This is a genomic window from Candidatus Endomicrobiellum agilis, from assembly GCF_020328115.1.
Classification (GTDB): domain Bacteria; phylum Elusimicrobiota; class Endomicrobiia; order Endomicrobiales; family Endomicrobiaceae; genus Endomicrobiellum; species Endomicrobiellum agilis.
Window position 1 is genome coordinate 57,672 of sequence record NZ_JAIXMW010000006.1, and the last position, 57,671, is coordinate 115,342.

53 protein-coding genes (2 of these 53 cut by a window edge) are annotated in these 57,671 nt (G+C 35.2%); 48 read left to right on the forward strand and 5 right to left on the reverse strand.

The features are described from left to right. From lysA to ftsZ, 13 genes are all read left to right on the forward strand, one after another. On the forward strand, positions 1 to 919 hold the 3' portion of the coding sequence (gene lysA, locus LE179_RS04545) for a diaminopimelate decarboxylase (protein ID WP_374129186.1). Its footprint begins 389 nt before the window's first position; the window shows 919 of its 1,308 coding nt (coding positions 390–1,308); the start codon falls outside the window, past its left edge; its stop codon occupies positions 917 to 919. Positions 920 to 1,113: 194 nt separating this feature from the next. Further along, entirely contained in the window at positions 1,114 to 1,929 is an 816-nt protein-coding gene (gene dapF, locus LE179_RS04550; RefSeq protein ID WP_374129187.1) for a diaminopimelate epimerase, read from the forward strand. A 130-nt stretch (positions 1,930 to 2,059) separates the two neighbouring features. Next, a complete protein-coding gene (dapA, locus tag LE179_RS04555; protein WP_374129188.1) occupies positions 2,060 to 2,935 on the forward strand; it encodes a 4-hydroxy-tetrahydrodipicolinate synthase in 876 nt (291 codons plus the stop codon). A 277-nt stretch (positions 2,936 to 3,212) separates the two neighbouring features. Beyond that, positions 3,213 to 3,986: a 4-hydroxy-tetrahydrodipicolinate reductase gene (dapB, locus tag LE179_RS04560; protein ID WP_374129189.1), complete on the forward strand. Its 774-nt coding sequence runs from the start codon at positions 3,213 to 3,215 to the stop codon at positions 3,984 to 3,986. Between the two features lie 72 nt (positions 3,987 to 4,058). Then, positions 4,059 to 5,225, forward strand: coding sequence for an LL-diaminopimelate aminotransferase (locus LE179_RS04565; RefSeq protein ID WP_374129190.1), 1,167 nt, complete (start codon positions 4,059 to 4,061; stop codon positions 5,223 to 5,225). Continuing rightward, positions 5,219 to 5,377, forward strand: a complete 159-nt coding sequence (locus LE179_RS04570) for a hypothetical protein (RefSeq protein ID WP_374129191.1) — start codon at positions 5,219 to 5,221, stop codon at positions 5,375 to 5,377. Before LE179_RS04565 ends, LE179_RS04570 begins: the two co-directional genes overlap by 7 nt. A 667-nt stretch (positions 5,378 to 6,044) precedes the next feature. Next, positions 6,045 to 6,437: a preQ(1) synthase gene (gene queF, locus LE179_RS04575; protein ID WP_374129192.1), complete on the forward strand. Its 393-nt coding sequence runs from the start codon at positions 6,045 to 6,047 to the stop codon at positions 6,435 to 6,437. 75 nt (positions 6,438 to 6,512) lie between these two features. Next, positions 6,513 to 7,865, forward strand: coding sequence for a UDP-N-acetylmuramate--L-alanine ligase (gene murC, locus LE179_RS04580; protein WP_374129193.1), 1,353 nt, complete (start codon positions 6,513 to 6,515; stop codon positions 7,863 to 7,865). Continuing rightward, on the forward strand, positions 7,862 to 8,734 hold the full coding sequence (gene murB, locus LE179_RS04585) for a UDP-N-acetylmuramate dehydrogenase (RefSeq protein ID WP_374129194.1): 873 nt from the start codon (positions 7,862 to 7,864) through the stop codon (positions 8,732 to 8,734). Before murC ends, murB begins: the two co-directional genes overlap by 4 nt. Then, positions 8,731 to 9,651 carry a D-alanine--D-alanine ligase gene (locus tag LE179_RS04590; protein ID WP_374129195.1) on the forward strand — a complete coding sequence of 307 codons (921 nt, stop codon included), beginning with the start codon at positions 8,731 to 8,733 and terminating at the stop codon, positions 9,649 to 9,651. The genes murB and LE179_RS04590 overlap by 4 nt, the downstream gene beginning before the upstream one ends. A 1-nt stretch (position 9,652) precedes the next feature. Beyond that, positions 9,653 to 10,456, forward strand: coding sequence for a cell division protein FtsQ/DivIB (locus LE179_RS04595; protein ID WP_374129196.1), 804 nt, complete (start codon positions 9,653 to 9,655; stop codon positions 10,454 to 10,456). Between the two features lie 183 nt (positions 10,457 to 10,639). Next, complete coding sequence (ftsA, locus tag LE179_RS04600) at positions 10,640 to 11,881, forward strand: cell division protein FtsA (protein WP_374129197.1); 1,242 nt, start codon at positions 10,640 to 10,642, stop codon at positions 11,879 to 11,881. A gap of 14 nt (positions 11,882 to 11,895) precedes the next feature. After that, positions 11,896 to 12,993, forward strand: coding sequence for a cell division protein FtsZ (gene ftsZ, locus LE179_RS04605; protein ID WP_374129198.1), 1,098 nt, complete (start codon positions 11,896 to 11,898; stop codon positions 12,991 to 12,993). Positions 12,994 to 13,548: 555 nt separating this feature from the next. On the opposite strand, the gene LE179_RS04610 is transcribed toward ftsZ, so the two are convergent. Continuing rightward, positions 13,549 to 13,710 carry a hypothetical protein gene (locus LE179_RS04610; protein WP_374129199.1) on the reverse strand — a complete coding sequence of 54 codons (162 nt, stop codon included), beginning with the start codon at positions 13,708 to 13,710 and terminating at the stop codon, positions 13,549 to 13,551. Between the two features lie 880 nt (positions 13,711 to 14,590). Between LE179_RS04610 and LE179_RS04615 the strand changes: the two genes are divergently transcribed. The 5 genes from LE179_RS04615 to LE179_RS04635 all read left to right on the forward strand — a co-directional run bounded on the left by LE179_RS04615 (position 14,591) and on the right by LE179_RS04635 (position 18,390). Next, a complete protein-coding gene (locus tag LE179_RS04615) occupies positions 14,591 to 15,040 on the forward strand; it encodes a hypothetical protein (RefSeq protein WP_374129200.1) in 450 nt (149 codons plus the stop codon). Positions 15,041 to 15,434: 394 nt separating this feature from the next. Beyond that, positions 15,435 to 16,289 carry a carboxylating nicotinate-nucleotide diphosphorylase gene (nadC, locus tag LE179_RS04620; RefSeq protein WP_374129201.1) on the forward strand — a complete coding sequence of 285 codons (855 nt, stop codon included), beginning with the start codon at positions 15,435 to 15,437 and terminating at the stop codon, positions 16,287 to 16,289. A 1-nt stretch (position 16,290) separates the two neighbouring features. After that, positions 16,291 to 17,241 (forward strand): biotin--[acetyl-CoA-carboxylase] ligase, encoded by a 951-nt coding sequence (locus LE179_RS04625; protein ID WP_374129202.1) that lies wholly within the window; start codon positions 16,291 to 16,293, stop codon positions 17,239 to 17,241. A 498-nt stretch (positions 17,242 to 17,739) separates the two neighbouring features. Further along, positions 17,740 to 17,925 carry a hypothetical protein gene (locus tag LE179_RS04630; protein WP_374129203.1) on the forward strand — a complete coding sequence of 62 codons (186 nt, stop codon included), beginning with the start codon at positions 17,740 to 17,742 and terminating at the stop codon, positions 17,923 to 17,925. A gap of 168 nt (positions 17,926 to 18,093) precedes the next feature. Then, a complete protein-coding gene (locus tag LE179_RS04635; RefSeq protein ID WP_374129204.1) occupies positions 18,094 to 18,390 on the forward strand; it encodes a YbaB/EbfC family nucleoid-associated protein in 297 nt (98 codons plus the stop codon). Between the two features lie 616 nt (positions 18,391 to 19,006). Here the strand turns inward: LE179_RS04635 and LE179_RS04640 are convergent. Then, positions 19,007 to 19,702 (reverse strand): N-glycosylase/DNA lyase, encoded by a 696-nt coding sequence (locus tag LE179_RS04640; RefSeq protein WP_374129205.1) that lies wholly within the window; start codon positions 19,700 to 19,702, stop codon positions 19,007 to 19,009. Positions 19,703 to 20,164: 462 nt separating this feature from the next. On the opposite strand from LE179_RS04640, the gene LE179_RS04645 reads away from it, so the two are divergent. The 22 genes from LE179_RS04645 to LE179_RS04750 all read left to right on the forward strand — a co-directional run bounded on the left by LE179_RS04645 (position 20,165) and on the right by LE179_RS04750 (position 43,242). After that, positions 20,165 to 20,575, forward strand: coding sequence for a hypothetical protein (locus tag LE179_RS04645; protein WP_374129206.1), 411 nt, complete (start codon positions 20,165 to 20,167; stop codon positions 20,573 to 20,575). A 43-nt stretch (positions 20,576 to 20,618) separates the two neighbouring features. Further along, positions 20,619 to 21,923 carry a phosphopyruvate hydratase gene (eno, locus tag LE179_RS04650; protein WP_374129207.1) on the forward strand — a complete coding sequence of 435 codons (1,305 nt, stop codon included), beginning with the start codon at positions 20,619 to 20,621 and terminating at the stop codon, positions 21,921 to 21,923. Between the two features lie 220 nt (positions 21,924 to 22,143). Beyond that, positions 22,144 to 22,359 carry a hypothetical protein gene (locus LE179_RS04655; RefSeq protein ID WP_374129208.1) on the forward strand — a complete coding sequence of 72 codons (216 nt, stop codon included), beginning with the start codon at positions 22,144 to 22,146 and terminating at the stop codon, positions 22,357 to 22,359. 272 nt (positions 22,360 to 22,631) lie between these two features. Further along, entirely contained in the window at positions 22,632 to 22,916 is a 285-nt protein-coding gene (locus tag LE179_RS04660; protein ID WP_374129209.1) for a septum formation initiator family protein, read from the forward strand. 336 nt (positions 22,917 to 23,252) lie between these two features. Further along, positions 23,253 to 23,393 (forward strand): hypothetical protein, encoded by a 141-nt coding sequence (locus tag LE179_RS04665; protein ID WP_374129210.1) that lies wholly within the window; start codon positions 23,253 to 23,255, stop codon positions 23,391 to 23,393. A 77-nt stretch (positions 23,394 to 23,470) separates the two neighbouring features. Then, positions 23,471 to 24,343: a PHP domain-containing protein gene (locus tag LE179_RS04670; RefSeq protein WP_374129211.1), complete on the forward strand. Its 873-nt coding sequence runs from the start codon at positions 23,471 to 23,473 to the stop codon at positions 24,341 to 24,343. A gap of 353 nt (positions 24,344 to 24,696) precedes the next feature. Beyond that, positions 24,697 to 26,073, forward strand: a complete 1,377-nt coding sequence (locus tag LE179_RS04675) for a DUF2779 domain-containing protein (RefSeq protein ID WP_374129212.1) — start codon at positions 24,697 to 24,699, stop codon at positions 26,071 to 26,073. A gap of 483 nt (positions 26,074 to 26,556) precedes the next feature. Next, entirely contained in the window at positions 26,557 to 27,636 is a 1,080-nt protein-coding gene (recA, locus tag LE179_RS04680; RefSeq protein ID WP_374129213.1) for a recombinase RecA, read from the forward strand. Continuing rightward, positions 27,633 to 28,826 (forward strand): glycosyltransferase family 9 protein, encoded by a 1,194-nt coding sequence (locus LE179_RS04685; protein ID WP_374129214.1) that lies wholly within the window; start codon positions 27,633 to 27,635, stop codon positions 28,824 to 28,826. The genes recA and LE179_RS04685 overlap by 4 nt, the downstream gene beginning before the upstream one ends. A gap of 29 nt (positions 28,827 to 28,855) precedes the next feature. After that, the gene (gene metK / locus LE179_RS04690; RefSeq protein WP_374129215.1) at positions 28,856 to 30,025 is read left to right on the forward strand and encodes a methionine adenosyltransferase; all 1,170 of its coding nucleotides are present in this window, start codon (positions 28,856 to 28,858) and stop codon (positions 30,023 to 30,025) included. Between the two features lie 47 nt (positions 30,026 to 30,072). Then, positions 30,073 to 31,329: an adenosylhomocysteinase gene (gene ahcY, locus LE179_RS04695; protein WP_374129280.1), complete on the forward strand. Its 1,257-nt coding sequence runs from the start codon at positions 30,073 to 30,075 to the stop codon at positions 31,327 to 31,329. A gap of 74 nt (positions 31,330 to 31,403) precedes the next feature. Further along, positions 31,404 to 32,480 carry a glycosyltransferase family 9 protein gene (locus tag LE179_RS04700; protein WP_374129216.1) on the forward strand — a complete coding sequence of 359 codons (1,077 nt, stop codon included), beginning with the start codon at positions 31,404 to 31,406 and terminating at the stop codon, positions 32,478 to 32,480. Beyond that, the gene (locus tag LE179_RS04705) at positions 32,443 to 33,369 is read left to right on the forward strand and encodes a glycosyltransferase family A protein (RefSeq protein ID WP_374129217.1); all 927 of its coding nucleotides are present in this window, start codon (positions 32,443 to 32,445) and stop codon (positions 33,367 to 33,369) included. The genes LE179_RS04700 and LE179_RS04705 overlap by 38 nt, the downstream gene beginning before the upstream one ends. Before the next feature lie 63 nt (positions 33,370 to 33,432). Further along, positions 33,433 to 34,587, forward strand: coding sequence for a hypothetical protein (locus LE179_RS04710; protein ID WP_374129218.1), 1,155 nt, complete (start codon positions 33,433 to 33,435; stop codon positions 34,585 to 34,587). Beyond that, positions 34,563 to 36,371, forward strand: a complete 1,809-nt coding sequence (locus LE179_RS04715; protein ID WP_374129219.1) for a hypothetical protein — start codon at positions 34,563 to 34,565, stop codon at positions 36,369 to 36,371. The genes LE179_RS04710 and LE179_RS04715 overlap by 25 nt, the downstream gene beginning before the upstream one ends. Before the next feature lie 117 nt (positions 36,372 to 36,488). Further along, entirely contained in the window at positions 36,489 to 37,187 is a 699-nt protein-coding gene (locus tag LE179_RS04720; RefSeq protein ID WP_374129220.1) for a YggS family pyridoxal phosphate-dependent enzyme, read from the forward strand. Next, a complete protein-coding gene (gene proC, locus LE179_RS04725) occupies positions 37,174 to 37,986 on the forward strand; it encodes a pyrroline-5-carboxylate reductase (RefSeq protein ID WP_374129221.1) in 813 nt (270 codons plus the stop codon). The genes LE179_RS04720 and proC overlap by 14 nt, the downstream gene beginning before the upstream one ends. A gap of 33 nt (positions 37,987 to 38,019) precedes the next feature. After that, entirely contained in the window at positions 38,020 to 38,283 is a 264-nt protein-coding gene (locus LE179_RS04730) for a DUF167 domain-containing protein (protein WP_374129222.1), read from the forward strand. A gap of 59 nt (positions 38,284 to 38,342) precedes the next feature. Further along, positions 38,343 to 41,129, forward strand: a complete 2,787-nt coding sequence (ileS, locus tag LE179_RS04735) for an isoleucine--tRNA ligase (RefSeq protein ID WP_374129223.1) — start codon at positions 38,343 to 38,345, stop codon at positions 41,127 to 41,129. Then, the gene (gene lspA / locus LE179_RS04740) at positions 41,130 to 41,609 is read left to right on the forward strand and encodes a signal peptidase II (RefSeq protein WP_374129224.1); all 480 of its coding nucleotides are present in this window, start codon (positions 41,130 to 41,132) and stop codon (positions 41,607 to 41,609) included. Positions 41,610 to 41,611: 2 nt separating this feature from the next. Next, a complete protein-coding gene (gene lgt / locus LE179_RS04745) occupies positions 41,612 to 42,367 on the forward strand; it encodes a prolipoprotein diacylglyceryl transferase (protein WP_374129225.1) in 756 nt (251 codons plus the stop codon). Then, positions 42,352 to 43,242, forward strand: a complete 891-nt coding sequence (locus tag LE179_RS04750; RefSeq protein WP_374129226.1) for an RluA family pseudouridine synthase — start codon at positions 42,352 to 42,354, stop codon at positions 43,240 to 43,242. Before lgt ends, LE179_RS04750 begins: the two co-directional genes overlap by 16 nt. A 939-nt stretch (positions 43,243 to 44,181) precedes the next feature. On the opposite strand, the gene LE179_RS04755 is transcribed toward LE179_RS04750, so the two are convergent. The 3 genes from LE179_RS04755 to mnmG all read right to left on the reverse strand — a co-directional run bounded on the left by LE179_RS04755 (position 44,182) and on the right by mnmG (position 48,496). After that, positions 44,182 to 44,382: a hypothetical protein gene (locus LE179_RS04755; RefSeq protein WP_374129227.1), complete on the reverse strand. Its 201-nt coding sequence runs from the start codon at positions 44,380 to 44,382 to the stop codon at positions 44,182 to 44,184. Between the two features lie 1,656 nt (positions 44,383 to 46,038). Continuing rightward, positions 46,039 to 46,341, reverse strand: coding sequence for a SemiSWEET family sugar transporter (locus LE179_RS04760; protein ID WP_374129228.1), 303 nt, complete (start codon positions 46,339 to 46,341; stop codon positions 46,039 to 46,041). A gap of 385 nt (positions 46,342 to 46,726) precedes the next feature. After that, positions 46,727 to 48,496: a tRNA uridine-5-carboxymethylaminomethyl(34) synthesis enzyme MnmG gene (gene mnmG, locus LE179_RS04765; RefSeq protein WP_374129229.1), complete on the reverse strand. Its 1,770-nt coding sequence runs from the start codon at positions 48,494 to 48,496 to the stop codon at positions 46,727 to 46,729. A 520-nt stretch (positions 48,497 to 49,016) separates the two neighbouring features. Here mnmG and bamA point away from each other — a divergent pair. From bamA to LE179_RS04805, 8 genes are all read left to right on the forward strand, one after another. Then, positions 49,017 to 51,272: an outer membrane protein assembly factor BamA gene (gene bamA / locus LE179_RS04770; protein ID WP_374129230.1), complete on the forward strand. Its 2,256-nt coding sequence runs from the start codon at positions 49,017 to 49,019 to the stop codon at positions 51,270 to 51,272. A 216-nt stretch (positions 51,273 to 51,488) separates the two neighbouring features. Further along, positions 51,489 to 52,523: a UDP-3-O-(3-hydroxymyristoyl)glucosamine N-acyltransferase gene (gene lpxD / locus LE179_RS04775; RefSeq protein ID WP_374129231.1), complete on the forward strand. Its 1,035-nt coding sequence runs from the start codon at positions 51,489 to 51,491 to the stop codon at positions 52,521 to 52,523. Between the two features lies 1 nt (position 52,524). After that, positions 52,525 to 53,409, forward strand: a complete 885-nt coding sequence (gene lpxC / locus LE179_RS04780; protein WP_374129232.1) for a UDP-3-O-acyl-N-acetylglucosamine deacetylase — start codon at positions 52,525 to 52,527, stop codon at positions 53,407 to 53,409. Continuing rightward, on the forward strand, positions 53,399 to 53,878 hold the full coding sequence (gene fabZ, locus LE179_RS04785) for a 3-hydroxyacyl-ACP dehydratase FabZ (protein ID WP_374129233.1): 480 nt from the start codon (positions 53,399 to 53,401) through the stop codon (positions 53,876 to 53,878). The genes lpxC and fabZ overlap by 11 nt, the downstream gene beginning before the upstream one ends. Before the next feature lie 595 nt (positions 53,879 to 54,473). Continuing rightward, a complete protein-coding gene (locus LE179_RS04790) occupies positions 54,474 to 54,599 on the forward strand; it encodes a hypothetical protein (RefSeq protein ID WP_374129234.1) in 126 nt (41 codons plus the stop codon). 525 nt (positions 54,600 to 55,124) lie between these two features. Further along, positions 55,125 to 55,889 carry an acyl-ACP--UDP-N-acetylglucosamine O-acyltransferase gene (lpxA, locus tag LE179_RS04795; protein WP_374129235.1) on the forward strand — a complete coding sequence of 255 codons (765 nt, stop codon included), beginning with the start codon at positions 55,125 to 55,127 and terminating at the stop codon, positions 55,887 to 55,889. Between the two features lie 73 nt (positions 55,890 to 55,962). Further along, positions 55,963 to 56,763: an LpxI family protein gene (locus LE179_RS04800; RefSeq protein WP_374129236.1), complete on the forward strand. Its 801-nt coding sequence runs from the start codon at positions 55,963 to 55,965 to the stop codon at positions 56,761 to 56,763. 125 nt (positions 56,764 to 56,888) lie between these two features. Then, positions 56,889 to 57,671: the 5' portion of a DegT/DnrJ/EryC1/StrS family aminotransferase gene (locus LE179_RS04805; protein ID WP_374129237.1), read on the forward strand. It continues 312 nt past the right edge of the window; the window shows 783 of its 1,095 coding nt (coding positions 1–783); its start codon is at positions 56,889 to 56,891; the stop codon falls past the right edge of the window.

Genomic DNA, 57,671 nt, shown 5'->3' on the forward strand with positions numbered 1-57,671 from the left:
TGCAGAAGAAATAGAATATGCTTTGAAAAGCAAAATTTTTATGTTTAATGTCGAATCTTTTGAAGAGCTTGACGCAATAGATAAAATAGCCGGCAAAATTAAAGTCAAGGCAAAAATTGCATTCAGAGTGAATCCTCATGTTGATCCGGACACTCATTCTTATATAGTTACAGGTAAAAAAGGAACAAAGTTTGGCATTCCTTATGAAGATGCGGTGAACGCGTATTTAACTGCAAGACAAAAGAAAAATATTGTAATTCTCGGTATACATTCACATATTGGTTCACAAATCTTAGATGTTGGTTCTTTCAAACTTGCGGCGCAGAAAATAAAGAAGGTTGTTGACGCTGTAGAAAAGAACGGCATAAAACTTGAGTATATAAACTGTGGCGGTGGTCTTGGCGTCGAATATACAAAAAAACAAAAAGCTCCATCTCCTAAACAGCTGATGTCGGAATTATTTCCAGTGTTTGATGCGGATAAAAAATTTATTTTTGAACCGGGTCGTTCAATAATCGCAAACGCCGGGCATCTTCTTGCAAAAGTTATATATAAAAAAGTTTCAGGCGGGAAAAGTTTTCTTATTACCGACGCAGGAATGAACGATTTAATAAGACCTACTTTGTATGAAGCTTATCATGAAATTATACCTGTAAAAAAGACGGATGATAAAAAAATTAAAACTGACGTTGTGGGACCTATATGCGAAAGCGGCGATTTTATGGGCAAAGATAGAATGCTTTCTGTTGTAGAGCAGGGTGGGTATCTTCTTATAACTTGCGCAGGGGCTTACGGATTTGCAATGTCGTCGGAATATAATTCAAGACCTTTGCTTGCTGAGGTTTTAATTGATGGCGACAAAACTGTATTAATAAGAAAAAGAGCAACATACGAGGATTTATTGTTAAACGAAGTCTAGGTTTTAGGTATTCCGATAGGTAAAAAAGCTTGATTATTGTGAAAAATTGAGGGGTTTAGAGAGATAAAAAGAGAAAGGGTAAATATTTCAGGACTTTACAAAAAAAGCTGTTTTTTAGGATAACGCGGTAGAAACAAGAGCGCGAATACTCCGAAAACAGAGTTTCTTGACTGGGACAAAGTGGAGAGATAAGAATGAACGTAAATTTTTCAAAACTCACTGCTGCCGGAAATGATTTTATTTTGATAGATAACAGGAAAAATATAATTGCGGAGAAAGATTATCAGACTCTGGCAAAAAAGCTCTGCGATAGAAAATATTCAATCGGAGCTGATGGTTTAATATTGCTTGAAAAAAGCGCTAGTAAAGATTTTAGAATGAAATACTTTAACTCCGACGGCTCTTATGCTTCAATGTGCGGCAACGGCGGGAGATCCGTTGCGAAATTTGCTTATGATTTGGGCATTGCAAATTCAAAAATGGTTTTTGAAACTGATGCAGGGATTATAAATGCCGAAATTTTGCCGCAAGACAGAATCAAACTTGATTTATATGATCCGAAAGACTTAAAGAAAGGTATAAAAATTGAAGCTGGTGGAGAGGAGTTTGACGTTGATTTTGTAAATACAGGCGTTCCGCATGCAATTATATTTGTTGCCGATGTTGAAAAAATCGATGTTTTTAAGTATGGGAAAGCCGTAAGGTATCATAAAGCTTTTGCTCCCGCGGGAACGAATGTTAATTTCGTCAAAGTCATAAAAGAAGACAATACTCTTCTTGTGCGTACTTATGAAAGAGGTGTTGAGGGCGAGACTTTAGCCTGTGGTACCGGCATAACCGCTTCGGGAATTATTTCTGTCCTCAGAGGTTTTGCAAGGTCTCCAGTCAATATAATTGCAAGAGGTGGAGATAGATTGTCGGTTTCTTTAAAAAATTCGAACGATAGAATAAGCGATGTTGTACTTGAAGGACCTGCCCTTATAGTATTTAAGGGAGTAATTGAAATATAGAGTGGGCGCGAAGAAAGTAGTTTTAATACAGTTTGGAGTTTGGATAGTGATGTTTTAGCGTCGTTGTGATAATTTACGCTTTTTTTAACACTTCAAACTCGCAACTGACGAAGCGTATCATGGGGGATTTATGTTTTCGGGAGTATATACCGCGTTAATTACGCCATTTAAAGATGGGAAAGTTGATTTTGATGCATTGGAAAGATTGATTGAAAATCAGTATGAAAACGGAGTTGATGGAGTTGTTCCGTGCGGAACTACAGGCGAGTCGCCTACTTTGACCTATGAAGAACATGAAGCGGTTATAGAATTTTGCGTTAAAAATGCAAAGGGAAGGATGAAAGTTCTTGCTGGAACCGGCTCTAATTCTACAGATGAAGCGATATATTTTACGCGATCTGCAAAAAATGCAGGTTGTGATGGGGCGTTAGTGGTTTCGCCGTATTACAATAAGCCTACCCAGAAAGGTTTGTATCTGCATTTTAAGACTATAGCGGATACGGTAAATATTCCTATTGTGCTTTATAATATTGCCGGAAGAACTTCCGTAAATATTGAACCTGCGACAATAGCAAAACTTTTTGAAGATTGCAAAAATATTATAGGTGTAAAGGAAGCGTCAGGACTTGTGGATCAGATGAGTATTATAAAATCCTTAGTGCCTGACATAGAACTTTTTTCAGGAGACGATGCGCTTACTCTTCCATCGTTATCAATAGGCGGGGTTGGAGTTATTTCGGTTTTATCTAACATTGTTCCTGCCAAAGTGGTGTCTCTTGTGAGAACTTTTGAAAAGGGTGATATTAAAGAGGCGATGAAAATCCACTATAGATTGTTTCCTCTAATAAAATCAATGTTTATAGAAACAAATCCTATACCTGTAAAAACTGCTGCATCTTTGCTTGGCATATGTAGGGCTGATCTAAGACTCCCAATATGTGAAATGGAAGAAGCAAATAGACTAAAACTTGAAAAAATATTAAAAGATTTTGATTTGTTAAAATAAAAGCGAAGCAAACAGTGTGATCTTATGCTATTTCAAAGTAGCATACATGAGTTTTCAGCTAAACAATAACCGTCGTCCGCTATATTAAAGAGTCATTTTAGCAGTTGTTAGAGCGAGTCTTTCAGGAAGGAGAGAAAGGAGTAAACGAACCCCTCTTATTTCTGTATTTCAGCTTGATTAAAAAAGATGTGTCTGGATACGGTTGTCGCGATCTCTTTCTACTGTCAGAAAAGTAGAGAGATTTGTATATTTTTATTGTTATATTAGGAGTTTTTAAATGAAAATAACGGTTTGTGGAGCTGCCGGAAGAATGGGACAAGCAATACTTGCGATAGCAAAATCAGATGAAGATGTTGAAGTTGTAGGCGCTTTAGAGCATGAAGGAAGCAGAGCAATCGGCACAGGCGAGCCAATAATATCTTCTGTCAATAATTTAGAAAAATTTTTATCTGAAACAGATGCTTTAATAGATTTTACGAACACTGATAGCGCTTTGAAGAATTTAGATATTGCAAAAGGATGTAAAATACCCGTAGTTATAGGAACAACGGGGTTTAATGAAGAACAGAAAAAGAGAGTAGCGGAAATATCAAAAAGTATTCCTATCGTTTTTTCGCCTAATATGTCGGTGGGCGTAAACATTTTGTTTAAACTCGTCGAAGCTGTTGCGAAAAAAATTCCCGATTATGATATTGAGATAGTTGAAGTGCATCACAATAAAAAGAAAGATTCACCGTCTGGTACAGCTGCAAAATTAGCGGAAGTTGCGGCGTCTTCTATAGGAAGAGATATTAATGATGCAGGTGTTTACGGCAGACATTCTGCAGATGCGCTGAGAAAAAAAGACGAAATCGGTGTGCATTCCGTAAGAGCTGGAGATATTGTCGGGGATCACACAGTGTATTTTGCAGGACCGGGTGAGAGAATTGAATTGACTCACAGAGCCCATTCGAGAGATACTTTTGCAGCAGGTGCAGTTAGAGCGGCAAAATGGGTAGTCGGTCGAAAAACTGGATTGTATGACATGACTGATGTGCTTTCTTTGAAATAAATTCTTAAATGAGGCTTGCAGGTGGCAATAAAAATTTAATACAGATATAATCTCATAAGGAGAATTAAAAAAATGGAAATTCATTATAATGAAAAATTAAAGAAGCTGCCGCCTTATCTTTTTATTGAGATAGATAGAAAGAAAAAAGAAGCAATCGAGCGCGGAGCGGATATAATATCTTTAGGTGTTGGTGATCCGGATTTGCCTACGCCAGATCATATAATAAAATCCGTTCAGGAAGCCGTGACAAAGCCTATAAACCACCAATATCCATTCGGATCAGGTTTGCTTTCTTACAGAAAAGCTATTGTGGAATGGTACAAAAAAAGATTTAAAGTTGATTTAAGCGCCGATGAAGTCTGTGCTCTTATAGGTTCAAAGGAAGGTATAGGACATATGCATCTGGGGTTTATAAACCCTGGAGATGTAGTTTTGATACCTGAGCCGGGTTATCCTGTGTATAACACAGGCACAATTTTTACTGACGGTGTTCCATATTTTATGCCTTTACTTGAAAAGAACGGTTTCTTGCCTGATTTAGATGCTATTCCTGCGGATATTCTTAAAAAAGCAAAATTGATTTTTATAAATTATCCTAATAATCCCACCGCCGCCGTTGCTCCGAGAGAATTTTACCTGAAACTCATAGAATTTGCAAAAAAAAATAATATAATTGTCGTGGCAGATGCTGCATATTCTGAAATATATTATGATGAGAACGAAAAACCATTGAGCTTTCTTGAGTTTTCAGGTGCTAAGGAAGTGGGAGTAGAGTTTCATTCGCTTTCAAAAACTTATAATATGACCGGTTGGCGTATAGGTTGGGTCTGTGGCAATAAAGATGTAGTTGCAGGCATTTTAAAAGTAAAAGATAACTATGATTCTGGTGTTTTTCAGGCGATTCAAGAAGCGGCGATTACGGCGCTTACATCCTCGCAGGAATGTGTCAAAAATTCTAGAAAAATATATAAAGAACGCAGAGATATTTTAGTTGAGGGCTTACGAGGATTAGGCTGGGAAGTAAATCTACCAAAAGCGTCTTTTTATGTCTGGGCAAAGGTTCCGAAAGGTTATACGTCGTCGCAGACCGTTTCGAAACTTCTTGATGAAGCTGCTATAATATGTACTCCGGGCAACGGCATGGGAAAAAGTGGCGAAGGATATGTCAGATTTGCTCTTACTGTAAATGTGCCGAGGATTAAAGAAACTGTGGAACGTATCAGTAAAATAAAATGGTAAATAAGTTAGAAGATTTTATGGAACTTAATTTATCGAGTTTCATAAAAGTGGTTGAACTTTTAAAGCAGACTGTTGAAATTTCCGATATATTGGTAAATGATAAGATAAGTGTGCCGAAAAAAAAGATTCTTCTATACGAGACTTGGTTATAAAATTTTCAATTTAATTATGAACTTACGTTGAAGAGTGTACAGCGTTGTATTATTTTGCATTTTAATTCTTAGATGAAAGTAATTGATTCCAAGAAGGATTTATTTTGGGCGGCATTTAAGTGCGATATTAATTTAATATAAAAATGTCAGGGAGTCAAAAGTATGCCTATGACGAGGCAAAGGGACTAGAATATACAAAACTGCTAATATTTTACCGAAAATACAAAGTATTTGCTTAAGAGACTGGATAAACGGCGTGGGATGAAAATATAGATTTTAGATATAGTAATAGAATTGGGAAAATAATCTTGAAAGTGCTGATATTTGCATATATGTTTTTGACTCGCGATAAAAAATATTTAAGGGTAAAGCAGGCGATAAAAAATATCTTCTGATATTGATTTAGTTTTTGATTGCTGTGAGGAAATATTACCTTATATCCTGATGTAAAGTACGAACTTTAAAAGAGCGATATTCCACATAATGTCGATGTGATAGATTCAAATGAAATTTCATGCAGTTTTAAAAATTGAAATAGAATAGATAAAATATCCAGACGGACAACTCTCCTTTTTAAAATAGCTTTTCTAGATAATCATATAAAAATGTTACAGTTTTATGGTGGATAAGACTAATTCGCCATAAAATAGTGTTTAATGGAGTTTTTATGAAAAACAAGTTCCCTGTTTTTGACAAAATAACACCATCTGTACTTGAAGCAATGCCCTACGAATACGACGGAAAAGATATAAATGTTTGTATTGAAACTGGAGAATTTACTTGCCTTTGTCCGTGGACGATGCTTCCTGATTTTGCATATATTGTCATAAATTATATTCCTAATAAGACCGTAGTAGAATTTAAATCTTTAAAATTATACTTGCAGAGTTATAGAATGGTTGGTATGGTGCACGAAAGCGTTGTAAACAGTATTTTAAACGATTTGGTAAAAACCATAAAACCCAAAGAACTGTCTATAGATATTAAATTTGGAATACGTGGGGGAATAACAACAACAGTTTCCGCCGAGTATTTAAGTAAAGAAACGAAAAAGAAATGATAAGAGTTTTGTTATGTAAGTAAGTTTACTTGCGACGAGTCCGGTTTATTCAAAATGGCGGTAAAAGAAAAACAAATGTTTCGGAAAAATCAGAATATACATTTTGTAGGTATCGGCGGATCCGGAATGTCCGGTATAGCTGAAGTTTTAATGAATTTAGGATATAAAGTTTCGGGTTCTGATTTAGAAAACACAGATGTTACAGAACATCTCAGAGAAATGGGTGTGAAAATTTATATAGGGCATAACGCAAAAAATATACAATCTGCCGAAGTTGTTGTCACTTCTACTGCTATAAGTGAGAGCAATCCTGAAGTTATTGCCGCATTAAGAAAAAAAATTCCTGTAATCGCACGCATAGAAATGCTTGCTGAACTTGCAAGACTAAAATATACTATAGCAATAGCTGGAACTCATGGTAAAACAACAACCACATCGCTTACTTCTCTTATTCTTAACGACGGGGGACTTGATCCCACGGTAGTTATCGGTGGCAGCCTTAAGAATCTTAAGATGAACGCAAGGCTGGGTAAAGGTGATTATATTGTTGTAGAAGCAGACGAATCCGACGGTTCTTTTTTAAAACTTTCACCAGTTATTGCAGTTGTGACAAATATAGATGACGATCATTTGGATTATTACGGCAATATGGAAAATCTTAAAGAAGCTTTTGTGAAACATATTAACTGCGTTCCGTTTTATGGCGTCGCAATAATTTGTTCCGACGATGAAATCTCCAGGGAAATAATTCCTAAAATCACTAGAAAATACATCACTTATGGACTTAATGGAAATCCGAATATTAAAGCTTCAAACATAAAAATATTAAAAAGCTTTACAAGCTTTGACGTTGTTTATATGGATAGAAAAGTCGGTAGTGTATGTATGAAAATTCTGGGAACGCACAATATATTAAATTCTCTTGCGGCAATAGGCGTTGGACTGTGGCTTGACATACCGTTTGATTCAATTGCAAGTGCGATAAATAAATTTGACGGCGTCAGCAGGCGTCTTGAAATAAAAGGTGAAAAGAATGGTGTGACGATTATCGACGATTATGGTCATCATCCGACTGAAATTGCTGTTACTTTAAAGACTATAAAATGTTTTTGGGCTGAACGTAGGCTTATTGTTTTATTCCAACCGCACAGATATACGAGAACAAAACTACTTTTCAATGAATTTGGCAAAAGTTTTTCAGATGCAGATTTTGTAAAAGTTTTAGATATTTATCCCGCAGGCGAATGTCCTATAGATGGCGTGACATCAGATTTAATATTAAAAAGTCTTGTTATGAATAAGTGCAAAGCAGAAAAGTTTTCGGGATTAGAAGAATTTTCGAGGAATCTTTCCGCTGGTGATATAGTTTTAACTTTGGGAGCAGGCGACGTCTGGAAAAAAGGAGAAGAGTTATTAACTCTGATTTGATTAAAACTTTATCTTCTTTTGGATGTAAAATCTTAAAAGACGAGCCACTTTCCAAATATTGTTCCTTTAAAATCGGCGGTCCGGCTGATTTTTTTATTGAGATACTAAACGAGCAGGCTTTATTGGAATTTTTAAAAGTTATGTCAGGAGGTAAATTTTATGTTTTAAGCGGGGGAACAAACGTTCTTTTCTCCGATAAAGGTTATAGAGGAGCAATTATTCGACTTGCGGGAGATTTCAGAAAAATCTCCGTTTTAAAAAATGAAATTTCGTGCGGTAGCGGGGTATTGCTTTCAGATGTTTTAAAAATCGCTCTTGAAAATGATTTAGTGGGTCTTGAATATATGGCGGGAATTCCGGGAACAGTTGGTGGCGCAGTTTACGGAAATACTGGAAGTAAAGATGAGTGGATAAGTGCTGCCATAAAGACCGTAGAGGTTTATAAAAACTTGAGAAAAGAGCTTGTAAATAAAGAGGAAATCGTTTTCGGCTATAGAAAGAGCGGACTTGAAAATTGTATCATTTCAAAAGTCAATTTTTCCTTGAAAAAAGACACGAAAAATGGTAGTTTAAAAAAAATTTCTGAAAATATCCGGAAACGTTTAGAAACGCAACCTCTGAATATGCCAAACGCCGGCAGCATATTTAAGAATCCTAACGGATTTAGCGTCGGGAAACTTATTGAAGAAGCCGGTTTAAAAGGAAAATGCGTGGGCGGCGCTCAGATATCAAAACTTCACGGAAATTTTATAGTAAATACAGGCGGTGCTTTGGCAAAAGATGTTTTAACGCTGATTGATTTAGTAAAAGAAAGAATAAAAGAAAAATTTAGCATAGATCTCGAAACGGAGATAAAAATAATAAAATGATAGATTCTGATATTTTGGCAAAGTTGAATAATAAAAGAATAGGCGTTTTATATGGCGGGCTTTCAAGCGAAAGAGAGATTTCGATTAAATCCGGCACGGCTGTTTTGAATGCATTAAAAAAGTTGAAGTTAAACGTGTGTGGCATTGATGTGAATAGAGATGTTGCCGAAAAAATTAAAAAAGAAAAGATAGATATTGCATATATAGCTTTGCACGGTCAAATGGGCGAAGACGGAACAATTCAGGGCATGCTTGAAATATTGGGCATTCCTTATACGGGTTGCGGTGTTTTTTCAAGTGCTGCTTCTATGGATAAAGATATTTCAAAAAGGATATTCAGGTGTGCGGGTATTTTGACGCCCGAATGGAAAACTTTAAAGAAATTTGAAGCTGTGCCTGAAATAAAAAAGTATCCCGTTGTTGTAAAGCCGGTATCGCAAGGATCTACAATAGGCGTGGTTATAGTAGAAAAGGTTTCGCAGTTTGTCGACGCTCTAAATGAAGTGTTTAAATATGGTGATGAAATTCTTATTGAGCAGTTCATAAAGGGCAAAGAAATAACCGTAGGTGTTCTAAACGGTAAAGCGTTGCCGGTTATAGAAATAGTTCCCAAAGGGAAATTTTATGATTTTAAGTCTAAATACCAAAAAGGCGGCTCACAACATATAATTCCTGCTGGAATAAGCGAAAAGTCTTATAAAACAGCACAGGATGTTTCTGAAAAAGTGTATAAAATTTTTAAATGCAGGGCAATTTGTCGCGTCGATATGATTGTGAGCGAGGATGATAGAGTATGGGTTCTTGAAAATAATACTATTCCGGGAATGACGGAAACTTCTTTGGTTCCTGACGAAGGCAGGACTGTTGGGTATAGTTTTGAGACTTTGGTTCTAAAAATTTTAGAGAGCGCATTATAATATGGCAAAAAAGAAGCGCTACGTTTACAGACATGTCTCAACGGTAAGCGGTTATTCGCGTTCGCATAAGAAAGGTAGAAAATTTATTAAATTGTTTTTCTATCTTATAGTATTTATTTCTGTGGCTTTCGTGGCTTATTTTGGCGGTAAGAAGTTGATAAACCTCGCTTATAAATCTGACAGGATAGTTGTCAAAGATATAGAAGTTACCGGGACAAAAAATGTCACAAAGTCCGAGATAAAAGAGCTGCTTCCTTTTAAAATAGGTGACAATCTTTTAAAAATCAATCCGTCAAAAGCTGAGGATGAGATAAAAAGATTAAAGCCGGAATTGAAAAACATTGTAATCAATAGATATTGGCAGAAAGTAAAGATCAGACTTTATGAGAGAACTCCGGCAGCGTTTGTAATGTGCGGTAACGAAATGCTTGGCATAGATTTTGATAATACTCCTTTTCCTTTGCGTGGTTTTATGGTAACGATGAAAGTGCCGAAGCTTTCTTATAAATCCAATGCCGAAAGAAAAAAGCTTTTAGATTTTATTAAAAGGTTTAAATCTGCGTGCGGCGGTTTTTTTGTCGATGTTTCTGAAATGCAATTAAACAAGACCGGCGATATAATTTTTGTTATGTGTAACGAGACGGTAATTTTGTGGGGTGCCGAAGAACAAGAAATATTATCGCATAAATTTAGAAAGTTTCAGAAAATTTATGCCGATGCAATGTCAAAGTACAAACGACTTGAGTATGTAGATATGACTCTTTATCGTTTTGGAAGAGCAATGGTAAAACCTATGGCGGACTAAAATTGTGTTTACCGAAAAATTGTTGCGAGCGGTAAGCGGATGTTTCCAGTCTGTGCCTATTAATGGGGAGCGTTTTCTCAATCTTTGATGTGGTAGATAGATATAATTTAAGTCTGTCGTGTGTATTTTTCAGGATATAATCATTATGGGATGCGGTGGACTTTCAATCTAAGGATTTAAATAATGACAAAGCAAGCGCTTACAGCAGGTCTTGATGTGGGTAGCGGTCAGGTATGTTGTGTCGCTGGAATACGTGATAGAGATTCAAGGATTGTCAAAGTTTTAGGTGTGGCATCTGTTCCGTGCGATGGTATTAAAGCGGGTGCAGTTATCAATATACAAGAAGCGGCGTTGTCTATAGGCAGGGTTTTTGAAGAAACTGAAAAAGCTGCGGGTGGGCAGATAGGGAAAGTGATTGTTGCCATGCGTGGCAATTTTATTAAGTCAAAAAACTTAAAGGGCGTTGCGAATGTAAACCATTCGAACAGAGAAATTACGCAGGAAACCGTTGAGAATGCTTTGGAAAGTGCAAGAAAGCAGATAAGAATAGATCCCGATCAGGAGGTACTTCAAATAGTTCCTCGCGAATATATATTAAATCAACAAAGAGGCATACAAAACCCTATTGGCATGGAAGGAACGTATATTGAGGTTGATGTGCGTGCTTTTATAGCTTCAAGCAGCAATATAGGAAATATAACGAAAGCCATGAATTCCGTGGGAGTAAAGTACGACGATAGAGTTTATGGATATCTGGCTGCAAGCGATATTTTGGTTACAAGAGAAGAAAAAGAATTGAGTTGCCTTGTAGTTGATTTCGGCGGACTTACAATAGGTCTTGTCCACTATGTTGACGGCATAATAAGGCATACTGATGAAATTCTGGACGGGTCGGATTATATTACGAGAGATATTGGACATAAGCTGAGGGCAGCTTACTCCGTTTCAAAAGGAATTAAAGAAATGTACGGCGCGGCTTTTGTCCATAGTGGTTTTAAAAATGAAAAATTTGAATACAGCGGTGCCAGCGGACAAAGCGCAAGAAAATGCGACAGACTTGAACTTGTAAACGGTATAATCACACCTAGAATTGACAGGATTTTGTATGAAATAAAGCAAGTTGTGGACAAGAACAATTATGGGTATGAATTTTTATCTGGTGGAATAATTCTTACGGGAGGTGGTAGTAATCTTTCAGGTCTTGTTGAAGCATTTGAAAAGGTATTTAACTGTTCTGTAAGAAATGGAACGCCTAATTCCGATAAAGTTATAGGTCCGGATGAAGTGCTGTCAAACCCGTCTTATACTACAGGCATAGGTGCAATAGCTTCTAATTTTTTGAGTTCGGAAAACTATGTGCAGAAAAAGTTGACTGGAAACGGCATAGTGTCAAGAATATTGAGGTTGTTTGAGGAAATTTTTTAAAATGAGCGTATAAAATGAGCGTAAAAATAGCGTTGCCTACAAAAAAAACAAACGCAGGACAGCATGCAGTAATAAAAATTCTGGGCGTTGGAGGCGGGGGATGTAATGCCGTTAACAGAATGATTGCAGCGAATGTCGGTAACGTTGAATTTGTAGCTATTAATACTGATGCGCAGGTTTTGCTTAAATCTTCGGCTCCAGATATACTCCAAATTGGCGAAAAAATAACGAAGGGACTTGGCGTAGGAGGAAACCCTGAAGTCGGCAGACAGGCAGCTGAAGAGAGTGCGGAAGAAATTAGAGGAAGGCTTGTGGGTGCAGATATGGTTTTTGTCACAGCGGGAATGGGTGGCGGGACAGGAACTGGAGTAGCCCCAATGGTTGCTAAATTTGCAAAAGAAAAGGGGATACTCACTATAGGTGTTGTCACAAAACCTTTTGAACACGAAGGTAAAGTGAGAATGACTCAAGCTGAAGAGGGAATTAAAAATCTTAAAGGATATACGGACGCTTTAATCGTTATTCCAAATGAAAAAGTTTTTAATATTATAAACGAAAGAGTCGCTCTTGATGCTTTTTATCAGATTATCGACGATGTTTTAAGACAGAGTATTCAGGCTATTACTGACGTTATAACCATTACTGGCGAAATCAATAGAGATTTTGCCGATGTAAAAAATATTTTGAGTAATTCAGGCACTGCGCTGATAGGTATAGGCGAAAGTACGAGTTCCAACGTTAAAGAGGCTGTAAAAAAAGCGGTAACAAGTCCTCTTCTTGACAATTATGATATTTCAAAAGCTAAAAATGCGCTTGTCAATGTAACAATAAATTCTAGTGCCAACGCTTTAACGCTGCAGGAAATATTTCAAGATATTGCAAGTTACGGTATTAATGGGCATGTTTTTTTCGGACATACTATAGACAACAGGCTCGATGATAAAATTAAAGTTACCATCATTGCTACAGGCTTTGAGACAAATGATCCTGCCGCTGCAAAAAATAAGGAGTCGCTATATGATTTTTTTTCACAGCAGGATTTGCTTAAGCCCGAAGAAATAGATCCGTCAAAGCCGGCATATACGTATTGGAAACCCATGTTCTTGAAATAGAATGATAGGCTTTTGTATTTATGCCTTTCTTATCTGTTGAGAAAGGAAGCCGATTAGCTGGTATGAATTGCAATTTAATTCGCTTGAAGTGCGACTTGAGAACGCGCAAATGCGAAGTGTATATTATTGCAATTTTTACGCAACGCTCAATTGCGTCCTACTTGCCCGGAACCGAATTATGATTTAGTTTATTGAGAACGGCGCACAGATAAACCTGACGGAGTTTAGATGTCTACAAGGCGTCAATAGACAGATGAATTGCGAGTTGCAACAGTACGGAAACATTATTCTTGCGGTTCAGCAAGCGATAAACGACACACAGAGTCTAGGAGCGGTAAACAATATACTTAAGGTAAGTTACACATGAAACCCTTCTTTGCCTATCTGTCGGAACGTCCTCTTATTTTTAGAGGGCGGCGCCCGAGACGAAAATAATTGAAGAGAATTCCGTCGAAAAATGAACGCAAAAGGAAAATGTGAATTAAAATGGATGCAAAAAGTAGAAAAGTATTTTGAATTTTGTATGCAGTATGTGTTTTGTGCTTGTTATCTTGCTTAAGTTGTAGCCGTAGCGACCGATTTAGAATCGGCGGCGCCCTCGGACTTTTCGCTTAAATATTTGAAAGGTTTGGGAATGTCGCAAAGATATCTTGATTTTTTGAGAGAGAATGGGCATAGAAAAGAAGACCTTAAAGCTGCGGATACCGACATCCTCATTCATCCCTCCTCGCGAGCCACAGTTTGAGAAGAAGAAATAATGAGTGATGAGTTGCTAACATACTATATTCCTTCTTACAAACCTCATCTTGAACCAAGTCGGAGTGGGTTTGAGTTCCATTCGGCTAGCATGGGAATATAAAGACGTATGGGTAATTTGTTGAAATTATCTCTTTCGTTCCTTGCTTTAACCTCCGGGATAGCTTCAGCTTCTGGTTTGTACGCTAAGCGTATGATAATTATGTTAAAATCAAAGATCCTTTAAGTGGTTCTATTAGATGTCCTTGTTGCTGCCTTGCTTCTTTCGCTTTCTTTGCTGAAGCGTGTTTTTTTATTAGTTTATTTGTCTTTAATAATTTATAATTTTTCTTCCTTCCTGCGTAACTACCCGTTCTTATGAGAATTTAAGTTTAGAAGAAACTCAAAAAGCTACAGCTGTTGCTCAGACTGAAAGCAGTTTTTGGAGTAAGATTGCTAGTATTTTTACGGCGCTTATTCGCTTTTTAGAGGCTTTAGTTGCATATCAAGATTTAAACGCGCCCGCTTGGATTTGCGTAAAGCCTTATAGTCCATTTAAAAATAATTGCCATTACCATTGTTGTAGATATTAAAAATGTATAAAATTATTATAGAAAGGAAGTTGAATAATATTCGTATTGCTACTCGCGAAGTCTATGCAGTCGCGCAAGCATTGTCTTATTCGATGTATTTATGCTTTATGGCGAAAGAAAATTTCCTATTTTAGTTCCTTTAGCGGATTACAATGTTTATAGGTTTTTTAGTTACTTTTATGCTTTATTTAAATGTACGCTGTCGTCCTCATTGTTGTTATTATTCTTATTAAAAACGGTGGTTTATGTCAAAGAATGTCCGTATTTATTTGGTTTGTTTCTTATTTTTAGGTTTATGCTTGTTGCTTGGAGTTCTGTCTCTTGCCAAAAAAACTGAGGTGCTTGACGAAGAACATAAGGTGCTTGTTAAAGAACATAAGGTGCTTGTTAAAGAACATAAGGTGCTTGTTAAAGAACATGAGGTGCTTGTTGAAAAATATAATGTGCTTTGTGAAAGCTTAGCTAGTTTTTTAAACTTAGAAGTTGAGTCGTTTGGCGAAAGGCGTGTTGACATTTTAAAGTATTATGCACCTTTACGTGTTCATAGGGGACTTGTCGAAGGATATAATAAGATTGCCAAAGAGCATAATAAGTTTATCGAAAAAGCTGAGACGCTTGACAAAAAAGATAAGAGAGAATTGATAAAGCTTTATAAAAAATCAGTAAAAGTTCTTGAAAAATCATTTGATATAATTTCAAAAGCTTGTAGTAATCTTTAAAATTGATTAATATTATTAGTTGAAATTACGCAAAAAAACGGGGGCGGTTTGTATTGCGCAAAATATATTCTCAAAGATGTAAATCCGAAGCGGATATATACTATACTGCCTAAGCTGTCTGCCCACCATTAAGTTGCTTGTTCGCGATGCCGCGAACCTAAATGACTCATTTTCGCTGTTCAATCTGTGTAAGTCGTTGCCGTTGTTGTGTCTTTTAGGTATGTTGACTTAGCGTGTGCGTGTTATGCGTGTAAGAAAATGTTTTACCAGCGTGTTGCATTCCTTAGTATTGCTCTTTAGTTCTGCGATTAAGCATGCTGTAGGTTCGGACAGGCGATTCGCACTTGGTCATTTATTTTAATTTTAATGTAGTATTTTGTATAATATTATTACTATGAATAAATTTATAAATGTAAGCAATCTTATCGATCTTGCACTGAAAGAAGATAGTGTTTTTGACGATATCACCACCAAAGAGTTTGTTCCAAGTGATAAACAAGCTAAAGCAGTTTTAATTGCAAATAATTCCGGGATTCTTTGCGGCACTGATATTTTTATAAAGGTATTTAAAACTGTAGATGAAAAATGTAAAGTGTCGCTTAAAATAAAAGATGGTTCGCAAGTTAAACGGGGCGATAAGATTCTTGAGATTACGGGACCTGCCTGTGCAATTTTGTCCGGAGAAAGGACAGCGCTTAATTTTTTGCAGCATATGTCGGGAATTGCCACTTTGACAAATAAATTTGTAACATCTGTAAATAACAATAAAATAAAGATATATGATACGAGAAAAACTATTCCCGGATATCGGGAACTTGCAAAATATGCGGTGAGATGTGGCGGTGGGACTAACCATAGAATAGGACTTTCTGATATGGTGCTTATAAAGGATAACCATTTAAAGCTTACAAAGGATTTAACTGTTGAGATAAGCGAATTCAGAAAAAAATATAAAAATATTCCTGTTGAAGTTGAGTGTGAGAACATAAAACAGGTTGAATATGCTTTAGATGCAAAAGCCGACATTATAATGCTTGACAATACGGATTTTAAAAATACGAAAAAGATGATTGCTCTTATAAGGAAAAACTCTACAAAAGAATATAAACCTGATATAGAAATTTCTGGCGGAATAAACTTGAAAACCGCAAAGAAATTTGCAAAACTTGATGTAGACAGGATTTCCATCGGAATGATTACGCATTCTTCTCCAGCCTTAGACGTTACTCTTGAGATCACAATAAAATGAAATGAGTATTATTGAAATTCTCTCGACAGAGAAATATATTTCCGGGAATGAAATAAGTAAGTTTCTGGGAGTATCAAGAGTTGCCGTCCACAAACAAATCAACGAATTAAAAAAAATGGGATATGCAATAGGATCCTCTTCTAAAGGTTATATTCTTATCAAAAACGGCAAACTTCTTTTTAACGAGTATGAAATAAAAGCAAATCTAAGAAAACAGCTTGATATATGTAAAACGATTAAATATTATGAGGAAATTACATCGACGCAGACTGCCGTTAAAAAGCTTGCCGAAAAGGGTTTTGGCGAAGGGATTATTGTCGTTGCAGAAAAGCAGACTAAAGGTTATGGACGCATTAAGAGGATGTGGAATTCAAATGCTGGAGGTCTGTGGTTTTCGATGCTTTTAAAGCCCGTAATAAGTCCTGATGAATCTTCAAAGTTGTCATTGTTGTTGAGTATTGCATTAAAGAGAATTTTTGAAAAGGAATATGGAATCGGTTCTGAAATAAAATGGCCTAACGATATTCTTATATTCGGGAAAAAAGTTGCAGGAATAATAATAGAGATGTCCGCAGAGCAGGATGCAATAAACTGGATTGTCGCAGGTATAGGCATAAATATTAATAATAGTTTGCCCGAAAATTTAGAGAATATTTCAATTTCTCTAAAAACAGTTTTGAAAAAGGAAATTGATAGGGCGGAATTTATGGCTGCATTTTTAACAGAATTTGAAAATTTGTATTTTGATTTTCAAAAAAATGGATTTGTACAGTTTTTGGAAGAATATAACAACAAAATCGCATATAAAGGTATGTTTGTAACCATTGACAGCGGATATGACGTAATAACTGGCAAAAACTTTGGGATAGACGAAAATGGAAAGCTTATCTTAGAGTTGGATAATAAACTTGAAAAGATAGTATCTGGAACTCTAAGAAAAGCAGAAAAATGAAATTAAAATATATGATTCTGGTTTTGTATACATTTTTGTTTTCTTATATTTGTCTAAAATAAAAAATAATAATATAAATTTATACTATTGCCTTATAATTTTAAAAACAATATGAGCTTAAGGATTTTAAATATCAAGCATTGCTGATTTTAGTAAAATAATTCTTAAGAAATATGATGTAATTACAACAAAAATTTTGTTTTATTACTATACGCGAAGAAATATTTTATAGAATAGGCTTTCAAACAGCTTGGCGTCCCTTGTGGCGGCGAAATGGACAGACATCGAAACTCTTTGTAATTTTGTGTTTCTTTATAGAAGTCTTATGATAAATAGTATGTTAGCTTATATGCTTGAGAATATGCTAAGCAGTGTATCGGGGAATATAAACTGTATATCTTTTAAACAATATGTCGATTAGTCTTAAGGTTTCGCGCGGGGAAACTCGTAAGATACTCTCTTTTTGAAAATAGCAGCTTTAACGAGATTTATAGTTAAATGAAAAAAATTAAAATCTTTTTCTATATCCTTTTTGCTTTAGACATTTTTGCAGGCTGTATTGTTGCAAAATTTATGAATTTATTTGCTGGAATTGCTGCAGCTTCTGTTCTTCTTACTTTGAATATAACAGTTTATACCGTAATTTTGAAGGTGATGAAAGTAAGTAATAATAAATCAAGGTAAAAGAGCAGTTTTGTTTACGAGGAGTTTGAAAAGTATATTCTTTGTAAATAAGCGGTTATTTTAGGCTGGATATTAATTAGGACTATACTGCTTATGTCTGTAAAAGTTTGTAATTAGAAAGTAAAAAATTAATTAAAAATCGGGAAAATATGTAAAAAGGGGATTGAGATGGAATTATTTAAGATGGCAAAAGAAGCGATGGCTATGAGAAGTAAAATGAGCGATATGGATAAGAAGTTAAAAGCTCATATTATTGATACGGAGTACAAGGGCATAAAAATACAGGTAAATGCTAAAAATGAATTTTTAAGTTTTAGTATTCCTGAAGACTTGCTTAAAGAGAGTAAAACTAAGATAGAAAAACTCATATTGTCGGCTTTTGAAGCGGCGGGAAAAAAGGCGCAGAATGTTATGGCTGAAGAAGCTAAAAAACTTACTGGCACAATGAAAATACCCGGATTGTAAGAATTAGCAGACAAATTGTAAACCCGTATGATAAAATGCGATAGACAATAAGCAAATTACAAGATAGTAAATAATGAAAAAAAGTAATTGCGGTTTCTTATGATAGTCGGTTGTGCTTATCTTAGATTGCAAAAGACGAAGACTTTCGCGCAAAAATGTTATAAAAGAAAGCAGAATCGCCATAGGAGCTACTGAAGAAACGAAAGTCTGCTGTACGAGGTTGTCCGGGAATGGAAATGCAAGAAAGTAAATTACAGAAGAAATCTTGATATGGATAATTGTAGCATTTAGCTCATTTACGCCAATTTTGATAATTAAGGAATTAATTTGAGTTTATGACGGAGGAATTTGTAAGAGAAATCGCAAGAAAGTGTTAAGAAGCTGAAAAAAGCAGTCGTATCATTATCAATTTGTGCTATAATGCGGCAAATTTGTACGCAAGAAATTATGCACTTCTAAGACTTGTTTGCCATAGGTGATTTTGAAGTAAACAACTAAGATGAGAGACGGTTATGCATTATTTACGGTTTGTCCGCTTAATTTATCGTCAGCGCGTATAAAAGCGTATAATCTCCTGTTATGTTTTCTTTATAAGCTTTTAAATTCTCGTACGTTCCTATTTAAAAATCCCTCCTGTATTCTTACACCAGAACAACATATCCAAATGAGACATTGGAATTCCGATATTTTTTGCAAAATCCTGCATTTGCTTTTCTATTCTCAGATATGTTTTTGCATTAAGCGTCTTAGGTATTTCTTTTATTGTGCCGTAAACTTTAAGATTTTTTAATATATGTCTGTCCAATATGGCGAGATCTTTTCCTATGCCTATATTTCTCAAGAAGTGTCCCGCTTCTTTGTACCCTATGCCTTTAATATTGTTTATAAGCCATTTTCTCAATTCATCAGTATCTTTAAAAGATTTAAGTTTCTCTTTTATACTTATTTTACCGCTAGTCGTAAACAATTTCCTTGTTTTGACGACGTACTTTGCTTTATTGTTTCTAAATCTGACTTTTTTAATTGTTTTTGCTATATCTTCTTCTTTGGAATTAAATATCATATTTTTGTCGGCGAGATCGTTTACTGCAGCCCAGCACGATACTGCTTTGCTCTGCGGAGTAAAAAGACAAAATACAAGTTCTGCAAAAATTTCTTCTTCAGTTCCGTTTTTCCATACGTCGTCAAAATGTTTTTCTCTGTATGAAATAAGAGGAAAAACTTTTTTCCAGAAATCTTTTAACCCTGCAATCGTATCGGAATTGTCAGTCGGCGTCTCTAAAAAATTAATTGGTATCAAGCTATTTTTCATAAATGTATTATACAAAAATATATAAAATGACCATTATACGTAAACGTTGATGATGTTTGTTTGTATCTATGAAAAGCACGATTCTTGTTTTTAGAATATATGTAGGATTTTCAGGAGTTTTATTGAATTTTAAACTATGGCAGCTCGTCTCCTGTTTGCAATTAATTGTCTATTTTTGACATTTTATTTTCCTCATTTATTTTTATTTGGCTTGTATTCATAAGATTGCCTTTGGCTGTTTTCTTTGCCGCTCTCTTCAAAACGATCTTTAAATAAAAAGTCCCGGCTGTCATAAATATGCATAACGTACTTTCTGAAACCACCGCTCCCGTAATATGAATTTTGGTGGTAATTTCCCATAAATTTCTCTACATTTTATACTATAACTGTCGTATTATATATCATTTCATGCGGTGGTTTACTTGTTAAATATGATTTGTTATAATTTCTCAATACCTAATTATGATACGACTTCTTTTTATCTTAATAATATCCTTTTTGTTTTTAATGTCATGCTCGTCGGTTTTATTGGATTATTCGGGACGTGTGTTAGGTTTTTCTATTGAAAAATTTAAAGATGAGAAAACCGGAAGAATTGATAAAATTTTTGCGATGTCAAAGAAAGAATGTTTTGATAAAAGCCTCGTCGCGATAGAGAATATTATGGCAAAAGTTGTACATAAGAGTTTTGAAGACGGATATATAGTGGCTTTCAATTTTTCAAAGAGTTTTGATTGTTGTTTAGATTCGACCGAAGTAGGCATTTTCATAGCGGATGTAGAAGATGGCAATATAAAAGTTGAAGTAATTTCTAACAACAGTTTGCTGTCTAAGAGGTTTTCTGTTAAATTTTTTGAAATGCTTATAAATTGACGGTATAAGTCGCTGCAAATCTTAAATTAGAGGGGTATTAAGTATGGCAAAAGTTGTAAAAATCACAGGCAGGGAAATTATTGATTCGCGTGGGAATCCTACGGTTGAGGTTGACGTTAAGCTTGAAGACGGCACATTGGGAAGAGCAGCTGTTCCGTCAGGAGCTTCAACAGGTTCAAGGGAAGCTTTAGAACTCAGAGATGGTGACAAAAGGAGATTTGGCGGTAAAGGTGTGTTGAAAGCGGTTTCAAATATTAACAATATAATTGCTCCTAAACTCACAGGTTTTGAAATAACGAAGCAGCAAGACATCGACGATGTAATGATGAAACTTGACGGCACAGATTTTAAAAGTAATCTTGGCGCCAATGCAATTTTGGGAGTATCGCTTGCTTGTGCCAAAGCCGGTTCAAATTCAAATAAACTTCCCGTATACGAGTATGTGAGAGAAATTTACAATATTAAAAGCGACAAATATATTTTACCTGTGCCGCTTATGAATATTATCAACGGCGGAGAACATGCCGACAATAATGTTGATTTACAGGAATTTATGATTGCGCCCGTAAGCGCTCCAAATTTCCGTGAGGCTTTAAGGATGGGCTGCGAAGTTTTTCACAGTTTAAGAAAAGTTTTAAACGAAAAAGGTTATGCGACTGGAGTCGGCGATGAAGGTGGATTTGCTCCGAATTTAAAGTCCAATGCGCAGGCTTTAGAAGTAATATGCGAAGCCGTTAAAGCAGCCGGTTACGAAATTGGTAAAGATATCGTTTTTGCTTTAGATGTTGCGGCGAGCGAACTCTATGAAAACAACAAATATACTCTTGAAGGCGAAGTAAAAGATAAAGTAAAAACGTCAAAAGATATGATTTCTTTTTATGCAGGTCTTTTGGAAAAATATCCTGTAATATCCATAGAAGATGGATTAAGTGAGTCCGATTGGGACGGTTGGAAAGTTTTAACGGAAGAACTGAAATCGAAGCTTCAGCTTGTTGGCGACGACCTTTTTGTTACAAATACGAAAATATTTAAAGATGGCATTGATAAAGGCATTGCAAATTCAATTCTTATAAAGGTTAATCAGATAGGTTCTCTTTCTGAAACGGTTGCTGCTGTTCAGATGGCGTATAAAGCTGGCTATACGGCGATTATGTCGCACCGTTCAGGCGAAACTGAAGATAACATTATTGCGGATTTAGCTGTTGCTCTTAATACGGGGCAGATTAAAACGGGGTCCGCATCAAGAACTGACAGAATGTGTAAGTATAATCAGCTTTTAAGAATTGAAGAAGAGCTGGGATCCAAAGCAACTTATTTAGGCAAATCTGCGTTTTCAAGCATAAAGTGATGCGGCTGGCTTTCCCCATCTTCCCTTTTCTTTTTGAAAAGGGAAGATGGAACTGTTTTCTATTGAGTATTTTTCTCTACACTTGGCAGGTAAGACGCGTATAAAAAGATGGGAAAGTATCCATATTAAAGAGTTTGGTTAAAGCGATTAGGAGAAGGTGTCATTCGTGAATATGTTGTGAAAACACTCGAGAGATATATTAAAGGAGAAAAAAATATTAATGTCAGTCTGTGAAGTGGCGTCAGAAGAAACTATGGCAAAATTAGAACGTCTTAACGACGAAATAATTTCGTACGTGCTAAATATATTCTATGTCCTTAATAAATACGAGGGTGGATTGTCCGTTATGACGTTTGAGGAACAGTCTAACTGGTTGGAAGTAGCGCGGAAAGCTTCAGAAATATACAGTAATATGAATGCTGCGTGGAAAAGATGAAAAAGATTATAGTGTTGTTTCTGTGTTGCCTGTCGGGGTGTGGTATCCGTCCAGTCGAGACCAAAATAATAGAAAAAGAAATAGAACCTTGGTGTTTTGACAATGTGTGAGCCAAAGTTTGTTGTTGCCTTTGCATGTCATTGAAAAGAAGTTTGTGCTTTTTCAGAATTCTGAAGAAAGAGCAAATCTTTCAGGAATTTTGTTCTTTCAAGGAAAGTAAACTGTTCTGTTTAAAGATTGTAGAAGTAACAGATAAAAGAAGATTCCTGAAAATGAGAAGATTTAAAGTTCGTTATATTATTTTTATCATTGCTATACCTGCTTTATTGGTTTTAACTTTCAACGAGGGCAGTAGAACTCTTGTAAGACGTTTTTTTGAACAAAATAAATTAAAGAAAGATATAGAGAATGCACGAGCTGAAAACGATCTGTTGAAAAATAGGATATATTATCTTGAAAATGAACCGTCTTATCTTGAAAGAATGGTGCGCAGCGAGTTAAAGGTTGTGTCGACAGGGGAGATAGAGTATAGATTCTCATTTAAAAATCAGGAATAATAATAAGTAGTAGCAGGCAATACTTTATGATGTAAGAACTTAATCTTTATGCTTTTTTAACTTACAAAGAAAACCAACTTCCATATCTAAGAGATAAAAACCAAAAAAATAGCTGGCAGATGAATTTTTCAGTCTGCAGGATTTTAGCGTTTTTTTGTTTAAATATGCGTACTGTTTTTAAAAGCTCTAAAAATATTTTAATGGCGAATTTTTATCGTAATTTTGTCAATAGAAAAAAACTTAATGATTTCTACAATATGCTTATTTTGTGGATACAGGTGCTTTAGCGCATAATCTCGACATAATTTTCCCTTTTAATAAAGATGTTGAGATAGTGTGCTTAATAAGAATTGGATTCTTTTAGAAAATTTAGTGTTGAAAGTGGAAGAAAAGTTCTTTTATTTTGAAAATCTCGATTCTTTTGTGGCGAATTCAATGTTCTCTGAAAAAATATATATAGCGGAAAGATTTAAATGACAAAATATATTCAGAGACGCAATGTTTTCAAAAAGCGAAAGAATTGATGTTATGGCTTTACTGTTGGAGACTGTATAATGAATGATGGAAATGTCAGTGATTTATATGTTGATATGCATGTTCACACGAATTGTTCTGACGGCGCATTTACCCCCAAAGAAGCAATCGAATATGCTTCTAAAATGAAACTTGCCGCAATAGGTATAACAGATCATGATTCTGTAGACGGCATTGATGAGGCTTTAAAAGCTGCATCAAAGACTGGACTTGAAGTTATTCCCGGAATCGAATTATCATCTGAAATTATATCGAATTCGCAAAAGAATGAAATGCATATTTTAGGGTATTATATAGATTATAAATCTGAGGAATTGAAAGAGACTTTAACTATTTTTAAAAAAGCAAGGTATGAAAGAGCTGAGAAAATGCTTTGGAACCTTAAAAATAACGGTGCTGAGTTGAAAGATGACAGTTTTGTAAAAAAAGCCGGGAATAAGGCTATAGGAAGACTGCATTTTGCTAAAGCATTGGTCGAAGAAAAACTTGTGGGAAGTATTGAAGAAGCGTTTCGGAGATATTTGGCAAACGATAAACCGGCCTATGCTTCTAAACATTATGTCTCGGCGCACGATGCAATAAAACTTATTTTAAATGCCGGCGGAGTGCCTGTTGTCGCGCATCCTTATTATATTAATTATAATGATGAAAATATATTTAAACTCCTTATCAAAAGCGGACTTATGGGCATTGAAGCTTGGCATATAAAGCATTCGGAAAATATGGTGAAAAAGTTTTTAAGTCTTGCTGAAAAGTTTAATCTTGTTGCAACAGGAGGGTCGGACTGCCATGGTCCTTATAAAGAAAAACCTCCGACTATGGGCAGAATGAGAATACCTTATTCAGTTGTGGAAAAGCTTAGAAAGATTAAAGAAAAGATGTTTAAGACTTAGCGGTAATGTATGAAAGATGTTTGTTATTCCAAAGCATCTCAGTCTTGTCGTTTTTTATAACAAGGAAATCTATCTTATGATTAGTGTCAGCTTTTAACGTTGTTAAATAGATATTCCGTAGTTATGGAAATATAATTTAACGCAATCTTCGGTCGCGGGAGTATCCGCTTTAAAATAAATGATAGATTGTTGAGAGAAACTTTTGAGATAGCGGGCGCGGTGAAACTTGGAAATCTCTTCTCTTGCGTGTGCAATAATGATGCACATCGAGTGTCTGAGCTATGGATATAAATAAAACTATTTTTGTCAATTATTTGAGATGCCCTACTTTAGGCTGGATGACCAAGAGAGGTATGGTTCAAAGGCTTAGCGGTTTAAATAATGAGCTTCTGAGGCTTGAACTGAGGAATATTCATAAAGTTTCACAACATCTTTTTTCGGATATGGTAAACGCCAAAAAATCAAGAACTGATGATTCAATATTATATGCCAAAGAATTAGTTTTAAATCCCGATGTTAAAGCAATTTGCGGAGCTTCTTTTGCTGCCGGTGGTTATTCAATAAGGGTCGATATATTACGAAAACTTGCGGATAATTCGTGGCATTTATTTGAGGTTAAAGCGGGCGGCAAATATAAGATTAGACACATTCACGATGTGGCTTTTAACGCAATGGTTTTGGCTAAATTAGGACTTAGCGTAAGTAAGACCAGTCTTCTTTATTTATCAAATGATTATCGTCTTGGAATGGATGCATCACAGCTTTTCAAGGAATTAGACTGTACTGAAAAAGTTGGAATGAAAGTTCAGGAATTTTTAAATCTTTCAGATGAGATTCTTAAAGATGTTGAATCTGAAAATATGCCGAAACCTTATTTAAAAAAAAGCTGTAAAAACTGTCCGATATTTGACATATGTATTAATAACAAGGATGTGAAAAACCATATATTTGATTTGCCAAGGCTTTCTGCTCTTGCAATAGAGGAATTAATATCGTTGGGTGCGGATACAATTGATAAAATTCCGGACAATTTTGAGCTTACGGAGATGCAGCGGATAGTTAAAAATTGTGTTTTAACAAATATAAACTATGTTTCTGAAAATTTAAAGACCGAACTTGAGAATATAAAACGTCCTTTTTATTATCTTGATTTTGAGTCGGTGACGATGATAATGCCGTTATATCAGGATATTGCTCCGCATACGCAGCTTTTGACGCAATTTTCAATAGATAAAACTGATGATGCGGGAAACATATTAAATCATTATGAGTATATTGCGGATCATACAAAAGACTGCCGTCGTGAAATTGCAGAAAAACTTATTAAGTATCTCGGAGTAAAAGGTAGTATTATAACCTATGCAAATTTTGAACGTATTGCCATATCTAAACTTGCAGGACTTTTTCCTGACTTATGTGAAAAACTTATTAAGATAGTCGGAAGAATTGTCGATTTGGAACTAGTCGTCAGAAAGAATTATTACAATATAAATTTTCACGGTCGTTCGTCTATTAAAAAGATTCTTCCGGTATTAATTCCTACAATGAGTTATGCAGATTTAGAAATAGGAGACGGCGGCGCCGCCGCCGCTGCTTTTGCTTTTATGGCAATGAAACTTTATGACGATAAAAAAATTGAAGAAACAAAAAAGAACTTACTTAAATATTGCGCCCAAGATACTTTAGCAATGGTAAAAATCCATCAATTCTTAAAATCTCTTGTCTCTTAAGCTTAAGTTTGGAAAAGAAAATACAATAGAATATGCTTTTGTTGTTCTGAAAGACGAGATAGTTTTACTACAAAATCTTGAAAAATCCAAAAATATCAGGGTATTTTAAAGTTTGGTTTTTTGTAAAATAACGCATACATGCGAAATGACAAAACCTGTTAAATATTATATCATACAATTTTACCTATAAATTATGCTTTATTAATAGAATGTTTAAACGCACAGTCGGCATAGTTATTTTGTCCATCGGCGCCGAGAGTTTTGATAATGCGGCAAAAAAATATGGTAGCCTAGACTGAAGTAAAAAACATATATTAGTGGATACAGAAAATGCGTTTATGAATGTTGAATCAGGCAAAATTGTAAAAGTATTAATATGATTCTTTTCCTTATCGCTTTTAGACAGGAAATTGGCATAGAGGGGGGGGATTTATTGTTGATAATAACTTATGAGCGGAAATAGAAATATAGTCGGGGGAAGTTATGGCAAAAGACGAAAAGCTTAAGGCGTTGGATTTAGCTCTTTTACAGATTGAAAAAGATTTTGGGAAAGAAGCGATTATGAGACTTGGCGAGAAGCATTTGAAAGAAAAAGTTGATTCAATACCAACAGGCGCTCTTCCTCTTGATATAGCTATCGGCGTGGGAGGAATCCCGCGCGGAAGGATAATTGAGATTTATGGTCCAGAGTCGTCAGGAAAAACAACGCTTGCTTTGTGTATGGTTGCTGAGGCGCAAAAGCTTGGCGGTATTGCGGCATATATTGACGCAGAACACGCCATGGATCCTGAGTATGCGCAAAAACTTGGCGTGGATATAGACAATCTTTTAATATCGCAGCCGGATTCAGGTGAGCAAGGGCTTGAAATTGCGGATAAGCTTATACGTTCCGGAGCGGTTGATATTATAGTTGTCGACTCTGTAGCGGCTCTTGTTCCTAAAGCTGAAATTGAAGGCGAGATGGGGGATTCTTTTGTGGGTCTTCAGGCAAGACTTATGAGTCAGGCGCTTAGAAAACTTACTTCAAATATTTCTAAATCGAAAACTTCAATAATATTTATAAACCAGTTGAGACAAAAAATAGGAGTGATGTGGGGAAACCCTGAAACAACTCCCGGAGGGCTTGCGCTCAAATTTTATTCTTCAGTAAGACTGGATATAAGAAGAATCGAATCAATTAAAAAAGGTGAAGAAATTTTAGGCAACAGAGTAAGAGTCAAAGTTGTAAAAAATAAAGTTGCGGCGCCTTTTAAGCAGGCTGAATTTGAAATAATATTTGGACAGGGCGTTGATAAGCTTGGCTATTTGATAGATATGGGCGTAAATGACGGAATAATTGAGAAAGCGGGGGCATTTTTCAGCTATAAAGGTGAGAGACTCGGACAAGGAAGAGATAATGTAAAAACATTTTTGTCCGAAAATTCCGCAGTTGCCGAAGAAATAGAGGCTGAAATAAGGAAAAGAGTTTTTGGGGAAAACGAAAAAAAAATAGATGTCAAGAAAGAAGAACCTCCTAAAGGAAAACCGTTTAAGTCTGCTAAAAAAAGTGAGAGGAGTCTATGATTTTGTTTTGCCCTGAAGCGCATAAAATAGCATTGGAAGAAGCCGATGCAGAGCTGACTTCATTGAGCATGAAAATAAAGAGGCAAAATCAAAAAATCAAAAAAAGAAAAATAATTAAAGATTTCCTTAAAAGTTTTCCTCATTCTTTCTATCTAATGTCGGGAAAAAACGAGGATAAAAGAATTTATATCGCTGTAGTTCTTGCAGGTGGTATCGGCGATATTATAAGACAAAAAAGTGCGGTGTTAAAACTTATTGATATATTTCCATCGGTGATAATTGATATTTATAATATAAAATCTAAACCATTTTTAGCGGATGTAAAAAATATAAGATTTTTCTTTTATGATTATTCTATAGAGCTTACGCGTAAGAAATATGATATTATCGTAGATTATTTGAGTTTAAACAAAGTGACGTCGGGTATAGCTGATTTAAAGATAAATAATTTAAAAAACGATATTTTGAAGAAGTTTGCGACCGATTTTGAGGAGATAAAGAAGGAATATCCATACTGTTTTGGTCCTGAAAACCAGTATCTTTTTCAGAAAGAAGCTGTTAAAAACGGTTTAAATATTAATTCTGTTATGAAGCTGACTGCCGGTATTAAGGACGTTAAAGAAAATGATTTGGTGTTAAATTATAAATATCAGGATATTGCGAAATTTGGGTTGAGTAAAAGGGATAAATATATAACTTTTCAGCATGGTTGGGGAAATAGAGGTTATGTCCCGAGGATAAATAGATGGCACACAAAAATATGGGAAACTAAAAGCTGGAAAAGATTGTTGGAAAACATAAAGAGAAAATTAAAATATTTTAAGGTAGTTCAGGTCGGTATAAGCAGCGATTGTTTTGAAGAGACAGATATAGATTTGAACGGAAAAACTTCTTTTGACGAGCTTTGCTCGGTTATTAAGTATTCGTCGCTCCATATTGATACCGACGGCGGTTGTGTACATATCGCTAGAGCTTTGAATGTGAAATCCGTTGTTCTTTTCGGTCCCTCTAATGCTAAATATGTCGGTTATGAAAATAATATAAATATTACATCGGGATTATGTTCAGATTGTTTTACGGTAATTAAAGACTGGGACCTAAAATGCATTAGAGGTTTTGATAAGGCTGTATGCATGGATTCCATTTCGCCGGACTTTGTTGCAAAAGTAATTTGTAACCAGCTGGCTTAACTTATACTGCTTATTAAGAGGTGATTTTTATGTCAAATAAACAGGGTTATTTTTTTACGTCTGAATCTGTCACCGAAGGTCACCCCGATAAAGTGTGTGATATAATTTCAGACAGTATTTTGGATGCTATTTTAAAACAAGATTCAAAGGCGAGAGTTGCGTGCGAGACTTTTATTTCTAAAGGGTTGCTTATTATAGGCGGAGAAATTACTACAAGTGCAAGGGTTAATATCAGAGATATTATAAAGAAAGCTTTAAAAGAAATAGGTTATGATAAGATATCCTTTGGATTTGACTACAATATATGCGCGATTATAGACGCTGTAAATGCGCAGTCTCCAGATGTTGCTATGGGCGTTGATATCGGCGGAGCCGGCGATCAAGGATTGATGATAGGGTTTGCATGCAAAGAAACCCCCGAACTTATGCCTTTGCCTATAATGTTAGCGCATAAGCTCGCGGTGAGACTTGCTGAAGTAAGAAAAAAAGGCATTTTACCGTATTTGGGACCCGACGGCAAGACACAAGTAACTGTTGAATATGTGGATTGGAAACCGAAAAGAATAGATGCGGTTGTTTTGTCGACACAGCATACTGAAGCAATTCTGGATATGGCAGGAAATAGCATAACAAAAAAATCAAAAAAGGAAATCGAAAAAGAGGTTATTAAATACGCTCTTGGAGAATTGATTGATGAGGACACAAGGGTATATATAAATCCTACGGGAAAGTTTTTATTTGGTGGACCTGCGGCGGATACCGGTCTTACCGGAAGAAAAATAATAGTTGACACTTATGGTGGGATAACCGCGCACGGCGGTGGAGCATTTTCAGGTAAAGATTCTACAAAAGTTGACAGGAGCGCCTGTTATATGGCAAGGCATATTGCAAAAAATATAGTTGCGGCCGATTTTGCCGATAAATGTACGGTACAGCTTGCTTATGCAATTGGGGTGGCAGATCCTGTTTCGGTAATGATTGACACGCATCATTCTGGTAAAATTTCAGATTCGATGTTAGAATCTGCAGTGAGAAAAATATTTCCACTTACTCCTAAAGGTATTACGGATTACTTACAGCTTCGCAGACCTATTTTTGCCCAAACTGCCGCTTATGGACATTTTGGTAGAAATGGAAAAGATTTTACATGGGAAAAACTCAATAAAGTTGGTGAACTGAAACGAGAATGTGGAGACTAAAATGTTCGCTGTGGAAGTATATCGTCAATTTTTTAATGTGGAATAAAATGAAATACGATATAAAAGATATTAAACTTGCCGAGAAAGGCAGCAAAAGAATTTTATGGGCTGAAAAAGAAATGTCTGTATTAAAGCAGATAAGGGAAAGATTCTTAAAGGAAAAACCCTTAAAAGGAAAGAAAATTTCGTCTTGTTTGCATATTACTGCAGAAACGGCAAATCTGGCTATTGCACTAAAAGGCGGCGGGGCAGAAATATATTTATGTGCATCAAACCCTTTGTCAACTCAAGATGATGTTGCCGCTTCTTTGGTAGAACGTTACAATATTCCTGTTTTTGCGATTAAGGGTGAAGATAACGAGACTTATTATAAACATATAAATGCAGTTTTGGATATAAAACCTCAAATAACTATGGATGACGGTGCCGATTTAATTACGACAATTCTTTTGGGGAGAAGGGATTTATTAAGAGATATTATAGGTGGGACAGAAGAGACTACAACAGGTGTTGTAAGACTTAGGGCTATGGCAAAATGTAAAGCTCTCGCATATCCGGTTATTGCTGTTAACGATGCGTTGACAAAGCATTTCTTTGACAACAGATACGGTACGGGACAGTCGTCGGTAGATGGTATAATAAGAGCTACAAATATTTTGTTTGCCGGTAAGGTTGTTGTCACCGCGGGTTATGGATGGTGCGGCAGAGGTTTTGCCATGAGAGCAAAAGGTCTTGGTGCGCATGTCATAGTAACTGAGATTGACCATCTTAAAGCGATTGAAGCGACTATGGACGGATTTGAAGTTATGCCGATGAAAGAAGCCGCAAAAAAGGGCGATATTTTTATTACTCTCACAGGCAGTTTAAACGTAATTGACGGCGATCATTTCTCTTTAATGAAAGATGGCGCAATTGTCTGTAATTCCGGGCATTTTAACAGTGAAATAAATTTAAAGACGTTGAGGGATATGTCCGAATTCGTAAAAAACGTAAGAGATTTCGTTGATGAGTACACTTTGAAAAACGATAAAACTATATACGTACTTGGCGAGGGGAGATTGATAAACCTTGCAGCTGCTGAAGGACATCCCGCAAGTGTCATGGATATGTCTTTTGCAAATCAGGCGCTTTCTGTGCAATATTTGGTTGAAAACTGTGTAAGTCTTGAAAACATTGTATATGTGGTTCCTGAAAAACTCGACAACGAAATAGCAAGACTCAAGCTGAATTCTATGGGTATTAAAATAGACGCTCTCACAGAAGAACAGGAAGAGTATTTAAATTCATGGCAGTCAGGGACATAAGGCAGATAGATTATTTTTATAGCGCGGAAAGGATTGTGCAAATTTCTTGATGAGTAATATTGGAAAGCGAGAGAATGCAGAGCGGGTTAAAAGCAAGAATAAGATCTTTAAGAGAATTGTTGGCAAAAAAGTTTTTTGATAAGAAAAGTAAATCTGGCAAGGTTTTAGATGCGAGTAGAGCCAAGTCTGTTTTGTTTTTTAGAAATGACAACAAGATGGGCGATACTGTGGTTTCGACCTTATTTTTTAGGGAAATAAAAAAGAAATATCCCAGTATTAAGGTTATAGTTCTCTGTGGTAGAAGTAACAGAGAAATAATAAGATACAATAGTAATGTTGATCAGATATATGAAACCGGGAAAAGTTTTTTTAGAGATATTTTGGTTTTTAGAGAATTGCAGAGGCAAAATATAAGTCTTGCTGTTGATTTTTATCCATTCAGACCTCGCCTTAAACACATGTTGATGTTGCGTATTATCGCTCCAGAATTTCTCATAGGATTTTACAAGAGTTCATATAATATTTACGATTTTTCAATAGATGTGAGTTTTTTTAGGCTACATATTTCAAAATGGTATGAGCATCTTTTAAAAGTCCTGAAAATTGAAAATCCTGATTTAAAGTACGATATAACTTTTACTTATAAAGAAGAGAGCGAAGCTCTTAAATTAATCAAGAAATGTAATGCGAAATATAGGATAGTTTTAAATCCTTTTGCCGCAAGCAAACATAGAAGTTTTAGTTATTTGAAACTTAAAGAACTAATTGACATTATAGAGAATGAAATTGACTGTTGTGTATTTGTGTTATGCCAGCAAAAAAATAAAAAGAAAATAATATCTTTGGAGAGTGACAGGACTTTCGTGTCTAGCTTCGAATCGATACTGAAAAGTGCCGCCTTAATAAAATGCGCGGATGTGGTGATTACTCCCGATACGTCTATAGTTCATATTGCGACAGCTTTTAATAAGAAGACAGTCGCTTTGTATTTAAATTATTCAAATACTTATGAGAGAGTTGATATAATTTGGGCTCCTAACAATCCAAACGCTGTTCAGATTTTTGTTGATACGAAAAACAACAGCTTAGAAAATGATATAAAAAATATATCCAATGACAACGTTTTGGAAGCTTTACGAAAACTTTTATAAGGGTTTTGAAATGAAGCTGATGATTGCAATACCTGTTTACAACAGAAAACAATATCTTGAGATTACCGCAAAATCTTTATATGAGTGTTCAAATGTTAATAAAAGTATAATAAAGGTTTTTAACGATTGCAGCACTGAATTTGATAGTGATTATTTAAGACAGTTATTTAATAAATTTAATGCATGGATTGTGGACGGGGAAAATAACTTAAAAGCTGATAGGCATACTTATAAAATTATACTTGATTTTTTAAATACAGAAAACGATGTTTTATTTATTTGTGATTCTGATTTATTGTTAAGACCTGACGCAATAGACTATATTTTAAATAACTTTGATAGAACTGACGGCTTTTTGGGACTATATAATTCGGAACTTCACAGGGACATATATTTTGACGGGGAATTTGTGTATAAAGAGAACGTTGGTTTTGCTGGAATTTGTGTCTCAAAAGATCTTCTTCAAAAATTTGTTTTAAAACAAGAAGGAAATTCGGGCTGTATGGATTTTATATTATCTGATTTTTTAATTGACAACGGCATAAGGCTTATGGTTCCAAAAAATTGTTATGTTCAACATATAGGTTTTTACGGACAGAACTGCAGCTCGTCTTCGGTTGAGTTTTCTACAAATTTTATGCCGTTATCCGAGTTCAATAAGGAAATAGTGAACAAAATGCTCCCTATGGCTTTAAAGATACAAGCAAATGTGATAAAGTACCTATTGTTTGAAGATAAGTACAGAAAGCATGGTTTTATGCTTCATCAGACTCGTAGTTATTTTGCAAGAAATAGAAAGATAAAAGCATTAAAAAAATATTATGCGCAAAAATATCCTATCAGAGTTGTTGATGGGAAAAATGTGGAAAATTTAAAGATGAGAAAATAAAGAGTTTCTTTATTTAAACTAGTTTTTTTGATTTTTAATATATATTAAAACGTACTTTAATTTATGAGAAAAATATTATGTGTTTTATTATTTTCAGTTTTTTGCAGCGCGATTATTGCCGTCGTAGTTTTTGCTGAACAGTCGACAGGTTACCAAGATCTGGATCAGAGTGATTTTTTTATGCGTCATAGAGGACTTTTCGTAGATGGTGCCATTTTTCCGTTTGATGGAAAGGTTTTATCTAGAGGCAGCAAAGGCGACTATGATGAAATTTCATACGATTATTTTCAAGAATTTAATCATGGGATGGGAGGCAATTTTGCGTCTTTGTTTGACAAAGTTCAACTCATAGAGCCGTTGCATGAACAAAATACTTTTTCAATATACGGCGAAGATGCAGTTTTTAAGGTAAAGTATAACGGTCAATCAGAACTTCCTCAACTTATTTTAACATCCCCAGATGGTTCGACAAAGACTCATACGATGAATAAAAGCAATGTAGAAGATAATATCTGTATATGCAGTTTGCGTTTAAAGAAAGGGAGCTACAATTATAAATATATAACCACAGATAAACTCTGTGAAATATCAGGGTGTTGGCATGTTACTACAAGACCTTATAATTTCGTTAGAAAATCTCCGAGTCTGCTTAATGATGTTTCGCCTGATAATGTTTGCTTTTCATGGAGTGTAAAGAGCGATGAAGAGAATGATTTGCTATCTTATAAATTATATCTTGGGTTTGAGCAATCAGAATCAAAGTTACCTGAAGTTGACAGTGGACCTGGTGTTAATTCGCTGTCGTTTACCATTTCAAATCTCGACCATAGAAAACGATATTATTGGTATATGATAGTAAAAAATAAGTTTGGTGCTTCTCTTAAAACTGAGGTTTATTCTTTTATAACAGGAGGCCTGCCAAAAAGATTTTATAATGCTCCAAATCCTTTTAATCCAACAAGAGTCGCTCAAACTGCTTTTGTTTTTCCTATGTATCAAAATGGAACAGCACAGATAACGATTTATTCTGAGTACGGCGATAAAATATGGGAATCGTCGACTATATCCTTTCCGGGAAATGCTCCGCAAATTATAATGTATGACGGAAAGGACGACGCCGGCAGGATGCTTTACAGCGGCACTTATCTAGCGGTTTTAACTAAAAGGTATTTAAATAAAACGGAAACAGAAAAATGCAGAATCTTAATAGTAAAATAATAGCAGTTGTTTTGTCGTTAACGCTTATTATTGTAAATACGCGAATCTCTTACTCTGAATTTGGAAGAAGGAGACATTTTTTATCGCATGGCTCGAGTGTAACTTCTTTCGGCACTGGCGAAAGCGTATTTTCAGCTTATGACGATCCTGCAAGTTTACAGTACAACCCGTCGCTTATGGTGTTTTTCCCCGGGAATGCTGTAAGTTTTTCAAGATTTAATTTGTTTGAAGGAAGTTCCCATAATTCAATATCAGCAGTGTTTGGAGCGGAAAAGAAAGCGTTTATTGGGATTTCCGCTTCTAATTTGTCGAGCGGAAATGTAGAGCTGAGAAAAGATATATTCAGCAATCCTGAAAAAGTCAATTCTGTAAATACTTGGGATTTTGTTGTCGCTGCCTCCTGTTTTATAAATTTTTTAAATGTAGCTTGCGGATTTAGTGCTAAATGTTTACCTCGTGATTTAAATTTTAAAAATGGTACATATGCAATTGACGGCGGACTTTCAAAAATTATTGATTTCGGCAATGTCTTGAAAGTAAAGCTGGGAATATCGGCGCAGAATTTTACTGTAAGTCGACTGAACAATGGCGACGGTAGAGAAGATGGAATACCGATAATTTATAGATTAAGTTTTGCTTTTATTTTTCCAGTGTGCAACAGATTTAAATCAAAAGATACGATAAATATTTATGCCGATTTAAAACGTGAAGATGGTTATACGAATTTTTGCGGGGGTTTAGCTTACATAATTGCAGACAAATACACTTTGTGTGCCGGATATTATCCTGAGCATTTTACTTTTGGCATAGGGATAAGTTTTTATTCGTTTATATTGAATTATGCTGCCGATTTTGGAAATATGGGTTTAATAAACCGTTTTGGACTTACTTATAAATGGAATTTTAAAAAATCTGATGAATTTTCGGACGAACTTTCAAAAGAAGCGTATGCTGCTTTAAACAAAAGGGAAATGAATTTTAAAAATGCCGAAAAAAAATTTGTAGAAGCAAAACGTTTATATGATAATAAAGAATATTTAAGAGCTACGGATATGCTTTCCGCTATAGTTATGTCTTGTCCGGATTATGAATTGCCTCGGGATCTTTATGAAAAAATCGCTAAGATGATGAAAGAAACGGCATATAGTAACAATGAGTCGGATTTTGGGAAATTAACTTATGCGAAAGCATATGTCGCTTACTACGACGCCAATTACAAAGAGGCGCTAAACGAATGGAAAAAGAATATTGGTTTTGTTGGCGGGACCGAAGAAGTAAAAGATTACAGCAAGAAAATAGATACGATTCTTAAGCTTGAAAAATTGGAAGAGAGAGAGAAAAAACTCGATATGCAGGCGAGAGAAATGCTAAAAAGGGGAATTGAAAAATATAATTTGAGGAAATGGTTACAGTGTGTAAAGGAAATGGAAGAGCTTGAAAAATTTGTAAGCAGTAATAATTTTTCAAAAACTCTGGAATACTGTAACAAAGCAAGAGAATATATTGGTAAATCCGTAGCTGAGCTTTCAAAGTCATTGTCGGTAAAGAATAAAACGACTAGCCAGTCTGAAGGACAGCAGGAAGAAAAAGTTGAATACGACGAAGCGTCGGCCGATAAAAAATATGCTGAAGGACTAGTCTTGTACGCACAGGGTAAATATTATGAAGCTGAACGTGCATGGGAACTTACCTTAAGGTTTAATCCGCGTCACCACAAAGCAAATATCGCTCTCCGCAAACTCAAGAATTCTATGACTAACAGTAGTATTACCGCAACAGATTAAACTCAATTCTTGGCAATTACATAAATATTGAAAAGCAACTCATTTTAAAGTTCTTAAAATAGCAAAGAATATGCTATAATTATAACGATATTATTAAAGAATACTAAAGAAATATAAATGAACAATATCCGTGCAAACATAGAATTCATTAAAAATGCCATAGATTCAGTCAAAAATGCCTCTACTGATGTTGTTGAACTTGTAGCAGTGACAAAAACTTTTCCTTATTGGGATGTTTTAGAAGCTTTGAAACACGAGATAGAACATATCGGAGAAAGTAAAATACAGGAAGCGTTGCTCAAATTTGGGCGACTTGGCTCCTCTCTTGACGGTATTACAAAGCATTTTGTCGGACATTTACAATCAAACAAGGCAAAAAAAGCTGTAGAAAATTTTGATTTGATACACTCTTTAGACAGTATAGACCTTGCTGTTGCTATAGGTCGCCATGCGGCGGGTATGGGCAAGTTGCAGAATTGTCTTGTCGAAGTAAAAGTTTCGCACGAAGTTACTAAAACTGGCGTCAGTCCTGATGATTTAGAAGATTTTTATAAACAGTGTCTGTCAATTCCGAACATTTTAATAAAAGGGTTAATGGTTATAGCGCCTTATAGCGATAATCCCGAAGATTCGAGACCTTATTTTAAACAAACGTATAAATTATTTGAAAACATAAAAAGATCTTTTGGCAGTTCCGAATTTAATATTTTATCTATGGGAATGTCAGACGATTATAAAATTGCCGTTGAAGAAGGCGCTACTATGGTGAGGGTAGGTTCGGCAATATTTGGGAAAAGAAATTATGGAAATAAGTAAAAAGCTTTTTTTTATCGGTTCCGGAAATATGGCACAGGCTATTATAGGCGGTCTTTTAGGTGCGAGACTTGTTAAGGCTGAAAATATTGTTTGCAATGACATAGTTAAAGAAAAAGTGTTAAATCTCCAAAGAAAATTCAGCGTATCAATCTCCGAAGACAAAGGTGAAGCTATAATAGGAGCCGATATAATTTTTCTTTCCGTTAAACCGCAGAATATGCTTAAAGTATTTGATGAGATAAGAAATTTTATAAAAAGGAAAGCGATTGTTATTTCAATTGCTGCTGGAATAACGACGAGGTTTATTGAAGACAATATTCAAAAAAACGTTGCGGTTATCAGAGCAATGCCTAATACTCCAGCTCTTGTGCTTTCAGGTGCTACGGCTTTGTGCAAAGGGAGATTCGTTTCAGACGAGCAACTTCAAAGGGCGAAATGTTTATTTTCAGCTATAGGAAAAGCTGAGATTCTTGACGAGAAAAATTTTAATGTTATTACGGCGTTGTCTGGCTCGGGACCTGCGTACATATTTTATTTCTGCGAACTTATGCAAAAAGCCGCTGAGAAACTTGGACTTAACAAAGATATTGCAAAAAAGTTTGCGGTTCAAACTGTTTATGGCTCGGGCAAAATGCTTGACGTGACAGAGGAATTTGCCGGAACATTAAAAGAAAAAGTGAAATCTTTAAACGGTACAACTGAAGCGGCGTTGAATTATTTCGAGTCTAGAAATCTTTTAGATATTGTTTATAAAGCTATGGAACAAGCTATGGAAACATCTAAAAAACTTAGTAAGTGAATTTCAACCTATTTGTGAGATGGGGGAATTATAATGATTATTAAAGTTAGAGTGATACCCAATGCGAAGAGAAATGAGGTCGTGAGCAGGGTTGGATCTATTTTAAGAGTAAAGATTACGATGCCTGCGGTTGAGGGCAAAGCGAATGAAGAGCTTTGCGATTTTTTGTCAGAATTTTTTGACGTGAAAAGATCGATGATTTTCTTGAGAAAAGGCGAAAGAGGCAGAGAAAAAACTATTGAAATATTGGGACGTCTAGAAGAAGAGCTTAACGAGGTTTTGGATACAATACCGTAAATCTATATAAAATAAAGTGTCAATGTAACAAGTTAAAGAGTTTGTTGGGATAAGTGAAAATGAATGAAGAAAAAAATTATTCAAAGACGCTAAATCTTCCTAGAACAGATTTTCAGATGAAAGCGAATCTTGCGCGGAAAGAGCCTGCTTTTATTGAGGAGTGGGATAAAGAGCATCTTTATATTAAAATCTGTGAAAAAAATAAAAACCGAGAAAAATTTATTTTTCATGACGGTCCTCCTTATGCAAATGCAAGTATACATATAGGAACTGGACTTAATAAGGTTTTAAAAGATTTCATTGTAAAGTATCGTTCTATGTCTGGAAATTATGTGCCTTTTACTCCCGGTTGGGACTGTCACGGTCTTCCTATTGAACAACTTGTTTTAAAGGAAATGAAAATCGACAAAAGTAAAGTTGATAGGCTCGTTTTCAGGAAGCAAGCTGCCGATTTTGCAAGAAAGTTTATTGAAATACAGAAAAGTGAATTTAAAAGGCTTGGTGTTATAGCAGATTGGGATCATCCTTATTTGACTCTAGATCCTAAATACGAAATGTCTATAATAAAAGTTTTCGGCGACTTGGTAAAAAAAGGATTTATATATAGAAGAAAAAAGCCTGTTTACTGGTGTCCTACTTGCGAGACGGCTATGGCGGATGCCGAAGTTGAATATGCGGATATTAATTCGGATTCTATTTTTGTAAAGTTTCGGATAATATCGCTTCCTGAAGCGTTTAAGACCAAAGAAACTGTATTAGAAGGTTTTTCCGTGCTAATATGGACAACAACTCCGTGGACGCTTCCTGCAAATGTCGCATTGGCTTTTAATAAGGACTATGAATATGTCGCTGCGGTTTATAAGTTTGAAGATCTAAGAGAGGAAAAGCTTATAGTCGCGAAAGATTTGGCTGAAAGCGTTAAAGATAAAATAAAAGCCGTAAATTTTGAGATTGTTTTTAAAGCTAAAGGTGTTGATTTTGTAAATGTGAAGTGCCAAAGTCCGTTGATTGCAGACAGATGGTCACAGTGTATTGTGGCTGAATTTGTGAGTGTAGAAGATGGAACCGGCATAGTGCATATAGCACCGGGACATGGACCGGAAGACTATCAAGCAGGATTGGAATACGGTCTCGAAATTATATCTCCTGTCGACGATAAAGGGTTGTACACAAAAGAAGTTCCAGAATTTGAGAGTATTCACGTTTATAGAGCAAATCCTTTGATAATAGAAAAGCTTGAGAAAGAAGGAAAAATTCTGGCGAAATTAAGATTATCTCATTCGTATCCACACTGCTGGAGATGTAAGAATCCAATAATTTTTAGAGCTACGCCACAGTGGTTTTTGTCGGTGGAGCATAATGATTTGAGAAAGAGATTATTGGAGTCTGTGAAAAACGTCCAGTGGATTCCAAAATATGGCAAAAATAGAATAACGGCAATGCTTGAAGGACGTCCGGACTGGTGTTTAAGTCGCCAGCGTTTGTGGGGAGTTCCTATACCTGTGTTTTACTGTAGAGAATGCGGCGAACCGCTGCTTGATTCTGAAGTTATAGACAGGATATCGGCATTGTTTGGAGAGAAAGGATCTAATTCGTGGTTTGAAATGAGTGCAGAAGAACTTTTGAAAGGAACCGTTGCAAAATGCTCTTCGTGCAATTGTTCAAATTTTAAAAAAGAAAAAGACATATTGGACGTATGGTTTGATTCTGGTGTTTCTTATGAAGCCGTTTTGTCAAGTGGAAACTATAGAGATTTGGAATATCCCGCGGATTTATATGTTGAAGGAAGTGACCAGCATCGCGGATGGTTTCAAACTTCTATGATCCCGTCTGTGGCAATAAAAGGAAAATCGCCCTATAAAAGTGTTTTGACGCACGGTTTTGTTGTCGACGGACAAGGAAAAAAAATGTCAAAGTCAATAGGCAATATTGTGTCAAGCGAACAGTTAATAAATAAATATGGAGCCGATGTCGTCCGTCTTTGGGTAGCTTCAAGCGATTACAAAGAGGACATAAGAATATCTGATGAGATTATAAAAGGTTTAAGCGATACTTATAGAAAAATAAGAAATACAATAAGATTTTTATTGGGAAATCTCGCCGATTTTGATTTAGCGATACAGGCTTTGCCTTTTGAATATATGCAGGAGACTGATAAATATGCGTTGAACAGGCTTCAGCAGCTTATATCGTGTACTGTATCCTCTTATAAAAATTACGAGTTCCATAGAGTCGCGACAGCGATAAATAACTTTTGCATAGTATTTTTAAGCGGTTTTTACCTTGATGCTTTAAAGGATGTTCTCTACTGCGATAAAAAAGACAGTAGGGAAAGGAAGAGTGCCCAGTCTGCAATGCTCGAAATCTGTTCCGTTATAATAAGGCTTGTGTCGCCGATACTTTCGTTTACCGCTGAAGAAGCTTGGAAAGAAATGAGAAAATTAGTGCATGATCTGCCGCAATCGGTTTTTCTTGCGGATTTTCCAGCGGCAAACGGTAAATGTATTCTTAATGTCGAAACACTTGAAAAATGGGAAAAGATATTTTACGTAAGAAAAGAAGCGTTAGCTTCTTATGAAAAATTAAGGCGGAACAAAGTTATAGGTTCAAATCTTGAGGCTTCGTTAAATATAACGTACGGACAAAAATATAATGAAGTTTTTAAAGATGTGAAACTTATGAATCTGACGCTGGGTAGTTGGGATATAAAGTGTAACTTTTCGGATAAAGATGATTTGCTAATAGAAGCTGCAAAATCAGAGTACGGAAAATGTGCAAGATGCTGGAGACATATCGATGGTATAAAAGACGGATTATGCCCGAGATGCAGAGAGGTTGTCGAATAGATGAAAAGACCGCTGCTGGTAGGTATTATTGCACTTATTTTAGATCAGCTTACAAAGACTTTAGTGGATAAATTTATAGACTATGCTTCTTCAGTCAATGTTATTTCGTTTCTTGATTTTTTCAATATTGTAAACATTCGTAACACAGGAGCGTCTTTCAGCATGTTTCAAGGCAGGAATTCATTATTTGCGCTTATAGTGTTTTTGTTTTTGCTTGCTGTATCGATATGGCTTTATAAAAACTGGAATAAAATTCGCAAAGTTCAGAGATATGCTTTTTGTCTTGTTATTTCGGGAGGGCTTGGGAATCTTATAGATAGATTGTTGCGTAGTGCTGTTGTTGATTTTCTTGATTTTGGGATTAATTCTTTAAGATGGCCTGCATTTAATGTCGCCGATTCCTGTATTTTTATAGCAGCAGTTATTATTTTTGTTGATATTTTGATGTTTTCTAAGCGGCAAAAGGAAGAAAAGGTATAAATATGCACCCAATTCTTTTTAGATTTGGAAGTTTTACAATCTATACTTATGGTCTTTTTATGGCTGCGGCTTTTGTCGCGGCTATTTTTTATCTTTCGTATTTGATAAAAAAATCAAAAGAGAAAATTATTTCGCAAAATGACTTATATTCTCTTTTTATATATATGATGATTTTTGGCATAATGGGAGCGAGACTTCTTTTTGTTCTTATAAATTTAAACGAATTTATTTTATACCCGCTAGATATTCTTAAAGTATGGCAAGGAGGGCTTGTTTATTACGGAGGTTTTATTGCCATAATAATCTATCTCTATATATATGCGAAAAGAAAAAATGTGATTTTACTTAATTTAAGCGATTTTTTTGCTCCGGCTTTAGCTTTAGGACATGCCATAGGGAGAATCGGTTGTTTTTTTGCCGGTTGTTGTTACGGAAAAGAGAGCAACCTTCCATGGGCGGTAGTATTTACTAACGAATATTCTTTGGCTGTTATAGGAAAATCTCTGCATCCGACTCAGCTCTACGAAGCTTTTATAAATTTTTTATTATTTGTATTTTTGCATTTTTATTCTAAAAAAGAGCATAAACTTGGCATGTCTTTTGCGATTTACATTATGAGTTATGCTGTTTTAAGGTTTGCCATTGAGTTTTTCCGTGATGATTACAGGGGAATGCAGTATTTTGGTTTTTCTATATCGCAAATAATATCTGTTTTTCTGTTTATGATAGGGATTTTTGTAATATGCAGGAAAAAATAATATATGAAAAATTCGAAATGGAAAGAATGGATTCTTATTTGGCTTCGATACATAAGGATTATTCCCGTTCTTATTTTCAAAAACTTGTGTGTAGAAAAAAAGTTTTTGTAAACGGTAAGTCTGTTCCTGTAAGTTGTAAATTAAGACATGGCGATGTTATAACGGTTGAATTTGAAAAAGAACAAAAGCTTCGTATAAAACCTGAAAAAATAAAACTTGAAATTGTATATGAAGATGATGATATTATTGTTGTAAATAAGCAGCCTGGTATTGTAGTTCACCCGTCTTATGGTCATGCGTCGGGAACTCTGCTCAATGCTTTAATGAGATATTTCGGTGGGAAATATGATCCTTATTTAGTGCACAGACTTGATAAAAGTACTTCGGGACTTATTATTTTTGCGAAGAATGAAAAAGCTAAAATAAGTATTTCAAAACAATTTCAAAAAAGAGCTGTAAATAAAATATATTACGCCGCGGTAAAAGGTATTATTTCTGAAAATAAAGGCAGAATAGAAGCGCCGCTGGGAAGATCTCCTCAAAACAGAAAACTTATGTCTGTGAATCCTCTTGCAAAAAAAATGGCTATTACGGAATTTAAGGTTCTTGCAAGAAAAGATGGCTACACTTTGTTGGAAGTAAAAATTATTACAGGTAGAACTCATCAGATAAGAAGCCACATGAAATATATAAATCATCCGCTTATAGGCGATCAGCAATATGGCGGACCAGAAGTAATCGGGGGAATGAAATATGAGAGGCAGATGTTGCATGCGCATAATATAACTTTTACGCACCCATCAACTTCAAGAACAGTTAGATTTACCGCTGAACTTCCAAACGATATGAAAGAAATATTTAAGACAGTAAAGTAGGAATTGCAAAATAAAACTGTATCTGTCTTTATATTTAATTTCTGTTTTTTATTCTTTAGTTTGCTTTGCAGTTATAATATTTTTTCAGAACAAATTGTGTCGTAGAATATACTTCTTGAAACCCAAAATAAATAATCCATTTCTTGTTTCAACATACTAAAATATTATTTGTTCTTAAATTTTCAAATGCATTTTCTGCGAGCGTTTAAGCGAGATATGTTTCTTCATCAACAATAAAGACGAAGCGATATCAAGCCGCTCCGTTCTCCTTTTTGCTGTCGCTAGGCATTTAAAAAGAGCCTATAGTTACCTGTAAACTCGACATATAAGATAGCTAAACAGCTTTAGGCGGTGTCCGCTTCACGGATTTATATCGGTTCAATATTTACTGTAGTTAAAAACGGTTGAAGTCGTTCCGCATGAGATTTTATGTTTCCAAGAGGAATAAAATTAGTAAGCAACGGAGACGCTCCTTACAAGTACTGAGGCAAAGACGAATAAGAACGTACATAGGAACTAATTCGTACCTGCTTATGATCCGTATCGTACGGTTTCATAGAGCGAACCCGCATTAACTCCTTTCAAATGTTTGACTTGAGTGGAATGATAATTCAAATTAAGTAGAAAACTCAAATATTTTGTAAAATAATTGTCCGCTCGAATTTTACCTTCAGTATGAGAAAGGCAGATTACTCTTTTCATATCTATATCCTCACCTCATATGTAAAAGATGGCAAAACTTTGCATATAACTAATTTTAATGCAATTATTAGCGAACATATCTATAACAAAGAGATTCATTCTAAGGGCTTGTAAAGTTGGAATGCCTGTCGATTTACGGATACAGTAAAACGCAATTATCCATTAATCTCGATCTCGTCAGTTAATCTTATCGGTTAAAAAAAGGAGCGTCTGTGAAACCGCTCCTTTTTTGGTGTGTCAGTAAGCAAATATAGCGGTATTTTTAATTCTCTTTAGCCATAGCAACATTAACTTATAAGAAGACATCACAGGAACGGAGCAGTTTTGATAATGAGCTTCTCCACTTTCATTTAGAGTCTTTACTTCCTTTGCTGTTGCTTGCACTTTTTTCCCTTTTGAGTTAGCGTCATCAGCTTTAGCTTTGAAGTTTTGAAACAACGCTTAATTCCTTGCGCGTATACAAGACAAGCAATGGCGGTAGCAGCAGTAATATAGGCAATAATATTAGCATCAATACAGAGAGATATGTGTCACTTATATTCAGCGTAGTAAATACTAATAACAAGTAACACAAGGGGAAGGAGGAACATTATCAGGCGTTCTTGGATTGTTTTCATTTGATGGAGGTGTGGGTGTTGGTGTTTTTGAAGGCTTAAGCGAAGGTGAAAGGATTGGAGGCAACTTACTTTTATCATCTTCTAGCAGAATTCATATGTTTTCCAATATCAGCAGACTTCATACTGTAGCCGGCGATTAAAGTTACGACCAAGCGCAGAGATACTATCTTTTTCATTTTTATATTTATATGGACGGAAAGAGATGAATAAGAATTTTATTATTAATAAAATATTATCATTTGTAAAGTACATAATCAAAAGAAGAGCTACTGTAATCTATCGGCTATCAAATAAGCAGCCTTTTTATAACGCGAAAAACGGTTTTTTATATCACCTGTATATTTGTCAATTCAAGTAGAACATATGTTAGTTAGCAATATTTCATATAGCTGCCTGCGGCAACTTGCTAATGATTATTTACCTGACATCAAAGAAATGCTTTCTATATTTATCGCGTCGCGTTTTCTTAACTTAATGTCGGAGTCAGTCGGTCATTGTCCGTATCTGCTTTATTAGGGCAGGTAACGAAAAAGAAAGAAAACAAAAAACACCACCCCAAAATAAACGATTAAATCTATAATTAAAGCTGCTTGCTAACTCCTCTTAAAGACGACGGTAGAAGAATTGTCGTTCGTATTCGATATATCATCCACAGTTTGAGTCAATGATTTAATACAGTCGCTGCACAACATCGCGATTATCAATATTATTCCAATTAACCTATTATTTACTGAATGATTTTACAGTTTCGTGATTAAGTTTGCTTCCTTTTGCGTCCTTGTTGCGACTTCGTTTTCAGTCGCGTGTTGCGGTCGTTTCTGTTGCTGTCTCATTCCCTTAGACAATCCAAACAGAAGGGGAAAGGGATAAACTTTTTTTATCAGAATCCTTTAAGCGGTATGATCATTCTCATATCATTAATCTTTGCGACTTTTGTCAAAATCTTCGCTTCTTCAGCAGCCAAAAAATAGTTCATTCAACTTTTTCTTTTTCAGTGTTAGAACACTTTAAGACTTTTCGACTAGGTCCGGCTATGCCAATATTTGCAATACTTTGAATCGGAGCGGTTCGCTATAGCATAGTTTCCGCTCCGAATTTTCTTGCAAATTTGGTATGAGTTACACAAATAGCTATTAAGAAAGCTATCTGTTTTTTTGCTGTCACTTCTATATAATACACATAAGGATAATTGCTGAGAGTCCGACTAGATGTCATGCTCTTTTTTCGTCCATTTATTTTTTTTCGTCGAATCTCTATATTATTGAAATAATTGAGTAGTGCATATTGCTCGCCAAGTTAAGAATATATACGCTTTAAATACTTTTTTGATTGTATGATATTTAGTAACAGATTACCGACTAAATCCCTTTTTTTATTTTTTTTGCTGACACATCATTAAGTCTTATTTTTTCGCGACACATTTAAATTGCGTCGCGTTTTTCTTAATTCGACTTTTTGCTGGCAGCTGCGTAATATGTTATGATTTTTTGGCTCTCTTCCTATCTTCCGAGTCGTATTTTATTTTTAAAATGACTTGAGTAATTGAAAGAAAGAGTACTATTGTGTTAAACCCGTAAATCGCGAATTGCTTGGTTATTATACCGTAAATTACCCACAATAGAGTGCTCGTTGTATAAAGAACAAACATTTGAATTGAAACATCTTTCGCGGATTTCATTTTCCACGTTTTATAAACCTGTGGCGTAAAAGATATCATAGAAATAAAACCTGCGATGAGACCTATGGTTGTGTAAGAAAATATGGTTGTGTAAGAAAACATTTTTTATCTCCTTTAGACTCAAGCGTTTTGTATATTTTATTAAAATATCACATAAAATGAAAATACAGATATACATTTTTTTTGTTCACGGTTGACATTTTTATCATTAAAATAGAATATTTGTCTTTTAGTGGAATATTTTTAACAGAAGATATATTCTTTGACGCAGAGTCTGCACTTTTTGATATTATTAAATTTAATCATTTTCTAAAATAAATTTCCACACCATTTGGCTATATACAAAAATTGGTATTATAAAAAAACATATTTTAAAAAATAAAATTGTCTTTGCGACTTTTTTTTCCACTATTTCCGCAAATCAAAATTTACGCGTTTCCCTCGCTCCTAAAAATATGCATGAACTGATTTATTTTTCAATATTCTTTTATTTCTTTTCTTTTTTCTGTTTTTCGAGATAGACGGTTAGGATTGCTATATCAGATGGTTTTATTGCACGTATTTCTGAAGCTTGTCCTATCGTCTGTGGGCATACTTCAAAAAGCCTTTGTTTTGTTTCTGCAGAAAGCGATTCAAGTTTGTTGTAATCAAAATCTTCCGGTATTCTTCGGTCTTTATTTTTTTTCATTTTATTTGCCATTTTATCTTGAATTTCAATATAGCCTTCGTATTTTTTGCGGATATAAACTTCTTCTTGCGCTTTTTCAAGAGACCATGGAGACAACTCCTCATCACTAGGCAGATTTTCTGCATTTCCTTCGTATATATTTGTCAATACTTTTCTATAGAATTCGAATTTTTTGTATGCTTTATCTGATATGAGACCTATTGAATGTCCTATGTCCATAAGTCTTAAATCAGCGTTGTCATTTCTTATTGAAAGTCTGTATTCTGCTCGAGAAGTAAACATTCTATAAGGCTCATCCATGCCTTTTGTTGTTATATCGTCTATAAGTATTCCTATGTAGGATTCATTTCTTCCAAGTATAAGCGGCGCTTTCCCCGAAACTTTAAGGCCGGCGTTTACGCCTGCGACAAAACCCTGAGATGCCGCTTCTTCATAACCTGTCGTTCCGTTTATCTGTCCGCCCAAAAAAAGATTTTCGACGGTTTTCGTTTCCAAAGATTTTTTTATCTGTAAAGGATTTGAATAATCGTATTCAATAGCATATCCGTATCTTATTACTTTTGCATTCTCAAGACCTGCTATTGAATTTATCATTTGCTTTTGTAAATCAAAAGGAAGACCTGTATAGAGTCCGTTCAGATAAATTTCGTTGGTATTGTAGCCTTCTGGCTCCACAAAGATGTGGTGGCTTGTTTTTTCGGGATAGCGTTCTATTTTTTCTTCTATAGCAGGACAGTATCTGGGACTTTTGCTGTTTACTTCGCCGATATCAATAGATGAAAGTTCGAGGTTATCGCCGACTATTTTATGTGTTTTCGTATTTGTATAGGTAAGCCAGCAGGAGAGCTGTTTTAGCTTTTTTCTCCATTCTTCAACTTTTGTGAAGTGGGAAAAAGGCATGGGTTTCTTGTCGCCCGACTGTTCGGTCATTTTTGAATAATCTATTGAGCGGCTATTGATTCTTGGCGTTGTAGTTGTTTTAAATCTTCCAAGCACCAATCCACAGTCTTCAGCAAGCGATTTTGAAAGATATGAAGCAGATCTTTCGTTAAACCTTCCGCCATCAAAATGCATTTTACCAAGATATATTGTGCCTTTTAAAAAAGTTCCAGTAGTTAACACGACGGCATCTGCCTCTATTGTTTCACCGGTAAGTATTTTTACTCCGTAGACTTTACCATTTTTTACTATTAGAGATGTAACTTCAGACTGTAGTATTTCAAGATTCTGCTGATTTTGCAGAGATTTTGACATTAAAACCGAATATAATTCTTTGTCACACTGAGCTCTCGGAGACCAAACTGCAGGACCTCTTGAACTGTTCAATATTTTAAATTGTAAACCCGCGTGGTCTGTCGTCTGTCCCATTTCTCCGCCCATAGCGTCGATTTCTCTTACCATTTGTCCTTTTGCAATCCCGCCGACAGCTGGATTGCAAGGCATTTTGGCTATTGAATCGACATTTAATGTGATTATAAGAGTTTTTAAGCCCATTCTTGCACATGCTAAAGAAGCTTCACATCCGGCATGTCCCGCCCCGACAATTACTACCTTATATTTTCTTTCCATTGCAATACAAATCCTTTGAGACTTTGCCTGACAATCCGACAATTGATTGTGCCTGCATATCTGTTATACGCGCATAATGTCGGTCGATAATTGTAGAAAATTGTATCTTTTTGCACTGCTGAAAGCAATATCTTTTAATAATCTCGATAATCTCGGATTTAATAACTGAGTGCGACTTGTTAAAAGACAAAAGAAGTTGATCGAAAGAAAAAAAATAGCGAGATATTTTTAGAACGGAGCAAATATCAAGGAGGTTTGCGTTTAGAGAGCTAAATAGTATATGGCGGCATTCTATAAGGGATTAATATAAAAATGATAGTAATTGGGACAGACATGTCAGATATGTTATGTTTCAGAATTTTAAAATGTTACTGTTTGTCTAAATAAATATTACAATTACATTGAATTTTTATGTATTTTTTAATAAAATACAAAGGTTAATTATCTATAATTATCAATTGCTGCTAAACTAAATTTTAGTATATCGTAATTATGTTTCTGCACTTTATTGAGGGCTTTGATGAAAACTCGTTCAATTTTAACATTTCTTCTAATGTTATTTTCTGTATATGCTTATGCGGATACTTATGCGATTTCAAATATTTTAATTGATGGACTACAAAATGTGAAGCCGAAAAGCGTTTTGTCAGTTGTAAGTCTTAAGAAAGGCGAATTCTATTCAGCCGATAAGGCAAGAGAAGATGTCCGTTCAATTGTTGGAACTGGATATTTTGACAATGTTGAAGTTTGTTTTGATAATCTTAACGGAAATCTTACTTTTACCGTTGAGGAGAAGCCTTATATAGAGCATATTATTTTCAAAGGCAACTCGGAATTTTCTGAAAGGAAACTTAAAAGCGAAAGTACATTAAAAGAAAAAGATTACTATGATTCTTCAAAATTTAAAGAAACAAAAGAAAAGATAAGCGTTTTGTACGGCGAAGCGGGTTACGTCGATTGCCAGATTGAAATTTATCCTACTGTTAATGCGGATACGAATAAAATGACAATGAATTTTCTTATAACCGAAAATAATAAAATCACTGTCGAGGGAGTTAAAATTAGAGGCGCGGTTTTCTTTAAAGAAGAAGAAATTCTCAAGCTTATGAAAATAAATCTGAAAAAAGTATTTAAAGAAGATATTTATAATGTAGATCTGGAGTCAATAGAAAAATTATATAAAAACAACGGTTTTATGGATTATCAGTTTGTTTCTTCGACAGTTGAATATAATAATGCCAGAACGGAGATGTTTTTAACGTTAGATATTAGCGAGGGCAACAGATATAAAATAGGTTCTGTAACTTGTAACGGCAATTTTGCTATTGACGATAAGGAAATAGCAAAAATAATTAAATTTAAAAAAGGACAGATTTTTAATCAGGATAAAGTTGACGAAACAGTGATGAGTATCTATAAGTCCTATTTAAATAAAGGATATATGAAAACAAAGATTACTCCGTCTTTTAAAAAAAAGGATGATAGTGGGTTTGTCCATATAAATTTATCAATTGAAGAGAATTCTGTTGTTCGTATAGGGAATATTTATATTGAGGGGCTTGTTTCGGTAAAGGATAAAATTATAAGAAGAGAACTTCTTATAAAACCCGGAGAGGTGTTCGAACCTGAAAAAATATCCAAAAGTCGCGAAAAAATTCAAAGTTTGGGTTTTATCAATAATATTGAATTTAAGATGCTTAATACTGGAGATCCTGATATTGTGGATTTAGCAGTTTCTGTTGTTGAGGGAGAAAATGGTTTGCTTAGCTTGAGTGCTGGATATTCTGTAGATGGTGAGTTAACCGTATCGGCACAGGCTCAGCATCTGAATATATTTGGATTGGGACAAAGATTGGGCTTGTTTTTGGATTTTAGCAAAAGAAGCCAGAATTATGAAATAAGTTGGACAGAGCCGTGGGTTTTTGATAAAAACTTAAGTTTAAGCTTGGATACATTTAAAATTTGTAAAGGAAGGGATTTTAAAGAAATAGCGGACGCATATAACGAAAAGAAGACTGGGTTTACGGCAAAAGTAGGTCACAGAATTAATGATTATATAAGTTTGTTGGTTGGATATAACTATGAACGTATTATTTTAGACAATATTAACTCATCTGTAAGAGACAATATTGAACGTGATTCATCGAAAAATAAATCTAGCATTCTTGCCCAATTTATTTATGATTCGAGGGATTATGTTTTTGATCCTTCAAAAGGAAGCAGGCATTTTGCAAACGTACAGTTGGCGAGCTCTTATTTGGGCGGGGATATAGATTTTGTTAAAGGATCTACTAGGTCAACGTGGTTTTTTAATACATTTTGGAAATTTGTATTGTGTGTTAATTTGCAAGGCGGTATAATTGTACCATATGGGCATTGTCAAACTGTTCCTATTTATGATGGGTTTTATTTGGGCGGTTCGGATACTATAAGAGGTTACAAATATAGAACTGAAATTGGACCTGACATGGGCGGCAAAATTATGGGACTGATGAACTTTGAATATAAATTTCCGATAATTAGTTTTGATGAAAAAACAGTGGTTCAAGGCAGCATATTCTTTGATATAGGCGGAGTTTGGGGTGATTATAAGAATGTAAAATTAACTTCAGAAAACGGTAAAAACAATTTGGGTTCTGGTATAGGTTTTGGGATAAAGCTTGTAAATCCTTTTGTTCCTGTGAGGGTCGATTTTGGATACGGACTAAATCATAACCAGAGACCGGGAGAAAAGACGTATCAAATATATTTTAGTGTCGGAGAAAGTGTTTTTTAAAATATTTTTCTGAATCGTTGACAATTTGTGCTTTTTAAGTCGTCCGCGAGCGGAGCAATTATAAGAAGTAAAGATGTTTCGGGAATTTATTTTAGTGAATATGCGACATGATGCGGGCATAATTTTAAATTGGTGGAACATTTAACGTAAAAACGTAAAGATGAAAATATATTACAGACAAAATTATATATATGGTTGTGAAGGATGGATAAATAAATGAAACTTACGGCGCTGGAACTTGCGACAATTGTTTCAGGAGAGCTTATTGGCGATAAAAGTATTGTTTTAACGGGGGCTAACGGACTTTTAGAAGCAAAAAAAAATGAAATTTCTTTTTTGGAGAGTTTAAAATATCTTTCCAAAGCTTTAAAAACTGAGGCTGGAATTATTTTTGTTGCAGCAGATACGGATATTCTACAGTTTAAAGATAAAAATGTCATAAAAGTGTCGGATCCCCGCTATGCTTACGGTATTGTCCTTTCTATTATTGAAAAAGAGAAATTTAATTCAATAGGAAAAAGTGTGCATGTATCCTCCTCAATAGCAGATGGCGCAAAACTGGGAAAAGATGCATATATAGGACAAAACGTCGTAATTGAAACAGGAGCAGAAATTGGTAATAATGCAAAGATATTTCCCAATGTGTATATAGGTAAAAATGTAAAAATCGGTAAAGAATGTCTTATATACTCCAATGTTACTATAAGAGAGGATACCGCGATAGGTGACAGGGTTGTTATTCAACCTGGAGTTGTTATTGGCGGAGACGGTTTTGGTTTTACGACTGTTAACGGTAAGATGTGCAAAATTCCGCAGGTGGGGAGAGTTGAGATAGGAGATGACGTTGAGATCGGAGCAAACACTACAATTGACAGAGCTACTGTCGATGTTACAAGAGTAGGAAGCGGGACAAAAATTGATAATCTCGTTCAAATAGGACACAATGTTCAGATTGGCGAAAACTGTCTAATTGTCGCACAGGTTGGAATATCGGGGTCAACACGGTTGGGAAATAACGTGACAATCGGCGGACAAACCGGAGTTATGGGACACTTGAAAATAGGTAACAATGTGATGATAGCAAGTTGGTCATGCGTTTCAGGACATCTGAATGATGGCGAGCAGGTTGGCGGGAATCCTATAGCACCGATTAATCAAAGTATAAAGGCGAGAGTATTGATGAGAAAATTACCTGAGATATATCGGGATTTGAAAAAAATGAAAAAACATTTAGAAAATAAACAGACTTAATATGGCGAAGCAGACGACTGTTTTGAGAGAAGTTTCTGTCGAAGGAGTAGGACTTCATACCGGAAATAAAAGCATGGTAATTTTTAAACCTGCTCCCAATGCTGGATATGGTATTAAATTTATAAGAATAGATTTGCCGAATAGACCTGAGATTGAAGCTGTTTGGTCAAACACTTCTACAGGTATGGTGGTAAGAGGAAGTGTTATTGAAAAAAATGGTGCGAAAGTTTGTACAATTGAACATATTATGTCTGCATGTTTTGCTCTCGGAATTGACAATTTAATTATAGAAATAAATAATAATGAACCTCCGATTTTAGATGGAAGTGCAAAAATATTTGCAGAGACTCTTTTAAAATGCGGTGTAAAGGAATTTGATGTTCCAAGAGAGTATTACGTTCTTAAAAATTCCGTATATTTTAAATCTGGAAAAACTAAGATATCTGCTTATCCATCTGATAAACTTGAAATAGAGTGTACTATAGGTTTTGATCATCCATTTTTACGGTTTCAACAGATGTTTTTAAGAGATTTCAACAAAGATTTTTATTTAGACAATATTGCGCCAGCAAAGACATTCTGCTTTGACTATGAAATAGAAGCGCTTCAAAATAGAAAACTTGCTCTGGGCGGATCTATGAATAGTGCTATAGTCATAGGTTTGAATGGAGTACACAATAAGAAGTCGTTGCATTACAGCGATGAGTTTGTAAGACATAAGATGCTTGATTTGATAGGTGACATATATTTAGCTGGAAAACCTGTAAAAGCTAAAATAATCGCGGATAAACCAGGACATCAAAACAATATAGGTTTTGTGAAAGAATTTTTGAAAAAAGCAGTTATTGAAAATGATGAAATTACAGGAGGTGACAATGAACAATAATACTAAAAACGCAGAGTCGACAGGAACCGAAAGGATATTAAGTACTGAGGAAGTTTTAAATTATATACCTCATAGATATCCGTTCCTTATGGTTGATAAGGTAAAAATAAATACGGCAAATGCTTCAAAAATCGTAGGATATAAATGCGTGAGCGGAAATGAAAATTTCTTTCAAGGGCATTTCCCGGGGGCGCCAATAATGCCCGGAGTTTTGATTATTGAAGCAATGGCGCAGACATCTTGTGTTATGTTTCTTTCAAAGCCTGAAATGAAAAATTGTCTTGCGTATTTTATGTCTATAGACAAAGCAAAATTCCGCAAGCCCGTAAAACCGGGAGATGTTCTTGAACTTCGCGCGGAGATAATAAAAGATTCAGGAAGACGCGGAAAAGTGAAAGGCGAGGCTTATGTGGACGGTAAATTAGTTGCAGAAGCTGAGTTTATGTTTGTTATTGTTGACAGAAACTAAGAGACGTAACACAGAATTACGGTATCTGTCTTTTCTTTGTTCAATGTAGAAAAAGGGGAATGAGAAGAGTCGGAGATATGTATTAGGTCGCGGTTGCTGTTATAATCTCAGAGTCAGCGTGAGAGATATAAAATGATTCATCAGAGGACTGTGATCGGTAAAAGTGCAGTTGTTGAAGGAAATGTGAAAATATGTTCCTAATGTAATTATATGCCCGGAGACAATTATAAAAAATGGGGCAGAGTATACGGATAGTTGGTTATTGAGTATGCTGAAATAGGAAGTAATTGTGAGATTTTTAATTTTTCGTCAGTGATAAACGTCTCCATTTAAAATATCAGGGCGAGGAGACAGAGGTTATAGTTGGCGCCGTCGCTACAATCAGAGAATATACAACTTTAAATAGAGGCACTAATGCGCGGGATAGACTGTTGTTAGCGTAAACTGTTCGCTTATGTCGTGCGCATATAGAGACCGTGCCGGCGTAATAATAGGATATTCAACAGAAGTTGTGGAATATGTTAAAATAAACGATGGCATAATCTTAAGTGTAAGCATAGTCGTTCATTAATTTTGTAAGATTGGAAAATCCACAATGATAGACGCAGGTTCAATGATTAATATGGATGTTGTCTCTTATTTAACAGTGCAGGAGGACAGAGCGACTTTTGTCGGTTTAAATCTTGTGGGATTAAAAAGAGAAAAAAATGAAACTTGCTGAAATTGAAGATATAAAAAAATGCTCGTAGAAATATTGTTTATGTCAAAACTGACATTGGAAAATGCAATGACGGAGCTTGAGGATTTAACGTTGCCTTATGTTAAAGATATAGCGATTTAACATACTGTCATCGTTTTGGCTATTCTGCTTCACGGCATCATAAGGTTTGGGTCTGTTTGAAAAATCTTTTGTTACATGTATGAAAAAGATGTAACACTTTGAATAAACATTTAATCTGTTCTTTTGTTTTTCGACAAAAAAGAGAGAGGATTTGTTCTTAAGTGAGCATTTATCTATTGGCATAAATATAGTATCTCTTAAACTTTGCTTATCGCTTGAGAGCGAAACAAAGTTTTTTTATAAAATAGTATATGCATTGGAAATGGTATCTGGCATAATTTCTCGGTTATTAAAGAATATGATAAACTAGAGCAATGACTATGAATCTGCCAGCAATGTGGGCAACTAAATAATAAACGAGGTCTAAAAATTTAGCTTAGGCATAAGCTAGAAGTGTAAAAAAAAATGATACATAAAACGGCAATAATTGATAGGACTGCAATTATAGAAAGCGACGTAGAGATTGGCGCTTATACTGTGATAGGTGAGAATGTTAAAATTAAATCGGGAACTGTAATAGGTTCAAACGCTTATATAGAGTGCGCTGAAATTGGTAAGAATTGTAAAATTTATAATTCCGCTTCAATCGGAACCCCCCCTCAGAATTTATGTTATAATGGCGAGTCTTCAAAAGTTTATGTTGGCGACGGTACAGTGATGAGAGAGTTTGTAACTTTTAACAGGGGCACGAAAAAAACAGAGAAAACAATAGTTGGCAAAAATTGTTATTTTATGGCGTCATCTCATGTAGCTCACGATTGTCGCGTAGGAGATAACGTTGTTATGGCGAATTATTCTGCTGCAGCAGGACATGTCGAAATCGGCGATGATGCTTTTATAAGTGCGAATGTTGGAATTCACCAGTTTGCAAGAGTCGGGAAAGGCACAATGACGGGAAGCGGAGCTGCCATTAGCATGGATATAATTCCGTACACTTTATGTGTGGGGTATAGGGCGGTGCTCAATGGTCTAAATCTGGTCGGTATGAAAAGAAGAAAAATGTCTGCTGAGGAAATTGCCGCCGTTAAGGACGCTTACCGTACTCTCTTTATGTCAAAACTTTTGCTTAAAGATGCTTTGGCAAAAATAGAACAAAGCATGTCCGTTTGCGTTCAGGAGATAGTTGAGTTTATAAAGAGTTCCCAAAGAGGAATAGCAAGACCCGAATGACGGCATATGAGTTTGCCTTGCCGTTTATGGTTATGATGAAGAATAAAATAGCGAATTAAAGAAAATATTAATTATGAAAAACATAGGGCTTATAGCGGGAAACAGCAGATTTCCTTTTTTGGTAGCTGAAGAAATAAAAAGAAAAGGTTGCAGTGTTGTTTGCATTGCTTTAAAAGAAGAAGCTGATATCGGACTTGAAAAAGTCTGCGATAAAACATATTGGCTCTCTATATGGAAATTTCAGAAAATTATAGACGCTTTGAAGAATGAAAATGTAAAGGCTGTTATAATGGCGGGGCAGGTAAAACACGTTAAAATTTATTCTGCAGTGAATATGGATTGGCGTGCGGTTAAAGTAATGAGAAGTTTGATTAATAAAAAAGCGGATACGATTTTGAAGACGATTGCCGGCGAATTTGAGAAAGATGGAATACATCTTATGCCGTCTCATACTTATTTAAAACACTTGCTTGCTGAAAAGGGCTTAATATCGGGAAAAAAACTTTCTTTAAATGAAAATGAGGATGTTGGGTTTGGATACGAGATCGCAAAAGGAATATCGGGGTTTGATATTGGGCAGACTGTCGTTGTAAAAGATAAGTCTGTTCTTGCAGTTGAATCAGTCGAGGGTACAGATGAATGTATCAGACGCGCGCATAAACTCGGCGGAGAAAATTCCATAGTCGTTAAAGTTGCAAAACCAAATCAAGATTTTAGATTTGATGTTCCCGTTATAGGTGTTAACACTGTCGATACTCTGAAAGAAAATAAAGTCCGGGCGATGGCAATAGAATCCGGTGGCACTTTAATATTGGACAAAAACGAAGTTATAGAGAAAGCAGAAAAAGCAGGTGTCACTATATTGGCGATATAAATAGCAAAATGCATGTATGTGTATATAGTCAATAGGAGCAATACGAATAACTGTGAGATAGTGTTATAGTATTGAGTTTTGAGTAAAATTCCGTGTTAAAATTGAGTTTGTAAGAAAGGAAAGCAGTGATAAACATAACGCTCCCCATTGTCGGGAAAAAAGAAAGGCAGTTGATTAAAGAAGTTTTAGACTCTAGGATTCTTGCAAGTGGCGAATATGTTGAGCGGTTCGAACAATCTTTTGCAAAATACTGCGGTGTAAAGTTTGGTATTGCGAATGCAAACGGAACGTCGTCGCTTCATGTGTCTCTCTTGATGTGCGGTATTAAACCGGGTGATAAAGTTGTTACGACTCCTTTTTCATTTATAGCGACTTCAAATTCAATTCTTTTCTGTAGAGCAGAGCCTGTTTTTGTAGATATTGATCCGAAGACTTTTAATATAAATCCCGTTGAGCTTGAGAAAACGTTGAAGATGGAGAAAAATATCAAAGCTGTTTTGGTGGTCCACCTCTACGGACTTCCATGCGATATGGATGCAATTCTTAAGCTTAAGAAAAAATATAAATTTAAACTTATTGAAGATTCTTGTCAAGCGCACGGTGCTGAATTTAGATGCAGAAAAGTGGGTTCTTTCGGCGATGTCGCGGCTTTTTCTTTTTATACGACGAAAAATATGATGACTGGCGAAGGCGGAATTGTTCTTACGAATGATATAAAAGCCGACAGATACGGAAGGCAGCTTATAAATCACGGCAGAGACAGACATTCGGCGACTACTGTTTTAGGATATAACTACAGGCTTACGAATCTTGCAGCGGCAATAGGTATAGCCCAATTTGAACAACTTGAGAGTCGTATTGTAAAAAGGATTGCCAATGCTTGGAAATATAATGAAGCTTTTAAGGAC

What these genes read in the sequence shown, in the direction of transcription:
- dapF (WP_374129187.1), top strand. Translation starts at nt 1,114, where the DNA reads ATGAACGTAAATTTTTCAAAACTCACTGCTGCCGGAAATGATTTTATT.
- dapA (WP_374129188.1), top strand. Translation starts at nt 2,060, where the DNA reads ATGTTTTCGGGAGTATATACCGCGTTAATTACGCCATTTAAAGATGGG.
- dapB (WP_374129189.1), top strand. Translation starts at nt 3,213, where the DNA reads ATGAAAATAACGGTTTGTGGAGCTGCCGGAAGAATGGGACAAGCAATA.
- LE179_RS04565 (WP_374129190.1), top strand. Translation starts at nt 4,059, where the DNA reads ATGGAAATTCATTATAATGAAAAATTAAAGAAGCTGCCGCCTTATCTT.
- LE179_RS04570 (WP_374129191.1), top strand. Translation starts at nt 5,219, where the DNA reads ATGGTAAATAAGTTAGAAGATTTTATGGAACTTAATTTATCGAGTTTC.
- queF (WP_374129192.1), top strand. Translation starts at nt 6,045, where the DNA reads ATGAAAAACAAGTTCCCTGTTTTTGACAAAATAACACCATCTGTACTT.
- murC (WP_374129193.1), top strand. Translation starts at nt 6,513, where the DNA reads ATGTTTCGGAAAAATCAGAATATACATTTTGTAGGTATCGGCGGATCC.
- LE179_RS04590 (WP_374129195.1), top strand. Translation starts at nt 8,731, where the DNA reads ATGATAGATTCTGATATTTTGGCAAAGTTGAATAATAAAAGAATAGGC.
- LE179_RS04595 (WP_374129196.1), top strand. Translation starts at nt 9,653, where the DNA reads ATGGCAAAAAAGAAGCGCTACGTTTACAGACATGTCTCAACGGTAAGC.
- ftsA (WP_374129197.1), top strand. Translation starts at nt 10,640, where the DNA reads ATGACAAAGCAAGCGCTTACAGCAGGTCTTGATGTGGGTAGCGGTCAG.
- ftsZ (WP_374129198.1), top strand. Translation starts at nt 11,896, where the DNA reads ATGAGCGTAAAAATAGCGTTGCCTACAAAAAAAACAAACGCAGGACAG.
- LE179_RS04610 (WP_374129199.1), bottom strand. Translation starts at nt 13,710, where the DNA reads ATGAGGATGTCGGTATCCGCAGCTTTAAGGTCTTCTTTTCTATGCCCA.
- nadC (WP_374129201.1), top strand. Translation starts at nt 15,435, where the DNA reads ATGAATAAATTTATAAATGTAAGCAATCTTATCGATCTTGCACTGAAA.
- LE179_RS04625 (WP_374129202.1), top strand. Translation starts at nt 16,291, where the DNA reads ATGAGTATTATTGAAATTCTCTCGACAGAGAAATATATTTCCGGGAAT.
- LE179_RS04630 (WP_374129203.1), top strand. Translation starts at nt 17,740, where the DNA reads ATGAAAAAAATTAAAATCTTTTTCTATATCCTTTTTGCTTTAGACATT.
- LE179_RS04635 (WP_374129204.1), top strand. Translation starts at nt 18,094, where the DNA reads ATGGAATTATTTAAGATGGCAAAAGAAGCGATGGCTATGAGAAGTAAA.
- LE179_RS04640 (WP_374129205.1), bottom strand. Translation starts at nt 19,702, where the DNA reads ATGAAAAATAGCTTGATACCAATTAATTTTTTAGAGACGCCGACTGAC.
- LE179_RS04645 (WP_374129206.1), top strand. Translation starts at nt 20,165, where the DNA reads ATGATACGACTTCTTTTTATCTTAATAATATCCTTTTTGTTTTTAATG.
- eno (WP_374129207.1), top strand. Translation starts at nt 20,619, where the DNA reads ATGGCAAAAGTTGTAAAAATCACAGGCAGGGAAATTATTGATTCGCGT.
- LE179_RS04655 (WP_374129208.1), top strand. Translation starts at nt 22,144, where the DNA reads ATGTCAGTCTGTGAAGTGGCGTCAGAAGAAACTATGGCAAAATTAGAA.
- LE179_RS04660 (WP_374129209.1), top strand. Translation starts at nt 22,632, where the DNA reads ATGAGAAGATTTAAAGTTCGTTATATTATTTTTATCATTGCTATACCT.
- LE179_RS04670 (WP_374129211.1), top strand. Translation starts at nt 23,471, where the DNA reads ATGAATGATGGAAATGTCAGTGATTTATATGTTGATATGCATGTTCAC.
- LE179_RS04675 (WP_374129212.1), top strand. Translation starts at nt 24,697, where the DNA reads ATGGTTCAAAGGCTTAGCGGTTTAAATAATGAGCTTCTGAGGCTTGAA.
- recA (WP_374129213.1), top strand. Translation starts at nt 26,557, where the DNA reads ATGGCAAAAGACGAAAAGCTTAAGGCGTTGGATTTAGCTCTTTTACAG.
- LE179_RS04685 (WP_374129214.1), top strand. Translation starts at nt 27,633, where the DNA reads ATGATTTTGTTTTGCCCTGAAGCGCATAAAATAGCATTGGAAGAAGCC.
- metK (WP_374129215.1), top strand. Translation starts at nt 28,856, where the DNA reads ATGTCAAATAAACAGGGTTATTTTTTTACGTCTGAATCTGTCACCGAA.
- ahcY (WP_374129280.1), top strand. Translation starts at nt 30,073, where the DNA reads ATGAAATACGATATAAAAGATATTAAACTTGCCGAGAAAGGCAGCAAA.
- LE179_RS04700 (WP_374129216.1), top strand. Translation starts at nt 31,404, where the DNA reads ATGCAGAGCGGGTTAAAAGCAAGAATAAGATCTTTAAGAGAATTGTTG.
- LE179_RS04705 (WP_374129217.1), top strand. Translation starts at nt 32,443, where the DNA reads ATGACAACGTTTTGGAAGCTTTACGAAAACTTTTATAAGGGTTTTGAA.
- LE179_RS04710 (WP_374129218.1), top strand. Translation starts at nt 33,433, where the DNA reads ATGAGAAAAATATTATGTGTTTTATTATTTTCAGTTTTTTGCAGCGCG.
- LE179_RS04715 (WP_374129219.1), top strand. Translation starts at nt 34,563, where the DNA reads ATGCAGAATCTTAATAGTAAAATAATAGCAGTTGTTTTGTCGTTAACG.
- LE179_RS04720 (WP_374129220.1), top strand. Translation starts at nt 36,489, where the DNA reads ATGAACAATATCCGTGCAAACATAGAATTCATTAAAAATGCCATAGAT.
- proC (WP_374129221.1), top strand. Translation starts at nt 37,174, where the DNA reads ATGGAAATAAGTAAAAAGCTTTTTTTTATCGGTTCCGGAAATATGGCA.
- LE179_RS04730 (WP_374129222.1), top strand. Translation starts at nt 38,020, where the DNA reads ATGATTATTAAAGTTAGAGTGATACCCAATGCGAAGAGAAATGAGGTC.
- ileS (WP_374129223.1), top strand. Translation starts at nt 38,343, where the DNA reads ATGAATGAAGAAAAAAATTATTCAAAGACGCTAAATCTTCCTAGAACA.
- lspA (WP_374129224.1), top strand. Translation starts at nt 41,130, where the DNA reads ATGAAAAGACCGCTGCTGGTAGGTATTATTGCACTTATTTTAGATCAG.
- lgt (WP_374129225.1), top strand. Translation starts at nt 41,612, where the DNA reads ATGCACCCAATTCTTTTTAGATTTGGAAGTTTTACAATCTATACTTAT.
- LE179_RS04750 (WP_374129226.1), top strand. Translation starts at nt 42,352, where the DNA reads ATGCAGGAAAAAATAATATATGAAAAATTCGAAATGGAAAGAATGGAT.
- LE179_RS04760 (WP_374129228.1), bottom strand. Translation starts at nt 46,341, where the DNA reads ATGTTTTCTTACACAACCATATTTTCTTACACAACCATAGGTCTCATC.
- mnmG (WP_374129229.1), bottom strand. Translation starts at nt 48,496, where the DNA reads ATGGAAAGAAAATATAAGGTAGTAATTGTCGGGGCGGGACATGCCGGA.
- bamA (WP_374129230.1), top strand. Translation starts at nt 49,017, where the DNA reads ATGAAAACTCGTTCAATTTTAACATTTCTTCTAATGTTATTTTCTGTA.
- lpxD (WP_374129231.1), top strand. Translation starts at nt 51,489, where the DNA reads ATGAAACTTACGGCGCTGGAACTTGCGACAATTGTTTCAGGAGAGCTT.
- lpxC (WP_374129232.1), top strand. Translation starts at nt 52,525, where the DNA reads ATGGCGAAGCAGACGACTGTTTTGAGAGAAGTTTCTGTCGAAGGAGTA.
- fabZ (WP_374129233.1), top strand. Translation starts at nt 53,399, where the DNA reads ATGAACAATAATACTAAAAACGCAGAGTCGACAGGAACCGAAAGGATA.
- LE179_RS04790 (WP_374129234.1), top strand. Translation starts at nt 54,474, where the DNA reads ATGATAGACGCAGGTTCAATGATTAATATGGATGTTGTCTCTTATTTA.
- lpxA (WP_374129235.1), top strand. Translation starts at nt 55,125, where the DNA reads ATGATACATAAAACGGCAATAATTGATAGGACTGCAATTATAGAAAGC.
- LE179_RS04800 (WP_374129236.1), top strand. Translation starts at nt 55,963, where the DNA reads ATGAAAAACATAGGGCTTATAGCGGGAAACAGCAGATTTCCTTTTTTG.